Raw genomic sequence first — 41,336 nt, forward strand, 5'->3', positions numbered from 1 at the left:
CCCACCGGACTAGGCACACTCCCTTCCTTCCCATAGTTCAACCAAGCATCAGCAAGCTGCGCATGCAGCTCCTCATTCGAATTCGCCGCCATCCCCAGATTGCGCAGCATCCCGTCCTTCACGCCGTAGATCCAGCCATGAACCGTCAGCGGCTGCCCGCGATCCCAGGCGTCCTGCACGATCGTCGTCAGGCACACGTTGTTGACCTGATGGATCACGTTCAGCTCGCACAGCCTGTCGTGCTGATCCTGCTCGCGGACCACCGTACCGAGATACGTTTCATGCTGCTCGGCCACATCCCGCACGTGACGAATCCAGTTGTCAGCCAGGCCAAAGCGCTGCTTGGTCAGTGCGGCCTTCACGCCAGAACAGCCGTAGTGACCCACCACCGTGATGTGCCGGATCTTCAGCACTTCCACCGCAAACTGCAGCACCGACAGGCAGTTCAAGTCCGAGTGCACCACGACGTTGGCGATGTTGCGGTGGACGAACACCTCGCCCGGCGGCAGACCGATGATCTGGTTGGCCGGCACGCGCGAATCCGAGCAGCCGATCCAGAGGTATTCCGGGTTCTGCTGATTGGCCAGATTCGAGAAAAACGCCGGGTCTTCAGCGTTGACCCGCTCGACCCACTTCCGGTTGTTCTCGAACAGCTCTTTGATGCGTTGTGGCATGGTTTCCCGTCGTGTTGAGAGGGTTAAGCGGCGGCGCGCTGCAGCGTCGTGTTGTCTTGTGCTGCGTTGTCGGGCGCGCTCGCGCCGTAGCGATTGACGAAGCGTTCGGCTGCGTCATACGCGTAGAAATCGTGCATCTGCCCGGAGAGCAGGCGCTCTTTGTACCCCTGCCACATGGAAGCTTCAAAGAAGTCTGCGTGGTGCTTGAGGAAGGCTTCGCGCACGCGCGGGTCGCCCAGCAGGAACGTGCGGTACGTCTCGGGAAAAATGTCGTGCGGGCCGACGTTGTACCAGACCTCGCCGGACATTTCTTCTTCTTCCGTGCGCGGTTCGGGCACGGTGCGGATGTTGCAGTCGGTGAGGTATTCGATCTCGTCGTAGTCGTAGAAGACCACGCGGCCGTGGCGCGTCACGCCAAAGTTCTTGTACAGCATGTCGCCCGGGAAGATGTTCGCGGCAATGAGTTCCTTGATGGCGTTGCCGTATTCGATGATGCCGTGCTCGACCTGCGCATCGGTGCCTTCGTGCAGCCAGATGTTCAGCGGCGTCATGCGGCGCTCGATGTAGACGTGGCGGATGACGATCTCTTCGCCGCCGTCTTCGCTGCGCTGGTATTCGACCATCGAAGGCGCGTGCTTTTCCAGCTCCTTGATCAGGTCGTCGTCAAAGCGCGAGAGCGGGAAGGCCACGTCGGAATACTCCAGCGTATCGGCCATGCGTCCCACGCGGTCGTGACGCTTCACAAGCTGATACTTGCTCTTGATCAGCTCGCGCGTGGTTTCCTTGGGCGGCGGGAAGTAGTCCTTGATGACCTTGAACACGTACGGGTACGACGGCAGCGTGAACACCAGCATCACGAGGCCCTTGATGCCCGGCGCGATGATGAACTTGTCCGACGAATGCTGCAGGTGATGCAGGAAATCGCGATAGAAGAGGTTCTTGCCCTGCTTCTGCAGACCCAGCGAGGTGTAGATCTCGGCGCGCGGCTTGCGCGGCATCAGGTCACGCAGGAAGGTCACGTAGGCAGACGGAATCTCCATGTCCACCATGAAATACGAGTGCGTGAACGAGAACAGGATCAGCAGTTGTTCCTGCCGCAGCAGCACCGTGTCGAGCGAGAGCTGGCCGGCGGCATTGCGTAGGATCGGCACGGCCAGCGGGAACGTCTTGTCGCCGTTGATCACGCGCCCGATGATGTACGCCGCCTTGTTGCGGAAGAACAGCGACGACAGCACGTGGATCTGGAAATTCGGCGCGATGCGGAAATCGCCGAAGTGCTCGCCCACCGCGCGCACCACGTAGCCGATATCACGCTCCAGGTCTTCAAACGGCGCGTTGAGCTGGAAGTTGTGGACGATGCGCTCGAAACAGGCGCCCAGGCCATCGCGTGTGCCGGGGTAGTACGCGCGGTACGTCGGCTTGGTGGGCGACTCTTCATTCTCGATGTACTCCGTCGAGATGGCCGGGCGCACGAAGATGAAATCGTTGTTGAAGTACGAACGATGCAGGATGCGCGTGCACACCGAGTTGAAGAAGGTCTCGGCGCACTCGGGCTGATGATGGTTGGTCAGCAGGCCGATGAAGTGCAGCTTGATCTGGCGCCAGATCTCGTCGTCGATGTTCTCGGCGTCGTATTCGTCTTCGAGGATGACCGAGGCTTCACGTACGCGCTCGTCGTAATAAGCAATGCGGTCGCGCTGCAACTGCTGCAGGCCGGCCCAGTCTCCGGTCTCGAACGCCGTCTTGGCCTGTACGCTGACCTCGCGGAACAAGCGATAGTGCTTGTCGAAGCCGTCGAGCATCGTGCGGGCAACGTCGAAGGCGATCTGCGACGAGAGGAGCTTGGGGAAATGGGACATGGCGTGTGCGCGGGGGCAGGGAAGCGGCAAAACCAGCAAACCAGGCAGACCTAGATTGTAGGGTCTTCGGTACCGTGTTCGCGTCCTGAAACCGTTGCGCCTCCTTATCCGTTTGGCTGATGGCCCCGTGCCCCAGCCCCGCCTGCTCTCGCCAGTTACATCGTCTCTGCGTACAGCTCGCGGCCGATCAGCATGCGGCGGATTTCCGACGTGCCGGCGCCAATCTCGTACAGCTTGGCGTCGCGCCACAGGCGGCCGACCGGGAATTCGTTGATGTAGCCATTGCCGCCCAGGATCTGGATGGCTTCGCCGGCCATCCAGGTGGCCTTCTCGGCGGTGTAGAGGATCACGCCGGCGCAGTCCTTGCGCACCTGGCGCACGTGGTCGCGGCCCAGTGAGTCGAGGTTCTTGCCGACCGTGTACAGGTACGCGCGGCAAGCCTGCAGCGTGGTGTACATGTCAGCCATCTTGCCCTGGATGAGCTGGAATTCGCCAATGCTCTGGCCGAACTGCTTGCGGTCGTGGATGTACGGCGTGACCACGTCCATGCAGGCCTGCATGATGCCGATCGGGCCGCCGGAGAGCACCGCGCGCTCGTAATCCAGGCCGCTCATCAGCACCTTGGTGCCGCCGTTTTCCTGACCGAGGATGTTTTCCACCGGCACTTCTACATTCTCGAACACCAGTTCGCCCGTGTGCGAGCCGCGCATGCCAAGCTTGTCCAGCTTCTGCGCCACCGAGAAACCCTTCATGCCTTTTTCGACGATGAACGCCGTCATGCCGCGCGCGCCCAGTTCGGGCTCGGTCTTGGCGTAGACGACCAGCACGTCGCAGTCGGGGCCGTTGGTGATCCACATCTTGGTGCCGTTGAGCACGTAGCGGTCGCCTTTCAGTTCCGCGCGCAGCTTCATGCTGACGACGTCCGACCCGGCATTCGGCTCGCTCATCGCCAGCGCCCCCACCCATTCGCCGGAAACCAGCTTGGGCAGGTACTTGGCCTTCTGGGCCGCCGTGCCGTTGCGATGGATCTGGTTCACGCACAGATTCGAGTGCGCGCCATACGACAGGCCCACTGACGCCGATGCACGGCTGATTTCTTCCATGGCGATCATGTGCGCCAGGTAGCCCATGTTGGCGCCGCCGTACTCCTCGGCCACCGTGATGCCGAGCACGCCCAGCTCGCCCATCTTGCGCCACGCGTCCATCGGGAACTGGTCGGTGCGGTCGATTTCGCCGGCACGCGGTGCCAGCTCGCCCTGCGCCCAATCGCGCACGGCCGAACGCAGCATCTCGATGTCTTCGCCCAAGTCGAATTTCAGGCCGGGCAGATCAATCATGGTGGTCTCCTTGGGCGCGGTTCGAGCCGCGGGTGTCTCTAGTCAGTGGTCTGGCGCTGTGCGGTGCGCGTCGCTTATGGCGGGCACCGCGGTGCCGGGAGGGTGCTGCAGGGTGTTGCGTATTGTATTGACGTTTACGTAAACGTCAATGACCGTCCATTAGGTAGATTTGCGGAATCAGGCGGCCTTGCGACGCTTGGTCGGCTTGACCGTGCCGGCCTGCGCGTCTTCCAGCAGGCGCCGGCACTGGCGTTCGTGCTGGTCGATCTCGGCCAGTTGGGCGTTCAAATCTTCCAACTGCTGCGTCAGCACCGCACGGTGTTGCGCCAGCGACGCCAGGAAGCGCTCCAGCTGCGGCACCGTATCGCGCGGCGACTCATACAGGTCCAGGATCTCCTTGATCTCGCCCAGCGACAGGCCGAGCCGCTTGCCTCGCAAGGTGAGCTTCAGGCGCGTGCGCTCGCCGGCCGAGTACACCCGCCGACGTCCGCCCGGGCCTTGGCGATCCGGCGCCAGCAGACCCTGGTCTTCGTAGAAGCGGATGGCGCGCGGCGTGATGTCGAACTCGCGTGCAAGATCGGTGATGGTGAAGCTTGCGTCGGCAAGCGCGCCGGCATCGCCCGATTCAAGATCGGCGGCAAGCGCGGCGGCGGCAGACGGAGTGGAGGCGGACATACGGCGGGAACGGGCTAACGGCAGAGGAGTGATGACACATGCACGCCGGGCAGCGACATTAAGTTTTCGCTTAAGATGGATGACCGGCGGCGAATTGACGTTTACGTTAGCGTCAATAGCGCCAAACCGCAATCGCAGAGACCGCCGCACAGCAGCTCAAGGCGGCGACCGAGACCCCACCCACATGAACGCGCTCGAACACCAACTCGACTATCCCTTTGGCGACACGCTTCCCGAAGGCGGCACGCGGTTTGAAGTCGCCCCTGGCGTCTACTGGCTGCGCATGCCGCTGCCGTTTGCGCTCGATCACATCAACCTCTGGCTGCTGCGCGATCGGCAGGACGGGCAGGACGGCTGGACGATCATCGATTGCGGCATCAACCACGAAGCGATTCGCGGGTACTGGGAAACGATCTTCGCGAACCACCTCGACGGCCTGCCGGTGCTGCGCGTGCTGGTCACGCACTGTCATCCGGACCACGTCGGCCTGTCGAACTGGCTGTGCGAAGGCGGCGACGAGAAACGCTGGAACGTGCGCCTGTGGATGAGCCTGGGCGACTACGCCTTCGCGCGCATGCTGGTGGGCGGCACGGGTGCGTCGAATGCCGGCGGCGAATTTGCCGCGCGCCATTTCGAGCGCCACGGCTTGACCGACCCGACTTCCATCGAAGGCATCCGTAACCGCAAGGATTACTACAGCACGCTCGTGCCAGGCGTGCCCAGCCAGTACCGCCGCCTGATGGACGGCAATGTCGTCACCATCGGCGCGCACACATGGCGTGTCATCACCGGTTTCGGCCACGCGCCCGAGCACGTCGCGCTCTACAGTGAAGAGGCCAACGTGCTGATTTCCGGCGACATGGTTCTGCCGCGCATTTCCACCAACGTGAGCGTGTTCGATCTGGAGCCTGAAGCGGATTCGCTCACGCTGTATCTGGACTCGCTCGGCAAATACGAGCCGCTGCCGGCGGACGTGCTGATCCTGCCGTCGCACGGGCGGCCGTTCCGCGGGCTGCATACGCGCATCCGGCAACTGCGCGACCACCATGCGGATCGCCTGGCCGAAACGTTGGCCGCGTGCAAGGCCGCGCCGCAATCGGCACGCGACATCGTCAACGTCATCTTCAAGCGTCAGTTCGATGTGCACCAGATGACCTTCGCGATGGGCGAGGCGCTTGCTCACCTGCATGCGCTGTGGCATCAAGGCGAACTGGTGCGCGAAACCGACGCGGACGGTATCGTTCGATTCCACGCAGCTGCATAAACCGCACGACCCGTGCCTTTCAACGGAGCCGCCCATGGCTGACCAGCATGACGTTCTCGACGACAGCGCCGTCGTCCTGCCGTTTCCCGCGCAAACGCCGACTGCGCCGTATTACGCGGTGATTTTTTCCTCCACGCGCACCGACGGCGACAATGGCTACGGCGCCATGGCCGACCGCATGGTGGAGTTGGGCCGCAGTATGCCGGGGTTTCTCGGCATCGAGTCCGTGCGCGATGAGCTGGCCGGCGATCAGGGGCGGCCGGGCATCACCGTGTCGTATTGGTCGTCGCTGGAGGCCATTCGCGAGTGGAAGAACCAGAGCGACCACCTTGCCGCCCAGAAGCTGGGGCGTGAGCAGTGGTATGCGTCGTACCACCTGCGCATTGCCAAGGTCGAGTACGACTATGGGTTCGAGCGATAACGTATCGCTGCGGCCAACAAGAAACCCGCCGACCGGCGGGTTTTTTTTCGGCCTGAAACTTGGCCCTAACGCAGCGTCTTCGCAAATTGCCCCAGATACCGCACGCCATCAATCGCGCGGCTGCCGTACCACGACACCATCTCGCCATCAACGAGGTAGACCGGCTTGCCGATCTGCTTTTCGAGCGCATCGACGTGCTCTTCGGTAAAGCTGTAAGGCTCGGTGGAGAGCAGCACGCAGTCGATGTTGCGCACAACATCATTGCTCCAGCGGAACGTCGGGTAGCGCGTGTCGGGCCGGTTGGGGCGGGCACAATCGCCGCTCTTGTTGGTGCCGCATTCCACAGGCGCCGGATCGTCGGGCCACGTATGGCAGTTGACGAGTTTGAGCATCCGCGAGATGTACGTGTCGCGCGACACGGTCATCCACGGGTCTTGCCAGATGGCGTACAGCACGCGGTGCGGCAGGAAGTGGCGACCGCGCAGCGCCTCCAGCTCCTGCGTCAGCGCATCCGACAACTTCTGCGCCTGCGCTTCGCGGCGAAAGATACCGCCCAGCAGTTCGTATAGCGCGAGGTTGTCTTCCGGCGAGCAAGGATGCGTGACGATGATGTGCGGGATGAACTCGCGCAGCTTGTCGACGGTCGGACGCGTGTTCTCGTCAATGTTCACGATGACGTGCGTGGGCGCCAGCTCGCGCAACTTGTCCAGTTTGACGGTCTTGGTGCCACCGACCTTCGGTACGTTGCGCACCGCTTCGCGCGGGTGGATGCAGAAGCCGGTGCGGGCCACAAGCTGATCGCCCAGGTCGAGCGAGAACAGCAGATCGGTAATCGAAGGGACCAGGCTGGCGATGCGCGGTGTGGTGTCGACAGGGGCGTGGGCGAGCCCAGCCGCATCGGTGTAAGTCATGACGAAATCTCGGGGTTGCGGGGTTTGCGCCCGGCGCGCGCAAACGCAAAGTCATACAGCCCGCGCGGCAGCACGTGCAGCAGCTTGGCGACCATGCCCATCGGCCATGGCAGCACCGTGAAGCGCACGCCGCGATGGATCGCATTCACGGCTTTCAGCGCGAAGCGGTCCACCGGCATCAGGAAGGGCATGGGATAAGGATTGTGTTCGGTCATCGGCGTGCGGATGTAGCCGGGGGCGATCGTCACCACGCGCAGCCCAAGCGGGCCGAATTCCACGCGCAGGCTCTCCATCAGCTTGATCACCGCCGACTTGGAGGCGCTGTACGCTGCCGCACCCGGCAGCCCGCGCACGCCCGCCACGCTGGCAATGCCGACAAGCGTGCCGCCGGGCTGCCCAGGCTTGGCGCGTGCCAGCATCGGCCCGACAAACGGCTGGAACGTGTTGAGCACGCCCATCCAGTTGGTGTCCATCACGACAGCAAAGGCTTTCAGGTCGCCGGGTTCGCGCAAGTCCGTGCCGACCGAGATGCCGGCGTTGGCGATCACCACATCGGGCAGCCCGACCGTGGCGATAAAGGCGTTGGCCACGTCGCGCATCGATTCGGCGCTGCGCACGTCGGCGGCGTAGCAATGGCAGCGGCTCTGGATGCCGGCAGGCAGCGTCTGGACAAACTCGTGGAGCACGTCGACACGCCGCGCGACCAGCCCGATCATGGCGCCCTGCGCTGCGTACTGACGTGCCAAGGCTTGGCCGATGCCGCTGGAAGCGCCGGTGATGAAGACGATCTCGCTCATGTCGATGTCCTGGTAGGTGTGAAAAAGGCCGACGCACAAAAAACGCCCGCACAGGGGCGGGCGTCGATGGCGGTGTCACGCCCGGGCGAATGCCCGGAAACGCGTCAATCCGTCACATCTTGCGGTTGCGCACCTGGTCGACGAGGTAGTCGAGCGTCTGGGCAGCGCCCACGTTGCTGCCGGCATCTGCCGGCGACGTGGTGTATTTACCCTGCACAACGACGGTCGGCACGCCTTCGATCTTGTACTGATCGGCCAGTTGCGCGGCGCGTTTGGTATTGGCGTTCACACTGAACGAGTTGTAGGTGTCGCGGAACTGCTTCTCGTCGACGCCGTTGGCAGCCATGAACTTCGCAATGTCATCCAATTCGGACATCGAACGGTAGTTCTTGTGCAGTTGGTCAAACACGCGGTCATGCAGCGTCTTGCCGCTGGCGTCCTTGGCGTCGAGCTTGCCGAGCGCTTCCAGCGTGTAATAGATGCGGGTATGCGGCTCCAGCTTGGCATTGAAGGCCACCGGCACGCGCTTGATCACCACGTCCTTGCCTTGCTTGGCGACCCACGCTGTCCAGGTGTTTTCAAAGTCATAGCAGTGCGGGCAGCCGTACCAGAAGAACTCCGTCACTTCGATCTTGCCTGCGGGCACGGGCTGCGGCGTTTGCAGCACTTTGTATTCCTTGCCGGCGGTGGGCGCGGCGTTGGCCGGCGCGGTCATCAGGAAGCCGGCGCCAGTGGCGAGGGCGATCAGGAAAGCAGCGAGTTTTTTCATGGTGGATGGACGACGAATTAGACGACGAACTGGACGAAGCAACCGAAAAACCAGCGAAATCCAGTGCAGAACCGACAGATGCCGCTGTCAGCGTAACTGAGACTGAGGTTTCTGACCGATCACAGCCCGCCGGGTTCACAGCGGGCTGCACGACTTGACGTTACTGGCGAGCGAAGCGAATGACCGACGATTCCACGCCCGTCGACTGCAGGCGGCCGCGCACGGCGGTCATCTCATCCAGCGAATTGAACGGCCCCAGGCGCACGCGATACATCGTGGTGCCGTTCACCTCGCGCTGCGTCACCTTGGCTTCAAAGCCTTGCATGGCGAGATTGCCCTTCTGACGCTCGGCATCTTCGGGCGATTTGTAAGCGCCCACTTGCAGGAAGTAGCCTGTCTTGGCTGCATCCTGGCGGGCAATCTCGGCAATCGGGTCCGTCACCGGCTTCTCGTTCGAGGCGGTAACCGGAGGCTTGGGTGGCTTGACGGCCGGTGCGCTTGCCACCTGCGGGACCGAACCTGGCTGGGCCGGGTGGATCGTGATGCCCGGCGGCGGATTGTTCTGCTCGGCGGCCTGATCGACCGGCTTGGCCGGCACACGGCTCCACAACGGCGCGTTCGGGTCTGCTGCCTGCGGCGCGCTGGCTTGCGGCGCGGGCTGCACCGGCGTCGGCAGCGTGTTGACCACGTTGCCCGCTTCGCTCGGCTTGGGTTGCGCGCCGCCACGCGACACGAAGGGCACCGGCGCCTTGGTGATGTACACCGCCACCACCACGGCGATCGCCAAACCGACGATCAAGCCCAGCACCAGACCCAGAAACGTGCCGCCCCGTTGCGAGCGGGCACGGGAAAATTGCGTATTGCGTGCCATGTCGATCCTTCTAGAAGCGCCCGATTATAAGAGCGCCGTGTGATGCCAAATCGTGCGCGTTTACATCTTTTGCGGCGCGGACACGCCGATCACCGCCAGCCCGTTGCGCAGCACCTGACGCGTGGCAGCCAGCAGCGCCAGGCGGGCACGCTTGACGGCCTCGTCGTCGACCAGCACGCGATCGGCGTTGTAGAACGCGTGGAAATCGCCTGCCAGGTCGCGCAGGTAGAAAGCCACGGCGTGCGGGGCCAGCTCGCGTGCGGCGTCGGCCAGCATGTCGGGGAATGCGGCCAGGCGTTGCACCAGGGCGGTCGCCTGCGGGCTGACATCCGGGCCCGTCACCGCAGCCAGATCAGCGCTGGTGAGCGAGGCGGCGTCAACGCCTGCACGCTCGAACACCGAGCAGATGCGCGCGTGCGCGTACTGCACGTAATACACGGGGTTCTCGTCGCTCTGTTTGAGCGCCAGATCGACGTCGAAGACGAATTCGGTATCGGCCTTGCGCGACAGCAGGAAGAAGCGCACGGCGTCGCGGCCACGCGTGAAGCGCGCCGGCCAGTTCGGCTCGCCGGCTTCCACGCAGGCGCGGATGGTGTCGACGCCGGCTTCGCTCTCGGCGTCGCCGTTGGACCATTCGATCAGGTCGCGCACCGTCACGTACGAGCCGGCGCGCTTGGAGATCTTCACCTCGGCGCCGTCCTTCATCACCGTGACCATCTTGTGCAGGACGTAATCGGGGTAGCCCTTCGGGATGCCGATGTTCAGGCCCTGCAGGCCGGCGCGCACGCGGGCGATGGTGCCGTGGTGGTCGCTGCCCTGCACATTGATGACCTGCGTGAAGCCGCGTCCCCATTTGGTCGTGTGGTACGCAACGTCGGGCACGAAGTAGGTGTAGGCGCCGTCGGATTTGCGCATGACGCGGTCCTTGTCGTCACCGTCGTCGGTGGTGCGCAGCCACAGCGCGCCTTCCTGCTCGTAGGTCTTGCCTGCAGCAACGAGCGCGTCTACCGTCTGCTGCACCTTGCCTTCGGTGTAGAGCGAAGACTCCAGGTAGTAGCGGTCGAACTTCACGCCAAAGGCCTGCAGATCGATGTCCTGCTCATTGCGCAGATACGTGACGGCAAAGCGGCGGATGGCTTCGATGTTCTCGACATCGCGCTCGCCCGTCACGGGTTCGCCATCGGAGGCGCGCACGGTCTTGCCGGCGAGATAATCGGCGGCGATGTCGGCAATGTAGTCGCCGTTGTAAGCGGCTTCGGGCCAGTTGGCGTCGCCCGGCTTGTAGCCGCGTGCGCGGGCCTGGACGGAGACGGCGAGGTTGTGGATCTGGACGCCGGCGTCGTTGTAGTAGAACTCGCGGTGGACCTTGTGGCCCTGCCAGTCGAGCAGGCTCGCCAGCGCATCGCCCAGCGCGGCCTGGCGGCCGTGACCGACGTGCAGCGGACCGGTCGGGTTGGCCGAGACAAACTCCACCAGCACCGGCGCGCCGTCATGCGTGTTTGCGGCGCCATAGCGGTCGCCTTCTGCAAACACGGCGGCGATCACGTCGGCACGCGCGGCGGCGGACAGGCGCAGGTTGATGAAACCGGGGCCAGCGATCTCCACGGCGGCCACCAAGCGCTGGCCGCGGGCATCGGCGCGGATGGCATCGGCGATCTTGCCGGCCAACTCGCGCGGGTTGGTGCCCAGGGGTTTGGCGAGCTGCAGCGCGACGTTGCAGGCGATGTCGCCGTGCGCGGCCTGCTTGGGGCGCTCCAGGACGATCTCCGGTCGGGCTTGGCCCTCGGGCAGCAGGGAGCCGACGGCGTCGGACAACAGTTGGGCGATCGTCTGTTTGTGGGAGGGCAGCATAAAGAAACCATGACGCCGGCAGTGCTGAATTGGATTGAAATCCAGTTCTGGCGCCGCCAGTTGCGTTGTTCGGGGAAAAGTACGAAATTTTATCAGGTGAGCCGCGGTCTCAGAGGTATCCGCCCCAGTCACGGCAATCCGCGGCCCCCACCCAACCAAGGGAAACAAGAAATCATGATCACCTTTACTTCGCACGCTTCGCAGAAATTCTCGATGCAGAAGGATCTCGCCATGGTGCTGCTGGGCGTGATCGGCAAGACGCTGGGCGAGCGCGGTGTCATCACGCCCGAAGAAATGCCCCACGCCATCGACCGCCTCAAGCGGGCCATCAAGGATGACACGCACCAGGCACATATCAAGGTGGCCGAACTGTCGGCGGCCGAGCTGGACGAAAACGGCGAAGAAGAGCCGCCGCACCTCGGGCAGCGCGCCTATCCGCTGCTGCACATGCTGGAAGAATCGCTGGTCGAACAATCCAGCGTGCTCTGGGGCGTCTGAGGACGGAGCGGGCCAAAAAAATGCCCGGCCGCCAAACGGGGCGGTCCGGGCATCCGGCCACAGCGGGCCGGGAGCGGGGGAGGGGGGGGCTGGCGCGCTGGCCGGTATCTCGTCCGACTGCTTTCGCTTTATTGGTCGTGGAGCATGTCGGACAACTCGTCCGCGTGTTCCTCCTCAACGGCCAGAATCTGTTCCAGGACGCGCCGCGTGGTGGGGTCTCGATCCCCGATGTAACGGATCATCTCCAGGTAGCTGTCGATCGCGATCCGCTCGGCCACCAGGTTCTCCTTGATCATGTCGACCAGGCCGTCGGCTTCCACGTATTCGGAATGGCTGCGCGTGGATAGTCCTTCCGGGTTGAAGTTGGGCTCGCCGCCCAGTTGCACGATGCGCGTGGCGATGCTGTCGGCGTGTGCCTGTTCCTCGTTGGCATGCACCAGGAATTCTGCGGCGATCGGTTCTGCGTTGATGCCCTTGGCCATGAAATGGTGGCGCCGGTAGCGCAGCACGCAGATCAACTCGGTCGCCAGCGCCTCATTCAGCAGCCGCAGCACGGTCTCCCGATCGGCTTTGTAATCTTCGGTCACCGCACCTTCCTCAATGTGCTTGCGGGCACGTTCGCGCAAGGTTTTGATGTCGGTGAGGAAGCTGCTTTCCGAGGGGGCGGCGACGTTGGTCCGGCTCATGTGGTTGCTCCTGCGGGTGATTGCGGGTTGGTTTTATTCGCTGGCGTCGCGTCGGCTGCTTCCGCCGGCCAGCGCCACAACCAGCCCGATCGCTGCCCCAATCGCCACAGCGACACCCACCGACTTGAACGGTGCCGCCGTGATGGTTTCTTCGGTGCGATCGAGCGCCCAGTCCATGCGTTCGCGGGCCTGATGGGCACGCTCATTGGCGGCGCGGCGCAGTTGGTCGGCGCGCGCGTGCAGCGTGCGACTGGCGCGGTCGGCTTCTGCGCTGCCCTCGTCGGTCAATGTATGGATGGCGTTTTCAAGCGAGCGCAGCAGGCTCTGCACGTCTTCCACGGCAGGGCGAGCGGCATAGCGGGCGTGGTCGACGGCGTCGCTGGCACTGTTCATGGCGCGGTGCGCGCGATCATTGACGTCATCAATTCGGCTTCGGACGCGGTGGCTGGCAAAGAGTGACATGGTGAAGTTCCTCATCGTGACGCCCCGGAAGGCATACTCCGGCGGCGCGGTTGGTTCGGGCGCGGTTTCAGTTTTTGCGAAAGCGGGCCGCATGCCAAACCCCTTAGCAAGACACGGGCCGCGCTTCCGACTGGGTTGGCTGCGCTAATCGACGGCCTTGAAGACCGTGACGCCCAACACCAGAAACAGCACGAACAGCACTACGAAGATGAAGAACAGGACCTTGGCGATACTCGCCGCGCCTGCGGCAATGCCGGTAAAGCCCAGGACGCCGGCCACCAGGGAGATGATGGCGAAGATGAGTGCCCATTTCAGCATGTTGTCGTCTCCGGTTCGGATGGGATGGGAATGCAGGGCAGCGGAGCATTGGATGAGGCCGACGCCCTGTCGCGTATCCCTACGCACATCGCGTGCCTGACCGGGGTGCGCCCCAAGTGTCGCCCGGGGCGCCCACGCGGTATCATCCGAATTGCCAAAAAAACACAAACGCAACGCGCGCCGCGTCGGGCGGTTTGACGCGTTTCCTATGGGTCTGCATGCCATGCGGTCATCCTTGCGCTCCACTCTGCTGCTCGCCGGCGGCATTCTGCTGACGCTCGGGGTGCTGATTGCCTCGGAGACGGGCAACATCCGCCTGAGCCAGGGCTATCGGCAGGTGATTCAGTCGCAGCAGGCTGAAACCGCCATCAACGAACTGCTTGCCGAGCTGGTGAACGCCGAGGCGGGGCAACGCGGGTTCCTGCTCACGGGCAAGGACGAATACCTCGATCCATACAACAAGGCCATCCCGCACATCCACGCGTTGATGGCAGAAATTCGCGATCACTACGCCAACGATCCTGACGCGCTGAAGCTGTTCTCGGAGACGGCGCTCCAGGTGAGCCGCAAGCTCACCGAGATGGAACTCACGCTCATTTACGGCAAGCGTGATCTGGAAGTGGCGCTCGATCTCGTGCGCACCGATTTCGGCAAGGCATCGATGGAAGCGGTGCGGCAGGGGCTGGACCGCCTGCGTCAGCGTGAGATCGCCACCGTGGCCCGCAGCCTTGAACACGCCGAGCGCGATCTGGCGCTCTCGCGCTACGGCATTGCGCTCATCACGGCGGTCAACATCATCCTGCTGGTGGTACTGGGCATGCAGCACGCCAAGCGCCTTGCCGTGACGGAGCGTGAGCGCGACATGGCGGAGGAGGAAAGCCAGAAGCTCGACCGTATGGTGCGTGAGCGCACGCGTCAGTTGTCCGACTTGGCTGCGCACTTGCAGCGTGTGACCGAAGATGAGAAGACGCGCCTCGCGCGCGAGCTGCACGACGAGCTGGGCGCCATCCTCACCGCCACCAAGATGGACCTCCACTGGCTGCGTTCACGCATTCATGCCAATGAGCCTGCGGTAAGCGAAAAGATCACGCGCGTGATGGCCCACGTGGATCAGGGCATCCAGATCAAGCGCCGCCTGATCGAAGACCTGCGCCCGACGATCCTGCTCAACCTGGGTTTGGTGGAAGCGCTCTCGCAATTGACGGAGGACGTGGGCACGCGCAATGGCTGGCATACGGAAGTGAGCCTGCCCGACGATATGCCCAAGCTGACCGACGATGCGGCCATCGCGCTGTATCGGATCGTGCAGGAATCGCTGACCAACGCATCGAAATACGCGCATGCGACCACGGTGTCGGTGGCGCTCGATGTGGGTGAAGAGGGCGTGCGCTTGCGCGTGCGCGACAACGGCCGTGGGTTCCCCGCCGATATCGAGCGGCGCCGCATGGTCGGCCACCACGGCCTGCTGGGGATGGAGCAGCGCGCCATTGCGCTGGGCGGCACGCTCGTCATCGACTCAATGCCAGGCGGCGGTGTGACGATCATCGTCGAGCTGCCTCCCAGCGATGCCGTATTCGACCGAGGCGCGGCTAACGAACCGTCGGGCATGCAGGCGCTGACTGGCGGTATTGCGCCTGCCCCGGGCCGCGGCGGCGCGACGGTGTAAGTCGCTCGCCGTAACGCATCGCCCAAACAAAAAGCCCCATCGCGGGGCTTTTTGTTTTTGATGCCGGCGTCGCTGGCGCTGACGTTACATCTTCTGCTTGGCGTTGTCGGCCGAGTTCTCCAGCTTCTGACCACCGGTCTGGATGTCCTTGCCGGCGCCGGCCATGGTGTTGCAGCCGGCCAGGAACATACACGTCACTGCAAGTGCGGCACACAAGGTCTTCATCGAACGCTCCTTGGGGTGAGAAATGGCGTTGGGCGCGTGGCGCGACGGCAGATGCGGCGCGCTAAGAATCTCAGGGGTGGAAATGCTGCGCGGGCTGAGGACGGGGGCGGCCGACACCGGCGCGCTCTTCGATCACCTCGAACACCTTGTCGAGTTCGAGCGATTTGTCGAAGAAATAGTTGGCGCCGGCTTCAAAGCAGCGCTGCCGGTAGGTCGGAACCTGAGCGTGGTTGGTGTAGACGATACGTACGCTGGGCGACGCTTGATCGCGCAGCGTTTGGAGGACTTTGAAGCCATTGCCCTGCCGCAATTGCAGGTCGACGATCACGACGTCGTAGTGGCCCTGCCCCAGAAGGCCCAGCGCCAAATCTTCGGTGTCTGCCCATTCGACCGTCGCCACGAAGGCGGAGGCCTTGAGGTATTCCAGCACCATGCCGCGAAGCACCGGGGAATCCTCGATCAGGAGGACGCGCAGGCCACGGGCGGAGAGGGTGACGGCTTGATCCAGCATGGGTTGATGTTAGCCAGCGGGTTGCCGAGGTGGTATCAGGCGTTGTCCTACATGCCAGTTGGGTTTGCGGGGCGCCAAGGGGTTTTGGCGCCCCATCAGGTGCTACTCAACCAGGCCGTTCTTGATGGCGTAATACGTCAGATCGGCATTGGATTTCATGCCCATCTTTTCCAGAATCCGCGTGCGGTAAGTGCTGACCGTCTTGACGCTCAGGAACAGCTCTTCCGCGATGATCGATACCGATTGCCCGCGCGCCAGCTTGCAGAAGATCTGAAACTCACGCTTGGACAGCGTCTGGTGCAGCGGCTGGTCGGTCGGCTTTTCCAGGCCGCCAATGAGCAGCTCGGCCACGGTCGGGCTGACATAGCGACGGCCTTGCGACACGGTACGGATGGCCTTGACCAGCTCGTCCGGCGCGCTTTCTTTTGTCAGATAGCCCGATGCCCCTGCGCGGATCAGGTTGATGGCGTACTGGTCTTCCGGGAAGGTCGACAGGATCAGCACCGGCAGATCCGGATGGCGCTGGCGAGCCAGCTTGAGGGTGTCGATGCCGTTGCGATCGGGCATGGAAATGTCGAGCACCACGACGTCAAAGGCCCCGGTGCGGAGTTGCTCCATCACCTCTTCCCCGCTGGCCGCTTCCCCCGCGACTTCGATGTCCCGCTCTTCGGACAGAAACTGTCGAAGGCCGGCGCGAACGATCTCGTGGTCGTCCGCAATCAGGACGCGAATCATGCTGCTCCTTATGAGCGCGCTGGGCGGATTGCCCGACTCCGTGCGCTGCGCTTGTTGGTTCGATACGACAGCAATTGTATCGGACTGTTGCGCCAAAACGGGGCCCCTCGTGCTGGCGGTTTGAGAAGGCGTTGTCTGCGTTTCCATAAGAGACCTCGGGAATGTGCATGAATCGCAACATGTCGATGCCTCCCCGATCAGCAATCGGCGTGCCTGGGCGCGTGCGGCCAAAGAAAACGGGGCGGAAGAGTTCCGCCCCGAGGGTAGCCGGAATTGCCGGGCGGCCCCGGTTTTTCCGCGCAGTGACGTGTTACTTCGTCTGGGTCGTGGCGGCGGCGTTCGCGCCTGCGTCGGCGCTCAGGCCGGCGCCGGTGTCAGCCTTTGCGGCCTTGCCCGACTTCTCGGCCGACTTTTCCGTCTTGCTGACCGACTTGCCGACCTTGTCTGCGGTCTTGTCGACGCCGGCTTCCGTCTTCGCCTTGTGCTCGTGCGCGGCCTTGGCGCCGTGCTCAGCCTTGGTGTTCAGTTGGCTCTTGGCGGACTCGGTGTCCAGCTTGGCGCCCGTATCGGCCTTCAGGCCCACGCCGGCATTGCCTTGCGCCGGTGCCACGGCCGCAGTGCCATTGGATTGCAGCGATACGCCGGCCGACGGGGTTTGCGCGTTGGCGTAAGCCGAAGCAGCAGCGATGGCGATGGCGGACAGGGAGATCAGCAGCTTGTTCATGGAAGAGACTCCTTTCGTTCTGAACGGCCACGCGAGGGATTCGTCGCGGCATCACTCTGTGTGTGTTGAGTGAATGGGTTCAGTCTATGGAGCCCTTTCGGTTACGACTGTTAGGGGGTGTAAGCCTTTGTAATGTCAGGATCGCCCCTCTTGAAACCCCGGCAAAGCCAATGCCGGTGAGGGTTTGCGGACGTAAGACACAGCGTGATTCACACTATGTCTTAAACGTCTTGTCACAGAATCAGAGATTCGGGGCGAGGGCGCGCTCCACAAAGGCGCGGTCTTCACCGCTGCGGGCGATCATGTCGTCCACCTGATCCTGGCCGATCTTGCCGAGCGTGAAGTACGTGCTGTCCGGATGCGAAAGGTAGAAGCCCGAGACGGAAGCGGCCGGCGTCATGGCCAGCGCCTCGGTCAGGTCCATGCCGATCTCCTGCGCGTCGAGCACGCGGAACATGTCGCGCTTGACGGTGTGCTCCGGGCAGGCCGGGTAGCCGGGCGCGGGGCGGATGCCCTTGTATTCCTCGCGGATGAGCGCATCGTTGTCGAGCGTCTCATCCGGTGCGTAGCCCCACAAGTCGCGACGCACGCGGGCGTGCAGGCATTCGGCAAAGGCTTCGGCAAAGCGGTCGGCCAGCGCCTTGAGCATGATCGCGCTGTAGTCGTCGTTGTCGGCTTCGAACTGCTTCTCGCGCTTTTCCACCCCGATGCCGCCCGTCACGGCAAACAGGCCGATGTAGTCGGCAATGCCGGTGTCCTTGGGCGCGATGAAATCGGCCAGGCAGCGGTTCGGGCGCATCACGCCGTCGATGATCGGGCGCTCGCTCTGCTGGCGGATGTTGCGCCAGGTGAGCGCGACTTCCGAGCGCGATTCGTCGGTGTAGATCTCGATGTCGTCGTCGTTGACGGTGTTGGCGGGCAGCAGCGCGATCACGCCGTTGGCCGTGAGCCAGCGCCCGGCGATCAGGCGCGCGAGCATGCTCTTGCCGTCGGAGAACACCCGACGGGCCGACTCACCCACGATCTCATCGTTGAGAATGTCCGGGAATTTGCCGGCCAGGTCCCACGTCTGGAAGAACGGGCCCCAATCGATGTACTGGGCGAGTTCGTTCAGATCGTAGTTGCGGAACACGCGGCGGCCGATGAACTTCGGCTTGGGCGGCGTGTAGTTGCTCCAGTCGATCTTCGTCTTGTTGGCGCGCGCTGCGGCCAGCGACACCATCGGCGTGGCTTTCTTATTGGCGTGCTGCGTGCGGATGCGGTCGTAGTCGGCGTGCAGTTCTTCGACGTAGCGCGCGGCGCCTTCGTCGGACAGCAGGCTCGACGCCACGCTCACTGAGCGCGAGGCGTCCGGCACGTAAACCACCGGCCCTTCGTAATTCGGGGCGATCTTCACGGCGGTATGCACGCGGCTCGTCGTCGCGCCACCGATCAGCAGCGGGATTTTCTTCACGCGGAAGTACTCGTCGCGCTGCATTTCCGACGCCACGTAGGCCATTTCTTCGAGCGACGGCGTAATCAGGCCCGACAGGCCGATGATGTCCGCGCCTTCCACCTTCGCCTTGGCCAGGATGTCGTTGCACGGGACCATCACGCCCATGTTCACGACTTCGAAGTTGTTGCACTGGAGCACGACGGTGACGATGTTCTTGCCGATGTCGTGCACGTCGCCCTTGACCGTGGCGATGACGATCTTGCCACGCGAACGCACGTCGCCGCCGGCCGCGGCAATCTTGCGCTTCTCTTCTTCGATGAACGGAATCAGGTGGGCCACCGCCTGCTTCATCACGCGGGCGGATTTCACCACCTGCGGCAGGAACATCTTCCCGGCGCCGAAGAGGTCACCGACGATGTTCATGCCGTCCATCAGCGGGCCTTCGATGACCTGGATCGGGCGGCCGCCGGCGGCAAAGATCTTCTGCCGAACTTCTTCGGTGTCTTCGACCACGTAGTCGGTAATGCCGTGCACGAGCGCATGTGCCAGGCGCTTTTCCACCGGCTCCTGACGCCAGGCGAGGTTTTCTTCACGCTTGGTGCCGCCGCCCTTGTAGCGGTCCGCAATTTCCAGCAAGCGGTCGGTGGCATCGGGGCGGCGGTTGAGCACCACGTCTTCCACGCGGTCGCGCAGTTCGGGGTCGAGGTTCTCGTACACGCCCAACTGCCCGGCGTTGACGATGCCCATGTCCATGCCCGCCTGAATTGCGTAGTACAGGAACACGGTGTGGATCGCCTCGCGCACCACGTCGTTGCCGCGGAACGAAAACGACACGTTCGACACGCCGCCGCTCACCTTCGCGTACGGCAGGTTTTGTTTGATCCAGCGCGTGGCTTCGATGAAGTCCACCGCATAGTTGTTGTGTTCCTCGATCCCGGTCGCCACCGCAAAGATGTTCGGGTCGAAGATGATGTCTTCCGGCGCAAAGCCGACTTTGTTGACGAGGAAGTCGTAGCTGCGCTTGCAGATCTCGGTCTTGCGCGCATAGGTGTCAGCCTGGCCTTGCTCGTCAAACGCCATCACCACGGCAGCGGCGCCGTAGCGCTTGATCAGCTTGGCGTGGTGCGCGAACTGTTCTTCGCCTTCCTTGAGCGAGATCGAGTTGACGATCGCCTTGCCCTGCACGCACTTCAGACCCGCCTCGATCACGTCCCATTTGGACGAGTCGATCATGATCGGCACGCGCGCGATGTCGGGCTCCGAGGCGATCAGATTCAGGAAGCGCACCATCGCCGCCTTGGAATCGAGCATCGCCTCGTCCATGTTGATGTCGATGACCTGCGCGCCGTTTTCGACCTGCTGGCGCGCCACGGCCAGCGCCTCGTCGAACTGGCTGTTCAGGATCATGCGCGCGAACGCCTTGGACCCGGTGACGTTGGTGCGCTCGCCGACGTTGACGAACAGCGTGCTCTCGCCGATGTTGAACGGCTCGAGGCCAGAGAGGCGCATGGGGTGGTCGGTCATGATGGTGCGGGGTTCGGTCAGGCGGGGGCGTATTCGCCGAGCTTCAACAGGTTGCCGTGCGGGTCGATCACGTAGAGCTCTTTCATGCCCCACGGACGCACCGCCGGCGGCGCGAGCTCCAGCCCGCGCGCGGTGAATTCTTCAAACAGCGCCTGCGTGCTCGGCACACGCAGGTAGCACGAGGTGTGCTCGGCAATGCGGCGGTCGTCGCACAGCCAGAAATGGATTTCAGTGCCATCGCGCTGCACGATCAGGTAGTCGTCTGCGATCAGTGCCTGCGTGAACCCCAGCCGCTCCGTATAGAAGCGGGCCGACTCCTGCAGGTCCAGCGAGGCAAGCACGGGGATGGTGCTGTCGATGCGCGCCTTCATGTCAGGCGGCTTCGAGATACTGGCCGGGCCATGCACGCGGCTTGCGGTTGGCCACGCGGTCGGCGATCGCCTTGATGTGCTCCGGCGTGGTGCCGCAGCAACCGCCCACCAGATTCACCAGGCCGGCCGAAGCAAACTCGTCGACCAGGCTGGAGGTGACCTCTGGCGTTTCATCAAAGCCCGTCTCGCTCATTGGGTTGGGCAGGCCGGCGTTGGGGTAGCACGAGACGGCCGTATCGCAAATCTTCGCCAGCTCGGCGATGTACGGACGCATCAACGCGGCGCCCAGCGCGCAGTTCAGGCCAAAGGTGATCGGCTTGGCGTGGCGCAGGCTGTTCCAGAACGCCTCGACGGTTTGGCCCGAGAGAATGCGGCCCGAGGCGTCGGTGACGGTGCCGGAGATCATCACGGGCACGCGCTCGCCGGTGTCTTCAAACAGCTGATCGATGGCGAACAGCGCTGCCTTGGCGTTGAGCGTGTCGAAGATGGTCTCGACCAGAAACACGTCCGCGCCGCCTTCGAGCAGCGCCTTGCCCTGCTCGTAGTAGGCGTCGCGCAGTTGGTCGAAGCTGACGTTGCGAGCGCCCGGGTCGTTCACGTCGGGCGAAATGCTGGCGGTCTTGGGCGTCGGCCCAAAGGCGCCGGCAACAAAGCGCGGCTTGTCGGGCGTGCTGTATTTGTCGCAGGCTTCGCGTGCCAGGCGGGCGGCCACGACGTTCATCTCGTAGGCCAGCTCCGCCATCTTGTAGTCTTCCTGAGCGATGGTCGTCGCACCGAAGGTGTTGGTTTCGATCAGGTCCGCGCCGGCAGCTAGGTACTGCTCATGGATTTCACGGATGACGTCGGGGCGGGTGAGCAGCAGCAGCTCGTTGTTGCCCTTCACATCGATCGGGTGGTTGGCAAAGCGCTCGCCGCGGTATTGCGCCTCATTCAGCTTGTAGCGCTGGATCATGGTGCCCATCGCGCCGTCCAGGATCAGGATGCGCTCGCGCAGCAGCGCGGGCAGGTTGGCGGCACGGGTGTAGGGCAGGGGCGCGGTCATGGAAGGGACTCCGAGGTGCAGCGGCCGGTCGAATATTCAGAATTTGCGGCCAAAGCGGAATTTTACCAGTCGCATCAATGACTTGCCGCCGTTGTGGGCAATCGCGCTTCTATAATCGACATCACGCCCTTTGCCCGCCCTGACACTCGCCATGCAATTGCTCGATCCCCCAGACGCCCACGCCTTCCTGGAGCGCACGCCCGCCGCGCTTTTTGTCGACTGCCGCAGCGAAATGGAACACCTCTTCGTGGGGCATCCAGCCGGCGCCCACCACGTCTCGTGGAACGACGGCCCGCATTGGGAGGTGAATCCGGAGTTCGTGCCGACCGTGCGCAAACTGACCGGTCACGGCATCGAGCGCCCCGTTGTGCTGATCTGCCGGAGCGGCAATCGCTCGGCGGCTGCGGCGCATGCATTGGAAGAGGCCGGTTTTCGTGATGTCTACGTTGTGCGCCACGGCTTTGAGGGCGACCTCGACAGCACGCGCCACCGCAACACGCTCAACGGCTGGCGCCATGCCGGCCTGCCATGGGAGCAATGCTAGAAGGACGCTATCGACGCGATAGTCGATCGACACATGAAAAAACGCCCGGCAGCGCCATGCTCCGGGCGTTTTTTGTTGATCCGTCCAGCGGGCGGTTTTGCCCGCACGGTACGTCAATGCATTGTGACCGGCTGCGTCATCACCGTGTCGAATTTGCCGAGGAAATCGTCGACTTCTTCAACGGTCGGTTCGCTGGCGATGAGCTTTTTCACGTCCTCGCGGAAATGCTCGGCCAACTCGCCGCCCAGGAAGATCTCACGTTTGAGGTTCTTGTCCACGATCTCGTAGCCGCCCGCTGACAGCATGGCGTGTTGGCCGTCTACACCGAACTCGACAACACAGTAGTTGTCGCTGTTGTAGATCATCTGCATGGTGCACCTCCGAGGCGTCAATCGTCTTGCTGTTGTGGGGACTGCTCTACTGCTGCACCGGGTAGATGGGGCCCACCATCATGACTTCAAGGGCCGATCAATTCCCGCCTCATGACCGTTCTGCCCCATCTACCCCTTGGGCTTCATGATCGGCCACAAAGTTCGCGAACGCGAGGCGAAATGTGTGACGTGCGTTGTGATCGCGTAACAAGACCTTTCCGTTTCTGCATCAAAAGAAGCAAGCGGCCTTCCGCCATTCGGCCAGTAGACGACGGGCCGTGTGCGGGGCGCGTGCAACTATCGGCAAGGCAGGCAGGCCTTATGGCGTGTCGCATTGACTCCCGCATCCTGCGTGCCCGAGGAACTCATCCAGATCGGCGAGGAAGCCCTCCTCCTGTTCGATGGGGGCCAGGTGCGCCGCGTGCGGAATCACTTTCAAACGGGCGTCAGGAATGTGCGTGGCGATCTCGCGTGCCGCTTCCACCGGGGCACCGGTGTCTTGGTCGCCTGTCATGACGAGCGTGGGACAGGCGATGCGCGCCAGCGCGCTGCGTGTGTCGAGCGCCTTGATGGCCAGGCATGTACCGACATAGCCGTGCGGTTGTGTGGCGCGCAGCAAGCCGCGGATGCGTTCAACGACGTCGGGATGGGCTTCACGAAACGGCGTGGTCAGCCAGCGCTGTATCGTGGGCTCGACAATGCCGCTCATACCGTGCGCTTCGACTTGACCGATGCGCTCGTCCCACATGACATGCGCTGACGCCGGCGTGTAGCACACGGTGTCGCACAGCGTCAGCGAGAGCAGCCGCTGCGCGTGCCGCACGCCCAGGACCTGCCCGACCATGCCGCCCATCGACAGGCCAACGAAATGCACCTGTCCGATCGATAGCGCATCGAGCAGGCCGGCCACATCGTCCGCCATCTGGAACAGCGTGTAGGGGCCGTGCGGGGCGCTGGTCTTGCCGTGGCCACGTGCGTCGTAGCGCAGCACGCGATAGCGGCTGGCCAGGCGTCGGGCGGCGCTGTCCCACAATTGGTGGTCTACGCCCAAGGCGTGCGCAAGCACGACCCACGGGCCATCGGCGCCCTCGGTGCGGTGGTGGATGTCGATGTGGTTGGCGTGCACCGTGCCGGAATCGGAGAGGGCGTTGGTATCCATGTCAGCCTCCTTCCTGGGACTGGTAGACCAGATCGAACTGCATGCCGTTGGGCTCGGTCTGGCGCAGGCGTACCGGCAGCCAGCCGCGATCGGGGGACAGCCAGATCTCTACACGCCGTTTGTCATCCGCGCGGCGCGGCAGTCGTATGAAGTGTTGCGCACGAATCGTGCCGTTCGGCGTGTCGATGGTTTCCTCGCCGACATGCTGGACGCGGGCCACTTCCACGCTGTCGGTATCGGCGATCGGGAATTCCAGCGTGAGGCCCGGGCTGGCGATGCGCGCGGGGCCGCCACGGGCCAATCCGGTCAGTTGCAGGAAGACGCTGAAGCGGTCTTGCGTGCCTTCGGGCAACGGAAGCACGGCCGGCGAGCGGGTGAAAGTGACCGTGGGTGCGCTCTGTGCGCCGGATGCCGGTATGGAGTCGGTCGCGTAATGGAACGTCGTCACGTCGGGTTGTCGGCGCCCGCGCTCTTCTTCGTAGCGCGCGGGGGTTAGACCATACGGGCCGACGGTGCCGGCGCTGCGAAACGCGAGTTTGCCGAAGAAGAGCGGCAACGGAATTTCCACGGCGAGCGTGTAACTTTTGCCATCGGTGGCCCAGCGGATCACGCCATCTTCGTTGCGCACGCCGTTGACGTAAGTGGCGTACCGCAGCGTGGTCGATGGTGGCAGCGAGAATGCGTCGCCCGGCGGTGCAGGCGGCCCGCCCGGGCCTTCGCCGCTCAGATCCTTGACCACGCCGGTATCGCCCGAGGCTTGAGCGCCAGCGCTGGTGAACTCGGACGGGTCCATGCTTGCCAGATCGGGCGCCGACACCCAGGGGGCCGGCGGCCACGTCACCTGACGGCTGCGCGCGATCCACACGACCGCAACGACGTGCAGCACGAGCACGGCCAGCAGCACGAGCCCGAACCGGCCAAGCCGATAGAAGCGACGCCTGCGGGGTTGCACGCGGTCGGTATTCAGTTCGTCAGCATTGCGGGGCGTTGGGTGCAACGTATCCAAGATCGGCGGAAAGTTGTTGTGCGGCCAGCCGCAAGCGCCGCTCCAGCGGGCTGCTCCAAGTGGTGTCGAAGGTGCTTTGTGCGCCCAACGCGATCAGCACGAGACACAATTGGCCGTTGGCGTCGAACACCGGCAGCGACATCGCGTTGATGCCGGGCAGCACGCCACCGTGGATGCGCGAGACGCCACGCAGGCGCACGTCGGCGCAGATCGCATCGTAGGCTTCGAGCGTTTGCGGTAGCTCCGGGTTCTCGGAGTCGGCGGACTCGCCCTGGGCCGCAATGCGATCGAGTTCGCGCTGGATGAACGAGCGCGTCTGCGCGCGCGGCAAGTACGCGCCGAACACGCGGCCGGTGGCCGAGTTCAGCATCGGCATCACATCCCCCAGGCGCAAGCTGACCGTCACGGGATGGCTGGCTTCTTCCCAGTGGACGATGGCCGGGCCCTGGTTGCCCCAGACGGCCAGGCCGACAGTGTGATCGATCTCGTCGCGCAGCGCGGCGGCGGCGGGCCGGGCGCGGCGCATCGGGTCTTGTCGGTTCAGGCTCACCAGCCCCATTTCCAGCGCGAACGGACCCAGATCGTAACGGCCTTCGGGCGTTTGCGTGACAAGCCCCAGGCGCGCAAAGCTCACCAGATAACGGTGCGCCTTGGCGGGGTTCATGGGCGCGGCACGCGCGAGGTCGCGCAGCATCATCGGGCCGGTGGTGTGCGTGAGCACTTCCAGCAGCCGGAAGCCGACTTCGATGGACTGGATGCCCGAGCGCGCGGGCGCATCCAATTCACCGTCGGCATCGGGCTCCAGGTCGAGATCGGTGTCGGCGGGCAGCGGTGGCATGGTCATGGGCGATGGATCGGTTCGGGCCAGTTTAGCCGATGCAAGGTGTACCATCCGCGCAGCTTTTCTCCACACAACGCACATGAAACTCGCCACCCTCAAGGATGGCTCGCGCGACGGCCAGTTGGCCGTGGTCTCGCGCGACCTCAAGACCGCTCACTTCGCCACGCACATCGCCGGCACGCTGCAGCGCGCGCTGGACGACTGGGCCTTCCACGCGCCGCAGCTGCAGGATCTGTACGACCAGCTCAACGCGGGCCGCGCACGCCACCCGTTTGCGTTCGATGCCGCCAACTGCATGGCGCCGCTGCCGCGCGCTTACCAGTGGGCGGATGGCTCGGCGTATTTGAATCACGTTGAACTGGTGCGCAAGGCGCGCGGCGCCGAGATGCCCCCCGAGTTCTGGACCGACCCGCTGATGTACCAGGGCGGCTCGGACGACCTAGCCGGCGCGCACGATCCCATCGTCTGCCGCAGCGAGGCGTTCGGCATCGATTTCGAAGCCGAGGTGGCTGTCATCACCGGCGACGTGCCGATGGGCACCGAGGCGGCCGCCGCTGCCGAGGGCATCCGCCTGATCGTGCTGGCCAACGATGTGTCGCTGCGCAATCTGATTCCGGCGGAGCTGGGCAAGGGTTTCGGCTTCTTCCAGAGCAAGCCGGCCACGTCGTTCTCGCCCGTCGCCGTCACGCCCGATGAATTGGGCGACGCCTGGCGCGAACGCAAGGTACATCTGCCGATGACGGTGCGCTGGAACAACAAGAAGGTCGGCCAGCCCGAGTGCGGCACCGATATGGTGTTCGACTTCGGTCAGCTGATCGCGCACATCTGCAAAACACGCAACGTGCGTGCGGGCAGCATCGTTGGCTCGGGCACGATTTCCAACGTGGACCGCAGCAAGGGGTACGCGTGCATTGCCGAGAAACGCATGCTGGAAACCATCGAATCCGGTGCGCCCATCACCGAATACATGCGCTACGGCGACACCGTGAAGATCGAGATGTTCGACGCCAACGGCGTGTCGATTTTCGGGGCGATCGACCAGGAAGTTGTCGCGCCGGGCACGCAGGCGTAAGCCTTGCCCTACGCGGATTCGGGCGTCGTCCGCGGACGGCGCCCCCGCTTTGGCGCAGCGGCACCGGCCATCAGCGCCTGCCCGTGATACCCCAGACGAAGGGATAGCGTCCGCCCGGCCTCGCGCAATAGCCGCGCGGCGGGCCCTTCCAGGCTCGAATCGAACACGCTGGACAAGCCCAGCGCCGTGATCGCCCCGGCCAGCTTGCCTTGTGAATCGAGCACCGGCACGGCCACCGAATCGATGCCGTGCACCAATGTCCCGCCGATGCGCGCCACGCCCTCCTGCCGCACCGCCTGCCAGCGCGCGCGGCAGTTCAGCCAGTCGGTCAGGCCCGCCTTGCCGGCACCCGGCCCGCGCAATTCACGGTCGATGAGCGAGACGATCTGGATTTCGGGCACCCACGCCGCGCATGCCTGACCCGTGGCCGAATTCAGCAGGGGCATGACAGACCCCACCCTCACATTGACCGCCACCGGCCTGCCGCTGTCTTCCCAGCGCACGATGACCGGGCCGCGCGCGGTCCAGATCGACAGAAACACGCTTTCGTTCAGCCGCTCGGCCAGCTTGGGGAGCAGGTTGCTGCCCTCGCGCACGAAATCCACGTCGGACAGCGCCGACAGCCCCACCTGCAACGCCTGCGCCCCCAGCCGGTAGCGGGCGGAAGCGGGGTCCTGCTCGACAAAACCCATGCGTTCCAGCGACACCAGGTAACGGTGCACCTTCGCGCGCGGCATGCCCAACTGCCGCCCGAGTTCGGAGACGGCGTGTGCGCCACCGGCATGCGCCATCGCCGAAAGCACGCTCAACGCGATCTCAGCGGACTGGATGCCGGCGCTGGTGCGTTCAGGCGTGGCGTCTTCTGCGGCCAGTTCGTGGGGCGATGTAACCGGGGGCAGGGGGGCGTCGATGGGCATCTTGAAGTCTCGAGTGTCGCTTTATAAGATACGCGTTACGTAAAAAGATACAAACGGCGCGGCGGCCCTGCGCGCTGGAAAAGACCTCGAACCCGGAGACGCCATGAAGCTGTCGATCTTTTCCGTGCAGGACCACTACCCCGACCGGCCCCGCAGTCTGCCGCAACTCTACGCAGACGTCATCGCCCAGGCGCGCCACGCCGAAGCGCTTGGCTACGACACCTTCTGGGTGGCCGAGCATCACTTTCACGAGTACGGCGCTGTCCCCAACCCGGCAGTCTTTCTGTCGCATCTGGCCGCGCAGACACAGCGGCTGCGACTGGGCACGGCCATCTCGATCCTGACCTTCCACCACCCGGCCACGGTGGCCGAGAACTACGCGATGGTCGACGCGCTTTCCGGCGGGCGGCTGTCGCTGGGCGTGGGCTCCGGCTACCTCAAGCACGAGTTCGAAGGCTACGACGTCGATCCCGCCATCAAACGCGAGCGCTTTGACGAAGCGCTGATGCTTGTCGAGCGCTTACTTGCAGGTGAGCGTGTGCACCACGCGGGCCAGTTCCACACGCTGCGCGACGTGCGCCTCAACGTTCTGCCGGTGCAGGCTCGCGTGCCGATCCACGTGGCAATCCTGCGGCGCGAGGCGGCGTATCACATTGGCCGGCAGGGCCGGCGCATGCTGTTCGTGCCGTATGCCTCGGTTGAAAGTTTTGAGGACATCCGCACGTTGATGGACGAATACCGCCGTGGCCTGGCCGAAGCAGGCATTGCCGACACGCGTGGCATGGCGGCCGTCGCGCTGCATACGCATGTGGGCCCGACCGAAGCCGCCGTGCGTGCAACGGCCGCCGACGCATTCGACCTGTATGTCGCCACGCGGCTCTACGCGCGTCGCCAGACGTACGACGATGTGCTCGCCAGCGGCCTGTCGTTGTTCGGCACGCCCGACGCGGTGGCCGAGAAGCTCGCGCAGCTGTCCGACATGGGCGTCGATCACGTGATGGCGCTGCACAACTTCGGGTTGATGCCGCAATCGGCGGTGCTCGAATCGATGCGCGCGTTGGTGGAGGATGCGCTGCCGCGCGCCGGCATCACTGCGCTCGCTGCCTGAACCTGTCGAGCCTGGGCGACTCCGCATCGCCAAACCGCCGCAAAACCGCTACGCTCTTTGCCAAACCACGGGAGGAGATCCCCAATGCAGCGACCGAAGTGGCGGCACGCAGGCGTACTGGCTGGTCTGGCTTTGCTGTCTTCCGCCGCACTGGCGGACATCCGCGTCGGGGTCACGGTGTCGGCCACCGGGCCGCAGGCCTCGCTGGGGCAGCCCGAGAAGAACGCCACCACGCTGTGGCCTAGCGAGATTGGCGGCGAAAAGGTCGACGTGATCGTGCTTGACGATGCGTCGGACACCACGCGCGCGGTCACCAACACGCGCAAGCTGATGAGCGAGTCGAACGTTGACGTGATCGTCGGCTCGTCCACGACGCCGAATACGCTGGCGATGATCGACGCGGCGGCCGAGGGCAAGACGCCCGTGATTTCGCTGGCCTCATCCGCTCGGTTGATCGAGCCGATGGATGCCAAGCGGCGCTGGATCTTCAAGACGCCGCATTCGGACTCGCACATGGCCTCGCTGATTGCCGAGCACGCCGCAGCGCACGGCGTGAAGACCATTGCTTACATCGGCTTTGCCAACGCGCTGGGCGAGGCCTTCCTGACGGAGGTGCAGCGCTTTGCCGATCTCAAGCACATCCGCGTCACCGATACCGAGCGTTTTTCGCCCACCGACAACAGCGTGACCGCGCAGGTGCTGCATCTGCTGGCCAACAAGCCCGACGCGGTGGTGATCGGCGGCTCCGGAACGCCCGCCGCCCTGCCGGCCCGCGCGCTGGCCGAGCGCGGCTACACCGGCAAGATCTACTTCAATCACGGCGTATCCAACAACGATTTCGTCAGGCTGTGCGGCAAGGATTGCGAAGGCGCCTACGTGCCGACCGGCCCCGTGATGGTCGCCGCCGAATTGCCCGACACCAATCCGGCGAAGCGGCAGGCGCTGGATTTTGCGCGCCGTTATGAGGCCACCTTTGGCCGTGGCAGCGTGTCGATCTTCGCCGCCTACACGGGCGACATCGGCTTGCTGCTGCAGCGCGCGGTGCCGGTGGCACTCAAGCGTGCCAAGCCGGGCACGCCGGCCTTTCGCGAGGCGCTGCGCGACGCACTGGAGCAGGTGCACGATCTGCCCACCAGCACCGGGGTGGTCAACATGAGCCCGCAAGACCACGTTGGCCTGGACCAGCGTGCCCGCGTCATGGCGCAGATCCGCCGCGGCCAATGGCACCTGGCCGATGCCGCGAAGTGAAAGTGACGATGACGACGGAGCGCATCCCGCATTGCACGCGCGATCTCATCCGCTATGCTTGAACCATTACCTTGGACGCCATGACCTCGCTCGCCCCCCGCTTTGCCCGCTACCAGGCGCTGACGCTCATCCAGCACGGCCCCATCCTCGAAATCGTGATGGGCGCGGCGCAGTCGGCCAACCGCAAGCTGTCCACGGCCGATGCCGGCCTGCACCGCGAACTGGCGGAAATCTGGCGCGATGTGTCCGCCGAGCCCTCCGTGCGCGTCGCGCTCATCCGCGGTGAGGGCAAGGGCTTCTCGGCTGGCGGCGATCTGCACCTCGTCGAGCAGATGGCTGATGACTTCGACGTGCGCACGCGCGTCTGGCACGAGGCGCGCGACCTTGTCTACAACGTCATCAACTGCGACAAGCCGATTGTCAGCGCCATGCACGGCCCGGCCGTGGGGGCAGGGCTCGTTGCCGGATTGCTGGCCGATATTTCGATCGCCGCGAAGGACGCCCGCATCGTCGACGGCCACACGCGCCTGGGCGTGGCGGCGGGCGACCATGCGGCCATTGTCTGGCCGTTGTTGTGCGGTATGGCCAAGGCCAAGTATTACCTGCTGCTGTGCGAGTCCATGACCGGCGAAGAGGCCGAGCGCATTGGGCTGATTTCGCTGGCCGTGCCGGAATCGGAACTCGTCAACCGCGCATTCGAGGTCGCCGAGCGCTTGGCGGCCGGTTCGCAGACGGCCATTCGCTGGACCAAGTACGCGCTGAACAACTGGTTGCGCCTGGCGGGCCCGAGTTTTGATACGTCGCTGGCGCTTGAATTCATGGGTTTTGCGGGCCCTGACGTGCGCGAGGGCATTGCGAGCCTGCGCCAGAAGCGTCCGCCCACGTTTGATGGCGCCTGATTGAAGATGAAGACACGCATGCGCGCCCGCCCCCCGACCGATTTGTAGGAGACACCATGTTCACCCAGATGCCCAATTTTGCCGAAGGCGGTTTCGATTTCCTGCGCAAGCTGTGGGGCGGCGGCTTTTCCGGGATGGCCGGTGGCGGCATGCCCAACATGGCGAGCTTTGCCGCGCCGCCGATGGACCTTGAGGAAATCGACAAGCGTATCCACGACCTGCGCGCGGTGGAGAGTTGGCTGCAACTGAACGCCAGCCTGCTGCGTACGGCAATTCAGGGCCTGGAGGTGCAGCGCGCCACGTTGGTGGCCTTGCAGACGTTCGGCTCCGCACTGTCGCCCGAGGCCATGAAGTCTGCGTTCGACGGCCTGACGCCGAGCGCGTCGTCGTCTTCATCTTCGTCGTCTTCCGGCGAGGAATCCAAACCTGCCTGGCCCCACACCGCCGCCACAGCCAAGCCGGACGACGAACCGCCGCCCGAAGACGAGGACGAGGCGGAAGAAGACACGGACGACGATCAGGCCGAAGCCCGCGCCGAGGCTGCCCACGCTCAGGCACAGGCCGCTGCGCAGGCGCAAGCGGCCGCACGCGCCGCCGCGGCTGCGCTGGACCCCTCGCCGTGGTGGAACATGCTGCAGCAGCAGTTCAACCAGATCGCCAGCTCTGCCGCCGCCGCCATGCCGATGCCGCAGAACCTGATGCCGGGCTTCCCGGGCGGCTTCCCCGGGTTTGGCGCGCCCCGGGCGCGGAAGGGCTCGATGCGGCGCCGGAAGATATCGAAGAGCCGACAGCGCCAGCCAAGCCCAAGCGCGCTGCCGCCAAGGCTATGCCGAAGCCGGCCGCCAAGGCGTCTGCAGGGCGCACAGCCAAGCCGGCCACCAAGAAGACTGCTGCCAAGAAAGCGCCGGCGAAATCTGTGCCGCGCAAGCCCACCAACGACACCCCCTGATCGATGTCGACAGACTGCACTGCACTCTTGATGATGGGCGGCGGTGCGCGTGCCGCCTATCAGGTCGGAGTGCTGCGCGGCATCGCGGGGTTGGCGCGCGAGTATGCGCCGGGCGTGGCACGTACGCCGTTCGACGTCATTTGCGGGACATCGGCGGGTGCGATCAACAGTCTGGGCTTGGCCCGCGGCGCGCAGGATTTCACGCTTGCCACCGAGGCGCTCACCCAGCTCTGGGGCACCCTGCATGCCGATCGTGTCTATCGCACGGACGTCGGCCGCGTGGGCTCCAGCGGCGCGCGCTGGCTGACCGCGCTGGCGTTCGGCTGGATGACTGGCCACACGCCGCGCGCCCTGTTCGACAACACGCCGCTGCGCGAGCTGCTCGAATCGCAACACGACGGCGAGCAGGTGCAGGCCGCCTTCGACGCTGGAGCGCTGCGCGCGCTGGCCATTACTGCGCTGTCATACACCACCGGGCGCCACGTCACGTTCTATCAATCGCCGCATGTCGTGCTGCCGTGGCGGCGGTCGCAGCGGATTGCGGTGTCGGACGAGATCGGCGTGTCGCACATGCTGGCGTCGTCGAGCATCCCGTTCGTCTTCCCGGCAGAGCCGGTGCCGCTCGAAGGTAACGACGAATGGTTCGGCGACGGCACGATGCGCCAGATGTCGCCGTTGAGCCCCGCCATTCATCTGGGCGCGAATCGCATTCTGGTGGTGGGCGCCGCGTCCCGCTCGCAGCCGGGCTGGTACGACACGGTGCCGGCGTCCGGGTATCCGTCGCTTGCGCAGATTGCGGGGCAGGCGCTGGCAAGCATCTTCCTCGACGGGCTTTCGGCCGATATCGAGCGGCTGCAGCACGTCAACGCCATGGTGGCCCGCAACCCCGAGATTGCCGACGCGCGCGACGGCTGGCGCAAGATCGAAGTGCTGGTGATGGCGCCGTCCGAGCGCATCGAACTGATTGCCTCGCGCCACGTGCAGCGCCTGCCTGGCACGGTGCGCGCGCTGCTCAAGCCGCTGGGCGGCACCGAGGCGCGCGGGGCGGCATTTGCGAGCTATCTGCTCTTCGAACCCGAGTTCACGCAGGAACTGATCGACCTGGGCGAGCGCGATGTGCAGGCCCGCCGCGACGAACTGGCCGCGTTCCTGTACGGCGCGATTCCGGACACGATGCGCGCAGCCTGATCAGCGGGACGAGCGGGTCGATGGTTCAGCCAGCAGTGCGTCGATGCGTTTGATGAGCGCTGGGTCGCTCGGCTCGACACTGCTGGGGAACACTGCCGCCACGCGGCCGGTGCGGTCCAGCAGGTATTTGTGGAAGTTCCACTTGGGCGGCTGGCCCGTCTGCGTCGCGAGCCACGCATACAGCGGCGATGCGCCCGCACCCACCACTGCCGTCTTCGAGAACATCGGGAATTTCACGCCGTACGTGTTGTAGCAAAAGTCGGCGATCTGCTTGCTGTTGCCGGGTTCCTGCTGAAAGTCATTGGACGGAAAGCCCAGCACCGTCAGTCCCTTGTCGCGATACTTTGCGTACAGCGCTTCGAGCCCTTCGTACTGATGCGTGTAGCCGCAATAGCTGGCGGTGTTGACCACCAGCACGACGCGGCCGGCGTACTGGCAAAGGTCTTGCGGCGCATCGTCCTGCAGGCGCTTGACGCGAAAATTCAGGCTCGCGGGGCAGGCGCCCGGGGTGGTCGGGGTTTGTGCAGCCGGTGCGACGCCGGCCGTAACAGCATGCCCCGTGCGCGGCAGCAGCAACGCGATGACGGCAATGGCAATCGCAATGGCGATCATCAGCAGATGGTGCCGACGCAGCACACCCGACGCGTGCAATTGCAGGCGCGGGCGACGCATGGAAACGGTGGCGGGAAACAACATGGGGAATCTCCAAAAGCGGACGCTCAGCCGGCGAACCGGAGTGTCTTCAGTTTAGGGTATAACGCCCCGGGGTCGCACCGGGTGAAATGTGCGTTATGCGTTGCATATCCCTCGCCGCACGGCTTGCAGCGCTTCCTATACTGAAGAACTCGCCGGGCGGTAGTCCGGTCCGATACAAAAGACGGCAGCCTGCGTGCTGCCGATCACATCGCGGCGTACCGCGAGACAACGCGCGACTGTATCGCGCGTGAGGGGGTCGCCGGGCCATATTGCAACCGTGGCCGCGGCGGGCCTGTTGTGACGAGGAAACGGGCAGACCGAGAACTTTGCTCCGGCAACCCCGAAAATCGGGGGCTGGTCAAGCATGTCTGCTAGAATCCGCCTGCAAATTCAAAGGCTTACCATGCTCTATCCCGAATTGTTCAAGTCGTTGGAAGCGGTCCGCTGGAATATGGAAAAGGATATTCCGTGGGACACGTTCGATGCGTCGCTGCTGACCGACGCGCAAGCGCAGACCATCAAGATGAATGCCATCACCGAGTGGTCAGCCCTACCGGCCACCGAGATGTTCCTGCGTGACAATCGTCACGACTCCGATTTTTCGGCGTTCATGAGCGTGTGGTTCTTTGAAGAGCAGAAGCATTCGCTGGTGCTGATGGAGTATCTGCGCCGCTTCCGCCCGGAGCTCGTGCCGACCGAAGAAGAGCTGCACAACGTGCGCTTTGAATTCGATCCGGCCCCGCCGCTGGAAACGCTGATGCTCCACTTCTGCGGCGAAATCCGTCTGAACCACTGGTACCGCCGTGCCTCCGAATGGCACACCGAGCCGGTCATCAAGGCGATCTACAAGCATCTGTCGCAGGACGAAGCCCGCCACGGCGGCGCCTACCTGCGCTACATGAAGAAATACCTCGGCCAGTTCGGCGACAGCGCGCGCAGCGCATTCGCCAAGATCGGCGTGCTGATGGCCTCGGCGCGTCGCACCGAAAAGCCGCTCCACCCGACCAACCTGCACGTGAACAAGGCGCTGTTCCCGCAAGACACCGTGCAGTCGCGCCTGCCGAACCCGGATTGGCTGGAGCACTGGCTTGACGAGCAGATCAAGTTCGACGCCGGCTGGGAAAAGAAGGTCATCGAGCGCATCCTGCACAACATGGGTCTGCTGTTCGAGCGCACCTTCGAAACCGTGCAAGACCTGAACCGCTACCGCAAGGAACTGAACGCACGTCTGCTCGGCTCGGCCGAACAAGCTGCCTGATCCTTGCCATTGGCAGCAAGCGGCCCATCGATTCGATGGGCCGTTTTGTTTTCCACCCCGATTTCGGATCCACCATGACCGCTCGCCAGCCCGCGCCCGCCTTTGAGCAGAAGATCTGCGACTCCGCCGATGTGCAAGCCCGCGTGCGTGCCTTGCCGCGCCCGCTGGTCTTCACCAACGGGGTGTTCGACATCCTGCATCGCGGTCACGCCACGTATCTGGCGCAGGCGCGTGCGTTGGGCGCGTCGCTCGTGGTGGGCGTGAACACCGATGCCTCGGTGCGGATGCTGGGCAAGGGCGACGACCGCCCGCTCAATACGCAAGACGATCGCCTGGCCGTGTTGGCCGCGCTGGAAGCGGTGAGTCTGGTGGTGTTGTTTGCCGAGCGAACCCCGGTCGAACTCATCCAGCGCGTGCGCCCCGACATCTACGTGAAGGGCGGCGATTACGACATCGATGCGCTGGAAGAAACGCGCGTGGTGCGTAGCTGGGGTGGCACGGCGCTGGCGATTCCGTTCGAGCACGACCGCTCGACGACGGCGCTGCTCAAGCGCGTGCGCGCGACGTCCTGACTGCTTAGCGCGATGCAGTGACTGCCGCGCATGCGTGCAGGTCTTCTGCGCCCAGGGTTTTCTTGAGCGCGGCAAGTTGGGCTGCGACGCCCGAAGCCGCATCGGCGGTAGCGCTCACGCGAAGCGAGGTCTGCGAGCCAAGCCGGCGCGTTTGCGTGACCACGGCGGTGCGCACGTCCTTGGCTCGCAGTTCGTCCAGACGCTGCTGCGCGCGCTCCTTGTCGCGAAACAGACCCAGCGACACCACAAACGTATTGGCTTCCTGCACGATGGCCGAATCCGCCACGTTGCGGCGCTTGAGTTCGGCCACCTTGCGCTCGGCGTCGTCGCGTGTGTCGCGGGCCGGCATGTGGACCCACCAGCGGTTGTCTTCCTGGCGCGTGATGCGCTCGACCTGCACGCCCGCCAGTTGCTTGAGCTGATCGATGCCGCGCGTGGCTTGGGCTTCGGTCAGGCCGCCCAACTCGGTGCAACTGCCGCCGCTTTCAGCGATGGCAGCGGTGGTCAGAGCCGCAGGCTCGATGTTGGCTTGCGAGCCCGATGCGGCTGGTGCGGAACCAGCGGGCGACGACCCCGGCGCCGATTTGGGTACGCCTGCGGCCGGTGCAGCAGCGGGTGCGGGTTCGAGAATACGGATCTCTTCGGTGCGGATCTGGCGGCGCATGCGATCGGGCTCGCGCTCGCTCTCGAACCACGCCTTGGACACTTCCGGTCCGAACACGCCGGTATTGGCCGCGAGCAGAACGCCGTTGACGAGCAGCAGGATCAGCAGGGCGAGGCGAAGCGTCATGGTGCGAACGGACGTGGATTCGGACGGGGGCTCGGAATGCAGGAACACAGCGGCAACAACGATAAGACGTCAGATGGGAAACTGCAGCCCGGCCGACTGAGGCTAGGCCAGCGTCGCGGCGCCTTCCCGGCGCGCGCGCGCCAGCACCTGCAGGCCGAGCAGCACGAGATTATCGTGCATCTGGAACGGCATGCGCAGATGCGGCCCCAGTGCGGCGCGCGCCCCGCCGCTCAGCACGCAGCGTGCCGGGCCGGGGTATTGCTTCTGCAGTGCCTGCCACGTCTGTGCAATTGCACCTGCCTGGGCGATGACGCAGCCCAGCGCGATGGCGTCCTGCGTATTGTCGGCCCAGGGCGGCGCCACAACGTCGCCCGCGCTCAGGTAGCCGACGTCCACTTCGGGCAACTGCGCCGTGTTGCGTGACAACGCGTGCATCATCAATGTGAGGCCGGGCAGGATCAGGCCGCCGGCAAACAAGCCATCGGGTGTGACGATGTCGAGCGTGGTGGCCGTGCCGGCCGTCACGAGCAGCAGGGCGGTGTCGGGCCACAGATGGCGTGCACCGACCGCACCGATCCACCGGTCGGTGCCGAGTTGCGTTGGGTCGCGATACCCATTGCGCAGGCCGGCGGTGGCGTCTTCCGATGCCGCAATGCACACGCGCGCTCCGTCGAACACGCGGGCGATGCGTGCGGTGAGCGCATCGCGCAGTGCGGGGCCAGCCACCGCGCTGATCCATACCTCGGGCGGCGCAACGCCGGAGGCGTGGCAATCGCGCCAGTCTTCCACCAGCTCGGCCAATCGATCATGCGCGCGGGCGCCGGCATGCTGCCAGGGTGTGCCGCCGGGTTCCTCGGGCAGCGCGGGTTCGGCATCGGCACCGCCGGCAATCCACGCCCATTTGATGCGCGTGTTCCCTGCGTCGATCAGCAAGAGCGGACGGGCGGGGGCGGCGTGCGCGGCGGACACCTTCAGGCGCGTCATGGCTGCTCCGCATCTGCGCTGCGCAAGGAGACCTCGCCGCTGTGAATCCACTGCACACGTCCGCCCGATTCAATCGCCAGACGGCCTTGTGCGTCGATTCCATGCGCCACGCCTTCGAGCACCACGCTACCGTCCTGCCACAGACGCACGCGCTCCCCGGCAAAGGCATCGCGGGCCGCAAACGGCGCAACGAACGGCGCCAGGCCCTGTAAGCCGAAGCGCTGCAGGTGCTCACCCAGCGATGTGAGCAGCGCCGAAAACACGGCGTTCGCCTCCGGCGCATCCACCAGTTCTTCCACGCCCGACAGGCCCCGGCCGAGCGTGGTTTCCAGCACGTGCGGCCGTTCCAGGTTCAGGCCGATGCCGATGACGGTCCAGGTCCGGCCCGGCGCTGTCCGCACGGTCTCGACCAGGATGCCGGCCAGCTTGCGCCCGGCGATCTGCACATCGTTGGGCCACTTGAGGCTGAGGGCCTGTCCGCTGCCGCCGCGGGCTTCCGCGTACCCAGCCACGGCCTCAACCACGGCCACGCCCACGGCCAGGCTCAGTCCGCCGAGCTGCGCGGGCTCACCCGCAAAGGCGCAGGCGATGGAGAAGGTCAAACCGTGGTCGCCATCCCACGGGCGGCCCTGTCGGCCGCGTCCTGCGGTCTGGCGTTGCGCGGCCAGCACGCGCGCGCCCACGAGCGGCGCGTTGCCGGCATGGGCGGGCGTCGCCGTGTAGGCAGGCCACGTGGCATCGCGCACGGCGGCCATCAGATCGGCGTTGGTGGAGCCGGTGGCCTCGACCACATCGACGGGCCAGCCGGCAGCCGGACCGCTGGGCTGGATACGCTCGCGCGCAAGGCGCCACCCCGCGGAGGGTTCGGCAAGAGACATAAAGATGGGTGATCAGGTTCGCGCTAAGAATGCGCGCATTGTACGAGCGGTGCCGCAAACACGGGTCTGGTGCTTGCTTCAAGCGACGCAAAGGCCTCACAGTGTGGCAGCCAGTGTGACAGTGTTTGGCGACGCGTTGGCTACAATTCGACCGATAGCCGGCATCACCGCTTACGGAGACCCGTTTGATCACCTTCCGTACACCGCAGCTTGAGGTGCGCGTTGTCGATGGACGCTCCGTCGCCTTTCTCTCTGGCGACTGGACCACGCTTGCCCTGGCCGAACGCGCCGGCGTGCGCAGCGCCCGCCAGCAGATCCGCGCCGGGCTGGACAACGCCAACGCGTGGTGCCTGACCGAAGTCGGCCGTATCGACCACTTTGGCGCGCAACTGCTCTGGCGTGCCTGGGGCAATCAGTGGCCCGAACATCTGGATGCCCGGCCCGACCAGCGCCGCATGCTCGATCGTGTTGCCAAGCTCGACCCCGGCGGCTGGAAGCAGCGCCTGGCGCCCCGCATGAACCCCGTGGCGATCCTCGGCGAGGGCATGCTCGATTTTTTCGATCACGCGGGCAATGGCATCGCCATGGTCGGCCAGCTCGTGTTCGACCTGGGCAGGTTCGTGCGCGCGCCGCATCGCGGGCCGTGGCGCGAGATCTCCGCCAACATCTACAGCACGGGCTACAAGGCGCTGGGCATCACCGCGCTGGTGGGCTTCCTGATCGGCATCGTGCTCAGCTACCTGTCGGCCAACCAGTTGCGCGTATTCGGGGCCAGCATCTTCATCGTCAACATTTTGGGGATGGCCATCATCCGCGAGCTCGGGCCGGTGCTGGCGGCGATTCTGGTGGCTGGGCGTTCGGGTTCAGCCATCACTGCGCAGATCGGCGTGATGCGCGTGACCGAAGAGCTGGATGCGATGCGCGTGATGGGCATCTCGCACGGTTTCCGCCTGATCCTGCCCAAGGTGATTGCGCTGGCGATTGCCATGCCGCTGCTGGTGGCGTGGACGGATCTACTCGCGCTGGCGGGCGGTATTCTCGCGGCCAAGTTCCAGCTCGACATCAGCCCGACGTATTTCATCACCTCGTTGCCCGATGCTGTGCCGGTGGCCAACCTGTGGCTCGGCATTGGCAAGGGCGTGGTGTTTGGCATGCTGATCGCGCTGGTGGCCTGCCACTTCGGCCTGCGCATCCAGCCCAACACGCAGAGCCTGGGCGAGGGCACGACGACGTCCGTCGTGGTGTCGATCACCATCGTCATCCTGGCAGACGCGGTGTTTGCCATCCTCTTCAAGGACGTCGGGATATGACGCGGCCCCGCCATCCTCACATCAAGCACGCAGCGGAACCGGCGGCAATTACGCCCGCGCGCGAACGCGTGATCGAGATGCGCAACGTCACCAAGCGCTACGGCAAGGTGACCGTGCTCGACAACATCGATCTGGACGTATTTCGCGGCGAGGTGCTTTCCATCGTGGGCGGTTCGGGAAGCGGCAAGACGACATTGCTGCGCCAGGTGGTGGGGCTGGAGAAACCCTCCTCGGGCACGATCCACATCTTTGGCGAAGAGCTGACCTGCCAGGTGGGCAACGATCTGCAGTCGATGCGTAACCGCTGGGGCATGCAGTTCCAGCACGGTGCGCTCTTCTCGGCGCTGTCCGTGATCGACAACGTGGCATTGCCGATGCGCGAATTGCGCACACTGCCCGACGCGTTCATCCAGCGCGTGGCGATGCTCAAGCTGCAGATGGTGGGGCTCAAATCCACCGATGCCGACAAGATGCCGTCGGACCTGTCGGGCGGCATGATCAAGCGCGTGGCGCTCGCGCGGGCATTGTCGCTGGAGCCGGAGCTGGTGTTTCTGGACGAGCCGACCGCCGGGCTGGACCCGCGCGCGTCGGACGATTACGTCGCGCTCATCCGCGAGTTGCGCCAGGAACTGGGCCTGACCGTGGTGATGGTGACGCACGATCTCGACACCCTGGTGGCGCTGTCCGACCGCATTGCGGTGCTGGCGGATCGCAAGGTGGTGGCGGCCAAGCCGCTGGACCAGATCATTCAGATTGATCATCCGTTCATCAAGGAGTATTTCCTGGGTGAGCGGGGCAAACGGGCCCTGTTGGCGCTGGGCTCGCAGATGACGGAGGCGGTGGCTGCAGCCTCGCTTTCGACGCAGGAGGATTGATGGAAAACAAAGCCCACGCATTCCTGGCCGGGCTGTTTACGATCGGGCTGATCATCTTCATCGGCCTGGCCGTCATGTGGTTCAACCGAGACCAGACCGTGCGCTTGCCGTACGACGTGGTCACGCGTTCGACCGTCAACGGGCTGAATCCGCAGGCTTCCGTGAAATACCGCGGCCTGGACGTCGGCAAGGTCGACAGCATCCGCTTTGACGACAAGGTGCCAGGGCAGATCGTGGTGCGCGTGCTGGTCGACAAGGATGCGCCCATCACCACGACCACGTACGGCCGGCTGGCCTATCAGGGCGTGACGGGCCTCGCCTATGTGCAGCTCGACGACCGCGGCTTTGACAACAGCAAGCGCGCGCCCAGTCCTGTGCGCTTGGCCACGTCGGACAAAGACCCTGCCCGCATCCGCATGGAAGCCGGCTTCCTCGACGAGCTGGACAAGCGCGGCGACCAGATGCTCTCCAAGCTCGATCAGACGCTGAACTCGCTGTCGATCATGTTTGACGACGAGCACCGCCAGCAGGTCACGGCGTCGCTGCAATCGTTCCAGAAGACGATGGACGCCTACAGCACGCTCGCACAGCAGGCCGAGCCGACGATGCGCCGCCTGCCGCAGATTGCCGACAACCTTGATTCCACGCTGGTGGCCACGCGCAAGCTCACTCAGTCGCTGTCCGACCCGAAGGGGCCGTTGATGTCGACGCTCTCGGGCGCCGGGACGGATCTGACGGCGGCAACGCAGTCGATGCAATCCGCCGCCAATGTGCTGACCTACGAAACGCTGCCGCAGCTCAATGGCTTTGCACGCGAGGCCCGTCAGGCCGTGCGCGGCTTCGACCATGCCGTGACCGACTTCAACGCCCGGCCGCAAAGCGTGCTGTTTGGCCCCGCACCCGGCGCGCCCGACCCCGGTGAAACCGGCTTCACCGCGCCCGCCGCCCGCGCTTCGGCTCAGCCCTGAGGAGATTCCATGCCGATGTTGTCCGCTGTGTTCCGCCGCGCGTGCGCGCTGCCTGCCCTGATGGCGCTGTCGCTCCT

Annotated in this window: 43 protein-coding genes and 1 pseudogene; 16 read left to right on the plus strand and 28 right to left on the minus strand. The window is 64.6% G+C overall.

What is annotated here, in order from left to right; genetic code table 11:
• The 4 genes from can to BEK68_RS06475 form a co-directional block, all read right to left on the minus strand.
• A partial coding sequence (gene can, locus BEK68_RS06460) for a carbonate dehydratase (RefSeq protein ID WP_065851651.1) occupies positions 1–674 on the minus strand: 674 nt, incomplete at its 3' end.
• 23 nt (positions 675–697) lie between these two features.
• A complete protein-coding gene (gene aceK / locus BEK68_RS06465; RefSeq protein WP_004633701.1) occupies positions 698–2,533 on the minus strand; it encodes a bifunctional isocitrate dehydrogenase kinase/phosphatase in 1,836 nt (611 codons plus the stop codon).
• Positions 2,534–2,688: 155 nt separating this feature from the next.
• A complete protein-coding gene (locus BEK68_RS06470; protein ID WP_004633702.1) occupies positions 2,689–3,870 on the minus strand; it encodes an isovaleryl-CoA dehydrogenase in 1,182 nt (393 codons plus the stop codon).
• A 177-nt stretch (positions 3,871–4,047) separates the two neighbouring features.
• Positions 4,048–4,545, minus strand: a complete 498-nt coding sequence (locus tag BEK68_RS06475) for a MerR family transcriptional regulator (RefSeq protein ID WP_009239251.1) — start codon at positions 4,543–4,545, stop codon at positions 4,048–4,050.
• 184 nt (positions 4,546–4,729) lie between these two features.
• Here BEK68_RS06475 and BEK68_RS06480 point away from each other — a divergent pair, with 184 nt between their 5' ends.
• A complete protein-coding gene (locus tag BEK68_RS06480) occupies positions 4,730–5,809 on the plus strand; it encodes an MBL fold metallo-hydrolase (protein WP_009239250.1) in 1,080 nt (359 codons plus the stop codon).
• Positions 5,810–5,843: 34 nt separating this feature from the next.
• Positions 5,844–6,230: an antibiotic biosynthesis monooxygenase family protein gene (locus BEK68_RS06485; protein WP_009239249.1), complete on the plus strand. Its 387-nt coding sequence runs from the start codon at positions 5,844–5,846 to the stop codon at positions 6,228–6,230.
• A gap of 65 nt (positions 6,231–6,295) precedes the next feature.
• Here BEK68_RS06485 and BEK68_RS06490 read toward each other — a convergent pair whose 3' ends face one another.
• From BEK68_RS06490 to argS, 5 genes are all read right to left on the minus strand, one after another.
• Positions 6,296–7,141 carry a helical backbone metal receptor gene (locus tag BEK68_RS06490; protein WP_004633709.1) on the minus strand — a complete coding sequence of 282 codons (846 nt, stop codon included), beginning with the start codon at positions 7,139–7,141 and terminating at the stop codon, positions 6,296–6,298.
• Entirely contained in the window at positions 7,138–7,938 is an 801-nt protein-coding gene (locus tag BEK68_RS06495; RefSeq protein ID WP_004633711.1) for an SDR family oxidoreductase, read from the minus strand. The genes BEK68_RS06490 and BEK68_RS06495 overlap by 4 nt, the downstream gene beginning before the upstream one ends.
• A gap of 112 nt (positions 7,939–8,050) precedes the next feature.
• Positions 8,051–8,707 (minus strand): thiol:disulfide interchange protein DsbA/DsbL, encoded by a 657-nt coding sequence (locus BEK68_RS06500; RefSeq protein WP_004633713.1) that lies wholly within the window; start codon positions 8,705–8,707, stop codon positions 8,051–8,053.
• A gap of 160 nt (positions 8,708–8,867) precedes the next feature.
• Positions 8,868–9,578 carry an SPOR domain-containing protein gene (locus BEK68_RS06505; RefSeq protein WP_009239248.1) on the minus strand — a complete coding sequence of 237 codons (711 nt, stop codon included), beginning with the start codon at positions 9,576–9,578 and terminating at the stop codon, positions 8,868–8,870.
• Positions 9,579–9,638: 60 nt separating this feature from the next.
• Positions 9,639–11,429 (minus strand): arginine--tRNA ligase, encoded by a 1,791-nt coding sequence (gene argS / locus BEK68_RS06510; protein ID WP_009239247.1) that lies wholly within the window; start codon positions 11,427–11,429, stop codon positions 9,639–9,641.
• Positions 11,430–11,603: 174 nt separating this feature from the next.
• Between argS and BEK68_RS06515 the strand changes: the two genes are divergently transcribed.
• Positions 11,604–11,927 carry a DUF1840 domain-containing protein gene (locus BEK68_RS06515; protein ID WP_004633720.1) on the plus strand — a complete coding sequence of 108 codons (324 nt, stop codon included), beginning with the start codon at positions 11,604–11,606 and terminating at the stop codon, positions 11,925–11,927.
• A gap of 128 nt (positions 11,928–12,055) precedes the next feature.
• On the opposite strand, the gene BEK68_RS06520 is transcribed toward BEK68_RS06515, so the two are convergent.
• The 3 genes from BEK68_RS06520 to BEK68_RS06530 form a co-directional block, all read right to left on the minus strand.
• The gene (locus BEK68_RS06520; protein WP_004633723.1) at positions 12,056–12,613 is read right to left on the minus strand and encodes a ferritin-like domain-containing protein; all 558 of its coding nucleotides are present in this window, start codon (positions 12,611–12,613) and stop codon (positions 12,056–12,058) included.
• A 33-nt stretch (positions 12,614–12,646) separates the two neighbouring features.
• Positions 12,647–13,006 carry a DUF883 family protein gene (locus BEK68_RS06525; protein WP_009277192.1) on the minus strand — a complete coding sequence of 120 codons (360 nt, stop codon included), beginning with the start codon at positions 13,004–13,006 and terminating at the stop codon, positions 12,647–12,649.
• A gap of 213 nt (positions 13,007–13,219) precedes the next feature.
• Positions 13,220–13,393 (minus strand): DUF1328 family protein, encoded by a 174-nt coding sequence (locus BEK68_RS06530; RefSeq protein ID WP_004633727.1) that lies wholly within the window; start codon positions 13,391–13,393, stop codon positions 13,220–13,222.
• A gap of 223 nt (positions 13,394–13,616) precedes the next feature.
• Here BEK68_RS06530 and BEK68_RS06535 point away from each other — a divergent pair, with 223 nt between their 5' ends.
• Positions 13,617–15,059: a sensor histidine kinase gene (locus BEK68_RS06535; protein ID WP_009239246.1), complete on the plus strand. Its 1,443-nt coding sequence runs from the start codon at positions 13,617–13,619 to the stop codon at positions 15,057–15,059.
• Positions 15,060–15,143: 84 nt separating this feature from the next.
• On the opposite strand, the gene BEK68_RS06540 is transcribed toward BEK68_RS06535, so the two are convergent.
• From BEK68_RS06540 to BEK68_RS06570, 7 genes are all read right to left on the minus strand, one after another.
• Positions 15,144–15,284 carry an entericidin A/B family lipoprotein gene (locus BEK68_RS06540; RefSeq protein ID WP_004633731.1) on the minus strand — a complete coding sequence of 47 codons (141 nt, stop codon included), beginning with the start codon at positions 15,282–15,284 and terminating at the stop codon, positions 15,144–15,146.
• A gap of 70 nt (positions 15,285–15,354) precedes the next feature.
• Positions 15,355–15,795, minus strand: coding sequence for a response regulator (locus BEK68_RS06545; RefSeq protein WP_004633733.1), 441 nt, complete (start codon positions 15,793–15,795; stop codon positions 15,355–15,357).
• Between the two features lie 102 nt (positions 15,796–15,897).
• Positions 15,898–16,530, minus strand: coding sequence for a response regulator (locus BEK68_RS06550; protein WP_009277190.1), 633 nt, complete (start codon positions 16,528–16,530; stop codon positions 15,898–15,900).
• Positions 16,531–16,840: 310 nt separating this feature from the next.
• Entirely contained in the window at positions 16,841–17,254 is a 414-nt protein-coding gene (locus tag BEK68_RS06555) for a hypothetical protein (protein WP_004633737.1), read from the minus strand.
• 241 nt (positions 17,255–17,495) lie between these two features.
• Positions 17,496–20,234 carry a methionine synthase gene (gene metH, locus BEK68_RS06560; protein ID WP_267879203.1) on the minus strand — a complete coding sequence of 913 codons (2,739 nt, stop codon included), beginning with the start codon at positions 20,232–20,234 and terminating at the stop codon, positions 17,496–17,498.
• Complete coding sequence (locus tag BEK68_RS06565; RefSeq protein ID WP_009239244.1) at positions 20,231–20,584, minus strand: bleomycin resistance protein; 354 nt, start codon at positions 20,582–20,584, stop codon at positions 20,231–20,233. Before BEK68_RS06565 ends, metH begins: the two co-directional genes overlap by 4 nt.
• A 1-nt stretch (position 20,585) precedes the next feature.
• Positions 20,586–21,626, minus strand: a complete 1,041-nt coding sequence (locus BEK68_RS06570; RefSeq protein WP_009239243.1) for a homocysteine S-methyltransferase family protein — start codon at positions 21,624–21,626, stop codon at positions 20,586–20,588.
• A 151-nt stretch (positions 21,627–21,777) separates the two neighbouring features.
• On the opposite strand from BEK68_RS06570, the gene BEK68_RS06575 reads away from it, so the two are divergent.
• A complete protein-coding gene (locus BEK68_RS06575; RefSeq protein ID WP_009239242.1) occupies positions 21,778–22,170 on the plus strand; it encodes a rhodanese-like domain-containing protein in 393 nt (130 codons plus the stop codon).
• A 113-nt stretch (positions 22,171–22,283) separates the two neighbouring features.
• On the opposite strand, the gene BEK68_RS06580 is transcribed toward BEK68_RS06575, so the two are convergent.
• The 4 genes from BEK68_RS06580 to BEK68_RS06595 form a co-directional block, all read right to left on the minus strand.
• Complete coding sequence (locus BEK68_RS06580; RefSeq protein WP_004633745.1) at positions 22,284–22,541, minus strand: BTH_I0359 family protein; 258 nt, start codon at positions 22,539–22,541, stop codon at positions 22,284–22,286.
• Between the two features lie 319 nt (positions 22,542–22,860).
• A complete protein-coding gene (gene pcaD, locus BEK68_RS06585) occupies positions 22,861–23,700 on the minus strand; it encodes a 3-oxoadipate enol-lactonase (protein ID WP_009239241.1) in 840 nt (279 codons plus the stop codon).
• 1 nt (position 23,701) lies between these two features.
• Positions 23,702–24,706, minus strand: a complete 1,005-nt coding sequence (locus BEK68_RS06590; RefSeq protein ID WP_065851654.1) for a DUF3108 domain-containing protein — start codon at positions 24,704–24,706, stop codon at positions 23,702–23,704.
• On the minus strand, positions 24,672–25,550 hold the full coding sequence (locus tag BEK68_RS06595; protein WP_009239240.1) for an IclR family transcriptional regulator: 879 nt from the start codon (positions 25,548–25,550) through the stop codon (positions 24,672–24,674). The genes BEK68_RS06590 and BEK68_RS06595 overlap by 35 nt, the downstream gene beginning before the upstream one ends.
• A gap of 76 nt (positions 25,551–25,626) precedes the next feature.
• Between BEK68_RS06595 and BEK68_RS06600 the strand changes: the two genes are divergently transcribed.
• On the plus strand, positions 25,627–26,619 hold the full coding sequence (locus tag BEK68_RS06600) for a fumarylacetoacetate hydrolase family protein (RefSeq protein ID WP_009239239.1): 993 nt from the start codon (positions 25,627–25,629) through the stop codon (positions 26,617–26,619).
• Between the two features lie 8 nt (positions 26,620–26,627).
• Here the strand turns inward: BEK68_RS06600 and BEK68_RS06605 are convergent, their stop codons facing one another.
• Positions 26,628–27,536 carry an IclR family transcriptional regulator gene (locus BEK68_RS06605; protein WP_009239238.1) on the minus strand — a complete coding sequence of 303 codons (909 nt, stop codon included), beginning with the start codon at positions 27,534–27,536 and terminating at the stop codon, positions 26,628–26,630.
• A 103-nt stretch (positions 27,537–27,639) separates the two neighbouring features.
• On the opposite strand from BEK68_RS06605, the gene BEK68_RS06610 reads away from it, so the two are divergent.
• The 5 genes and pseudogenes from BEK68_RS06610 (at position 27,640) to BEK68_RS06630 (ending at position 32,928) form a co-directional block, all read left to right on the plus strand.
• On the plus strand, positions 27,640–28,644 hold the full coding sequence (locus BEK68_RS06610; protein ID WP_009239237.1) for an LLM class flavin-dependent oxidoreductase: 1,005 nt from the start codon (positions 27,640–27,642) through the stop codon (positions 28,642–28,644).
• Positions 28,645–28,728: 84 nt separating this feature from the next.
• Positions 28,729–29,892: an ABC transporter substrate-binding protein gene (locus BEK68_RS06615; RefSeq protein ID WP_004633759.1), complete on the plus strand. Its 1,164-nt coding sequence runs from the start codon at positions 28,729–28,731 to the stop codon at positions 29,890–29,892.
• Positions 29,893–29,972: 80 nt separating this feature from the next.
• Positions 29,973–30,791, plus strand: coding sequence for an enoyl-CoA hydratase/isomerase family protein (locus BEK68_RS06620; protein WP_004633761.1), 819 nt, complete (start codon positions 29,973–29,975; stop codon positions 30,789–30,791).
• A 56-nt stretch (positions 30,792–30,847) separates the two neighbouring features.
• Positions 30,848–31,740, plus strand: a pseudogene (locus BEK68_RS06625) (PhaM family polyhydroxyalkanoate granule multifunctional regulatory protein).
• A gap of 3 nt (positions 31,741–31,743) precedes the next feature.
• Positions 31,744–32,928: a patatin-like phospholipase family protein gene (locus tag BEK68_RS06630; RefSeq protein ID WP_009277188.1), complete on the plus strand. Its 1,185-nt coding sequence runs from the start codon at positions 31,744–31,746 to the stop codon at positions 32,926–32,928.
• Here BEK68_RS06630 and BEK68_RS06635 read toward each other — a convergent pair whose 3' ends face one another.
• A complete protein-coding gene (locus BEK68_RS06635) occupies positions 32,929–33,624 on the minus strand; it encodes a glutathione peroxidase (protein ID WP_009239235.1) in 696 nt (231 codons plus the stop codon).
• A gap of 403 nt (positions 33,625–34,027) precedes the next feature.
• On the opposite strand from BEK68_RS06635, the gene BEK68_RS06640 reads away from it, so the two are divergent.
• The gene (locus BEK68_RS06640) at positions 34,028–34,882 is read left to right on the plus strand and encodes a ferritin (protein ID WP_009239234.1); all 855 of its coding nucleotides are present in this window, start codon (positions 34,028–34,030) and stop codon (positions 34,880–34,882) included.
• Between the two features lie 74 nt (positions 34,883–34,956).
• Positions 34,957–35,454 (plus strand): D-glycero-beta-D-manno-heptose 1-phosphate adenylyltransferase, encoded by a 498-nt coding sequence (gene rfaE2, locus BEK68_RS06645; protein WP_009239233.1) that lies wholly within the window; start codon positions 34,957–34,959, stop codon positions 35,452–35,454.
• Positions 35,455–35,458: 4 nt separating this feature from the next.
• Here rfaE2 and BEK68_RS06650 read toward each other — a convergent pair whose 3' ends face one another.
• The 3 genes from BEK68_RS06650 to BEK68_RS06660 form a co-directional block, all read right to left on the minus strand.
• Positions 35,459–36,244 (minus strand): SPOR domain-containing protein, encoded by a 786-nt coding sequence (locus BEK68_RS06650; protein WP_009239232.1) that lies wholly within the window; start codon positions 36,242–36,244, stop codon positions 35,459–35,461.
• Between the two features lie 102 nt (positions 36,245–36,346).
• A complete protein-coding gene (locus BEK68_RS06655; RefSeq protein WP_009239231.1) occupies positions 36,347–37,228 on the minus strand; it encodes a type III pantothenate kinase in 882 nt (293 codons plus the stop codon).
• Complete coding sequence (locus tag BEK68_RS06660) at positions 37,225–38,106, minus strand: biotin--[acetyl-CoA-carboxylase] ligase (RefSeq protein ID WP_009239230.1); 882 nt, start codon at positions 38,104–38,106, stop codon at positions 37,225–37,227. Before BEK68_RS06660 ends, BEK68_RS06655 begins: the two co-directional genes overlap by 4 nt.
• Positions 38,107–38,291: 185 nt before the next feature.
• On the opposite strand from BEK68_RS06660, the gene BEK68_RS06665 reads away from it, so the two are divergent.
• The 3 genes from BEK68_RS06665 to BEK68_RS06675 are packed head-to-tail and all read left to right on the plus strand — an operon-like array spanning position 38,292 to position 41,259.
• Positions 38,292–39,416, plus strand: a complete 1,125-nt coding sequence (locus tag BEK68_RS06665) for an MlaE family ABC transporter permease (protein ID WP_004633779.1) — start codon at positions 38,292–38,294, stop codon at positions 39,414–39,416.
• Complete coding sequence (locus BEK68_RS06670; RefSeq protein WP_009239229.1) at positions 39,413–40,291, plus strand: ABC transporter ATP-binding protein; 879 nt, start codon at positions 39,413–39,415, stop codon at positions 40,289–40,291. Before BEK68_RS06665 ends, BEK68_RS06670 begins: the two co-directional genes overlap by 4 nt.
• Positions 40,291–41,259 carry an MlaD family protein gene (locus tag BEK68_RS06675; protein ID WP_009239228.1) on the plus strand — a complete coding sequence of 323 codons (969 nt, stop codon included), beginning with the start codon at positions 40,291–40,293 and terminating at the stop codon, positions 41,257–41,259. Before BEK68_RS06670 ends, BEK68_RS06675 begins: the two co-directional genes overlap by 1 nt.
• Positions 41,260–41,336 lie beyond the last annotated feature (77 nt).

Source organism: Ralstonia pickettii, from assembly GCF_001699815.1.
Taxonomy (GTDB): Bacteria; Pseudomonadota; Gammaproteobacteria; order Burkholderiales; family Burkholderiaceae; genus Ralstonia; species Ralstonia thomasii.

Bases quoted from the DNA above. Each gene is read 5' to 3' on its own strand.
- aceK (WP_004633701.1), bottom strand. From the start codon at position 2,533: ATGTCCCATTTCCCCAAGCTCCTCTCGTCGCAGATCGCCTTCGACGTT.
- BEK68_RS06470 (WP_004633702.1), bottom strand. From the start codon at position 3,870: ATGATTGATCTGCCCGGCCTGAAATTCGACTTGGGCGAAGACATCGAG.
- BEK68_RS06475 (WP_009239251.1), bottom strand. From the start codon at position 4,545: ATGTCCGCCTCCACTCCGTCTGCCGCCGCCGCGCTTGCCGCCGATCTT.
- BEK68_RS06480 (WP_009239250.1), top strand. From the start codon at position 4,730: ATGAACGCGCTCGAACACCAACTCGACTATCCCTTTGGCGACACGCTT.
- BEK68_RS06485 (WP_009239249.1), top strand. From the start codon at position 5,844: ATGGCTGACCAGCATGACGTTCTCGACGACAGCGCCGTCGTCCTGCCG.
- BEK68_RS06490 (WP_004633709.1), bottom strand. From the start codon at position 7,141: ATGACTTACACCGATGCGGCTGGGCTCGCCCACGCCCCTGTCGACACC.
- BEK68_RS06495 (WP_004633711.1), bottom strand. From the start codon at position 7,938: ATGAGCGAGATCGTCTTCATCACCGGCGCTTCCAGCGGCATCGGCCAA.
- BEK68_RS06500 (WP_004633713.1), bottom strand. From the start codon at position 8,707: ATGAAAAAACTCGCTGCTTTCCTGATCGCCCTCGCCACTGGCGCCGGC.
- BEK68_RS06505 (WP_009239248.1), bottom strand. From the start codon at position 9,578: ATGGCACGCAATACGCAATTTTCCCGTGCCCGCTCGCAACGGGGCGGC.
- argS (WP_009239247.1), bottom strand. From the start codon at position 11,429: ATGCTGCCCTCCCACAAACAGACGATCGCCCAACTGTTGTCCGACGCC.
- BEK68_RS06515 (WP_004633720.1), top strand. From the start codon at position 11,604: ATGATCACCTTTACTTCGCACGCTTCGCAGAAATTCTCGATGCAGAAG.
- BEK68_RS06520 (WP_004633723.1), bottom strand. From the start codon at position 12,613: ATGAGCCGGACCAACGTCGCCGCCCCCTCGGAAAGCAGCTTCCTCACC.
- BEK68_RS06525 (WP_009277192.1), bottom strand. From the start codon at position 13,006: ATGAACAGTGCCAGCGACGCCGTCGACCACGCCCGCTATGCCGCTCGC.
- BEK68_RS06530 (WP_004633727.1), bottom strand. From the start codon at position 13,393: ATGCTGAAATGGGCACTCATCTTCGCCATCATCTCCCTGGTGGCCGGC.
- BEK68_RS06535 (WP_009239246.1), top strand. From the start codon at position 13,617: ATGCGGTCATCCTTGCGCTCCACTCTGCTGCTCGCCGGCGGCATTCTG.
- BEK68_RS06540 (WP_004633731.1), bottom strand. From the start codon at position 15,284: ATGAAGACCTTGTGTGCCGCACTTGCAGTGACGTGTATGTTCCTGGCC.
- BEK68_RS06545 (WP_004633733.1), bottom strand. From the start codon at position 15,795: ATGCTGGATCAAGCCGTCACCCTCTCCGCCCGTGGCCTGCGCGTCCTC.
- BEK68_RS06550 (WP_009277190.1), bottom strand. From the start codon at position 16,530: ATGATTCGCGTCCTGATTGCGGACGACCACGAGATCGTTCGCGCCGGC.
- BEK68_RS06555 (WP_004633737.1), bottom strand. From the start codon at position 17,254: ATGAACAAGCTGCTGATCTCCCTGTCCGCCATCGCCATCGCTGCTGCT.
- BEK68_RS06565 (WP_009239244.1), bottom strand. From the start codon at position 20,584: ATGAAGGCGCGCATCGACAGCACCATCCCCGTGCTTGCCTCGCTGGAC.
- BEK68_RS06570 (WP_009239243.1), bottom strand. From the start codon at position 21,626: ATGACCGCGCCCCTGCCCTACACCCGTGCCGCCAACCTGCCCGCGCTG.
- BEK68_RS06575 (WP_009239242.1), top strand. From the start codon at position 21,778: ATGCAATTGCTCGATCCCCCAGACGCCCACGCCTTCCTGGAGCGCACG.
- BEK68_RS06580 (WP_004633745.1), bottom strand. From the start codon at position 22,541: ATGCAGATGATCTACAACAGCGACAACTACTGTGTTGTCGAGTTCGGT.
- pcaD (WP_009239241.1), bottom strand. From the start codon at position 23,700: ATGGATACCAACGCCCTCTCCGATTCCGGCACGGTGCACGCCAACCAC.
- BEK68_RS06595 (WP_009239240.1), bottom strand. From the start codon at position 25,550: ATGACCATGCCACCGCTGCCCGCCGACACCGATCTCGACCTGGAGCCC.
- BEK68_RS06600 (WP_009239239.1), top strand. From the start codon at position 25,627: ATGAAACTCGCCACCCTCAAGGATGGCTCGCGCGACGGCCAGTTGGCC.
- BEK68_RS06605 (WP_009239238.1), bottom strand. From the start codon at position 27,536: ATGCCCATCGACGCCCCCCTGCCCCCGGTTACATCGCCCCACGAACTG.
- BEK68_RS06610 (WP_009239237.1), top strand. From the start codon at position 27,640: ATGAAGCTGTCGATCTTTTCCGTGCAGGACCACTACCCCGACCGGCCC.
- BEK68_RS06615 (WP_004633759.1), top strand. From the start codon at position 28,729: ATGCAGCGACCGAAGTGGCGGCACGCAGGCGTACTGGCTGGTCTGGCT.
- BEK68_RS06620 (WP_004633761.1), top strand. From the start codon at position 29,973: ATGACCTCGCTCGCCCCCCGCTTTGCCCGCTACCAGGCGCTGACGCTC.
- BEK68_RS06630 (WP_009277188.1), top strand. From the start codon at position 31,744: ATGTCGACAGACTGCACTGCACTCTTGATGATGGGCGGCGGTGCGCGT.
- BEK68_RS06635 (WP_009239235.1), bottom strand. From the start codon at position 33,624: ATGTTGTTTCCCGCCACCGTTTCCATGCGTCGCCCGCGCCTGCAATTG.
- BEK68_RS06640 (WP_009239234.1), top strand. From the start codon at position 34,028: ATGCTCTATCCCGAATTGTTCAAGTCGTTGGAAGCGGTCCGCTGGAAT.
- rfaE2 (WP_009239233.1), top strand. From the start codon at position 34,957: ATGACCGCTCGCCAGCCCGCGCCCGCCTTTGAGCAGAAGATCTGCGAC.
- BEK68_RS06650 (WP_009239232.1), bottom strand. From the start codon at position 36,244: ATGACGCTTCGCCTCGCCCTGCTGATCCTGCTGCTCGTCAACGGCGTT.
- BEK68_RS06655 (WP_009239231.1), bottom strand. From the start codon at position 37,228: ATGACGCGCCTGAAGGTGTCCGCCGCGCACGCCGCCCCCGCCCGTCCG.
- BEK68_RS06660 (WP_009239230.1), bottom strand. From the start codon at position 38,106: ATGTCTCTTGCCGAACCCTCCGCGGGGTGGCGCCTTGCGCGCGAGCGT.
- BEK68_RS06670 (WP_009239229.1), top strand. From the start codon at position 39,413: ATGACGCGGCCCCGCCATCCTCACATCAAGCACGCAGCGGAACCGGCG.
- BEK68_RS06675 (WP_009239228.1), top strand. From the start codon at position 40,291: ATGGAAAACAAAGCCCACGCATTCCTGGCCGGGCTGTTTACGATCGGG.